The sequence below is a fragment of the Ruegeria sp. THAF57 genome, assembly GCF_903914075.1.
Lineage (GTDB): Bacteria > Pseudomonadota > Alphaproteobacteria > Rhodobacterales > Rhodobacteraceae > Ruegeria.
On the sequence record NZ_CAIWNQ010000001.1, the window covers coordinates 228,053 to 283,304 of the forward strand.

The following is a 55,252-nucleotide window of genomic DNA, read 5'->3' on the forward strand; positions in this document are numbered from 1 at the left end:
CTGCGCTTCGGCGGCGGTGAATACGATTTTTCCTGTGGCTGCGCCGGGGCTGGCTGCGATGCCAGTGGCCAGCACGTCCCGACGCGCTTCGGGATGAACCTGACGGTGCAACAGTTCGTTCAGAGAATGCGGATCAACCCGCATGACGGCCTCTTGCGGTGGGATGATACCATCCTCGGCAAGCCGCACGGCAATCCGCATAGAAGCCCTTGCGCTGCGCTGAACGCGAACGCCATCCAGAATATGAACGTGGCCGTTTTCAATGACGAACTCAACCTGCATCTCTTCGCGCAACTTGATGCGCATTAGGGCAGCGTGCGCTTTGAGTTCGGCAAACGCCTCGGGCGCGACATCTTCCAAAGACGTCCCGCGCGGGTCCTTTTCCAGATACAGCGCGGAAACGCCTTCGCCCAATGCATCGCGGCCCTGGCTCTGACTAAGGTACCGGCCAGTCAATTGCGGCATTCCGGTCGTGGGATCAACCAGTTGCAGCACACCCGATCCACACTCGCCCTGCCCGACACCGGGGATCATTTCCTGAATGACTAGCCCCAGCCCGGCATCCGCAGGGGCACCCTTGGCCTGCCGCAACAGGCGCGCGGACGTCCCGTCCCAAGCCCGCGCCATCGAGCGGAGAACGGCAACCAGTTGCTCTCCTCTATCCTGGGGAAAGGCTTCGTCCGTTTCATCTTCGTACGCGCGAAGCGATAGCTTCAGACCTTCGCGGCCGTCAGAGTCGATATCGTCAAATACGTCGGCATCCAAACGTGCGACATGGACGGCAAAGCTTTGAACAAAACGCAGGTAAAGCGCCGCCGCAGCTTCGACACCCATTGAATCGGACAGGTCCACATAGCGAGCGTCATTCATGCCGATATTCAGGATAGCGCCAGGCCCGCCCCAATCAGGGTCCTCAGAGCTTGGGCGGACACATAGCAACGCAGCCTGATCAAACTGTTCGAGAATTGCGTCAATGTCAGGAACCTGACCGCTTGCGATCTTTTGCACGGCATCAAAGGACAAAGCCACCGTGCGCGGCACAGGCAAGTCCAGACGAACAAGGCGTTGCAGACATTTCGCCCGGCCACCATGAGATGTGGTCGCAACGGGCGCTGTCGGAGTAATAAGCGTAGTATGCGGGTTATTCTGCACTGCGGCACCTTTTGGTTTCACCGCAGCATAAGCCCCTGCACCAGTGGCGCAAGGGCGATCTGGCTTAACCTTCGATCTTGCTGAGGTCAGCCACGCGCGCGCAAACCTGCCGGATCTGACTGAGCAGGTTCAGGCGGTTGCGGCGCAGGATATCGTTGTCGGTGTTAACCTGAACATCCTCGAAAAACGCATCCACAGGACCTCGCAGAGCGGCCATAGCGGTCATGGCGGTGGGGAAATCCTCGGCCTTTTGCGCGGCTTCAATCTGACCTTGCGCCGTATCCAAAGCAGCGAATAGCGCCTTTTCGCTGTCGGTCTCGGCGAATTTCACATCAGCGCCGTAGGAGTATTCGACGCCGTCCTTTTCCTCGGCCTGCGTCAGGATGTTGTTGGCGCGTTTGAACCCTTGCACAAGGTTCTCACCATCCTCGGTCGCGATCACCGCATTCAGCGCACGGGCGCGTTTGACCAACAGATTAAGGTCGTCGTTGCCGTCCATCGCGATACAGGCATCGATGATGTCGTGACGGATGCCTTCATCGCGCAGGAACACCTTGAGGCGGTCGTGGAAGAAAGACAGCAAATCTGCCGGGGCATTGGTGACGATCGCAGTCGCCGCTTCGACCTGATGGGCCAGCCCGTGAACCTCTTGCGCGGCGGCTTCGGCATCCTCGGCCTTGGCTTGTTTTGCCTTGGCCTCAAGCAGGGCGGCCTGCCACTCGGGCAATTTCAGCAAGGTCCGCAGCGCCGTTGCGAAGGTGTCGCTCAACGACAGGCGCAGATCGTTGGTCAGGATCAACCGGATCACCCCCAACGCCGCACGACGCAGGGCAAACGGGTCTTTTGATCCGGTGGGCTTTTCGTCGATCGCCCAGAACCCGGTCAGCGTATCCAGCTTGTCGGCTAGAGCGACCGCCACGGAAACCGGCGCGGTCGGCACATCATCGGACGGGCCAAGCGGAGAATAATGTTCCTGACTCGCCTGCCCCGCCTCTGCTGGCAGATCAGCGGCATCGGAATAGTAGCGGCCCATCAGGCCCTGCAATTCGGGGAATTCGAACACCATCTCGGATGACAGGTCGGCCTTGCACGCCTGTGCAGCCATCATCGCCAGCGCGGGCGTCGCGCCCGTAGTCACTGCCAACTCATGCGCCAGCGCGGCGATGCGCTGAACCCGTTCACCCTGCGAGCCCAACTGTGCATGGAACGTGACAGCATTCAGCTTTTCGACCCACGGTTCAAACCCGTCGGATTTGACGATGCGCAGGTCATTCTCCCAGAAGAATTTCGCGTCAGCCAAACGGGCCGACAGCACCTTTTGGTTCCCCGCCAGAATGGTCGCGCCGTTGTCGGCAGTTTCGCGGTTGGCTACGGTGATGAACTGTTCGATCCGGCCGGTCTTGGGGTTCATAACCGAAAAGAACTTCTGATGCTCTTTCATCGAGGTTTGCAGAACCTCGGGCGGCAGATCCAGAAATTCGTCGTCGATCTTGCCCATCAGCACCACGGGCCATTCGACCAGCCCCGAGACCTCGGCCAGCAGGCCCTTGTCCTCGACCACTTCCAGACCAGCGGCGAACGCCATGTTTTGCGCGTCGTTCCAGATATGCTCGGCCCGGTCCGCAGGGTTCAGGACGACGAACGCGCGTTTCAACTTGGCGGCATAGTCGTCAAACGACGAGACCGAGAAACGATCCGGCGCCATGAAACGATGACCGGCCGTTGTGTCACCGGATTTGATCCCCTCGACCTCAAGCGGAACAACCGTCGTGCCCGCTTCATCGCTCAGAATGCAAAGGATCGAGTGCAGTGGCCGCACCCAGCGCAATGGTCCACTGCCCCAGCGCATAGACTTGGGCCACGGGAAGTTGCGGATGGCGGCTTCAAGTACTTCGGCCACGATCTCGGCCGCAGGGCGGCCGGCTTTTTCGATGGTGGCGAAATAGACTGCGCCTTTGGGGGTTTCGCGTTCTTCCAACTGATCGCGCGCCAGACCTGAACCACGCAAAAAGCCCTCAATCGCCTTGTCCGGGGCACCCACTTTGGGACCCTTGCGGTCTTCACGAATTGTGGGGCTTTCCGCCAGCAAGCCTTCGATTGCCAGCGTCAAACGGCGCGGCGTGGTCAGGGCGGCGGCCCCGGCATAGGTCAAACCGGCATCGACCAGACCGTCGGTGATCCGCTTTTTCAGGTCCTCACCGGCGCGGGTCTGCATACGCGCGGGAATCTCTTCAGAGAACAGTTCGATCAGCAGGTCGGGCATTGTCAGTCCTTAGAAATTGACGATCGTCTGGATGACGATGGCATTGGCGATATCCACAAAGAAGGCGGATACAAGGGGCAGCACGATAAAGGCAATAGGCGATGGACCATATCTCTTGGTCACTGCGGTCATATTGGCAATAGCGGTAGGTGTCGCACCCAAGGCGAACCCTCCGAACCCGGCGGCCAGAACCGCGGCGCGGTAGTTGCTGCCCATCACCGGGAACAACACCCAGATTACGAACATCACCGCAAACAACGTCTGCGCGGCCATGATCACGACAATGGCCATTCCAAGTTCAGCGATAGTCCACAGTTGCAAGCTCATCAACGACATGGCCAAAAACGCGCCCAGCGAGAATTCCGAGATCAAAGCCAGTGATGGTGTCCGCGACACGGGGGGCGCGTTGGGGGCTAGGGCCGTGCGGATATTTGCGATGACGATCCCCATGATCAGGCAGGGCACGAACAGAGGCAGCCTCAGCCCCGTCGCCTCAATGACCCCATTCAGCATATATCCAAAGATGATCGCCAAATTCAGATACAGCAGAACGCGCATGATAGTCAGGTGGTCGATCTTAGTTTCGGCCTCGGTGGCATCATCAGGCAGGCCGACCGTATGCTCTTCGTTTGGGCGGTCAGGCGTCAGGTTCTTGCCTTCAACCAAAAAGCGGGCAATCGGTCCGCCAACCACCGCCGCCAGTACAAGACCCAGAGTCGCCACGGCGACCCCCAATTCGGTGGCGCCGCTTAGACCGGTGACCGCGCCGACCTCAGGCGCCCAGGCGATCGCAGTTCCATGACCACCGATCAGGGCAGCCGAACCGAACAGAACACCTGCCTGTGCCGGATAGCCGAACGCCACCGCGCCTGCCGCTCCAACCACATTCTGAGCGACAATCGTAACTAACGTCAAAATAAGAAGCAGAAACAGAGGCTTGCCGCCAGAAATCAAATCGGACAGCCGAGCGTTCAGCCCGATCCCTGCGAAGAACACGATCAACAGGAAATCGCGGGCAGACAGATCGAAACTCAGCTCAAGGCCGGTGACGAGGTACAAAAACAGCAGAGTGAACGAGGCAAGCAAACCGCCCGTGACCGGCTCGGGTATGTTGAACTGACGCAGCAACGCAACGCGCGCGTTGATCTCGGCCCCGATCAGGTAAACCGCGATGCCCAGCGTGGCGGTCAGGAAATTGGGAACGTGCAGCGCGGCGTCAGTCATGGGGCCCTCAACTCTCGGGTCGGGGTGGGCATTCCTCACCCACTACCGTTCCGTCATAGGCTTTTTCACCGCAATTATTCAGCGCATGCCAGACAAAACCTTTGCCGTCTTCTGTAATGGCAACAATGCGATCAACGCCGTAGTGGATGTTTTTGACCCCTACAAAAGCGCGGGCCTGCCCCGATTTCAAAGCATCTGCGATGGCTACCGCATCATAGCATTCGAACCAGCTTGGGGCCGTCAACGGCTCGGGGCTTTCGGCGGGCAAGAAGGCTGACAAAGTCGAAGCGTTCTTTTCTGTCTCAAAACAGGCCCGATATCGGATCGGAGAGCTGTCGGCGTCAATCGCCTGAAAAGCGGTGTGTTCAAGGGGAATGGACGTTTCACCATCTGCGGACAAAAGAACGACATCCTGATCCGAACCGGGTTCGACCGAATAATAGAACCCATAGACCTGTAAGTAGTACATGGCCGCACCAGCGATGCCAGCTGACACAAGCAACAAAATAGCAAGCAGTTTTCCGGTCATAGTTTCCACATCCCGATCACGCGGCCTCTTTCAAACTTGCCAAAAATGCGACAGGTTTCAATCCAGTACAGGTTGAGTTGAGGCACACGGAATGGACCCCACCCTTGCCGCCGGTTTTTTCGGCGCGTTGTTCGCAATCATGAACCCCATCACCAACCTGCCCGTCTTCCTGAGCGTGACAGATGGCCTGTCGCCCGTCGATCAAAGAAAGGTCGCGACCAAGACCGCACTTTATTGCCTGATACTGGGTGGAGCGTTTGCCGCTGTTGGCAACAAAACCCTTGGTCTTTTCGGCATCAGCGTGGACGACCTGCGTGTCGCGGGCGGGTTGGTTGTTCTCATGATTGGGCTGAACATGCTGAACGGGAACGAAAGCACCTCTCATCACGGGACGGAAGGGGAAAAACAATCCTACCCCAAGCCCGAAACCGTGGCTTTCTATCCGTTGGCCTTCCCCATTCTTGTTGGGCCCGGCACGATCACGACGCTGATCCTGTATGCGCACCACGTTTCCAAACCAGTTGACGCCATGATCTACTCGGGCGTTTTTCTGGCGGTGCTGTTCTTGCTGTTCATCACCTTCTGGAACGCGTCGGCATTGGCCAAGCGGCTGTCTGCAAACGCCCGCGTCATCATGAGCCGTTTCATGGGCATGATCCTGTCGGCCATCGCAATCGGGATGATTGCAGACGGCCTGAAGGTTCTGTTGCCCGGTTTGGCGTGATCGAGGCATCAGGCCTCGAACCCGGCGGCCTCAGTCATCACAAAGGCGTCGGCGCATTGCTTGGCCAGCGCCCGGACACGGCCGATATAGGCCTGGCGTTCCGTCACCGAGATCACCCCGCGCGCATCCAGCAGGTTGAAAATGTGGCTCGCCTTGATGCACTGGTCATAAGCCGGATGCGCCATCACAATCCGCTTGCCGGTTTTCGGGTCGTCATGTTCCTGCGCTAAAATGGTGGCGCATTCGGCCTCGGCCTCTTCGAAATGACGAAGCAAAACCTCGGTGTTGGCCACGTCAAAGTTCCAGCGGGCGTATTCCTCTTCGGTCTGCTTGAAGATATCACCGTATTTCAATGGGCTGGGGGATTGGGGATCGTTGAACGGCATGTCCATAACATGATCGATGCCCAGCACATACATGGCCAGACGCTCAAGGCCATAGGTCAACTCTCCTGAAACAGGCGCGCAGTCATGGCCGCCAACCTGCTGGAAATAGGTGAACTGGCTGACTTCCATACCGTCACACCAGACTTCCCAGCCCAGCCCCCACGCGCCAAGGGTGGGGCTTTCCCAGTCATCCTCGACAAAGCGGATGTCATGCAGATCCATGTCGATCCCAATCGCCGCAAGCGACCCCAGATACAGCTCTTGCAGATCGGGCGGGCTGGGTTTGATCAACACCTGATACTGATAATAGTGCTGAAGCCGGTTCGGGTTTTCACCGTATCGCCCGTCTGTGGGGCGACGAGAGGGTTGCACATAGGCGGCTGCCCAAGCCTTTGACCCCAATGCGCGCAACGTGGTCGCCGGGTGGAACGTACCTGCGCCAACCTCCATGTCATAGGGCTGTAGAATGGCACACCCTTTCGAGGCCCAATAGGTTTGTAGCCGCAGGATTATCTCCTGAAAAGAACGAGGTACGCTGGACTGTTCGGTCATGACTTTCCCTTTGGGCGGATTTGCGCCCGGTTCCGATGGGTTTTGCCCTTCCTATGCAAGGGGCCAATGGGCGTCAACGTCCCAGTGCACCTTGGCTGTCACTGGACCGCCACACTGGAAATTCCCCGTAATCGGGGCATAGCGTTCAATGGTGCAAATCGCTTAGTCTGACCCAAAGATAAAACACTGCGGACACGGGCAGACAATGACACGCATATTCACTGCAATTCTGTTTCTATTCTTCTTTGGCGTGCGCGCTGTATTTGCGCAGCAGGACGCTGGCGTCTGGGTTCAGGTCGAGGCACAGCCCTCACTTCGTGAGGCGCAGGAAAGAGCGCAGGCTTACGCCAACGTATTGCCAGACGTGAACGGATTTCGCCTCAACTCTGGCTGGTATGCCATTGTAATCGGACCGTATTTGCAAAACGACGCCGAGCAGGTCCTGAGGGTTTACCGCGCTGAAGGCCAAATCCCCGCTGACAGCTACATCGCGTTCTCGAACTCATTGGAGCAACAGTTTTGGCCCGTCGGAGTCAACATTCTGGATCGCGGGGTCGTCACGCCACCTGTCGAGCCTACGGCCGAGCAACCCGTAACCGGGCTGACACCGCAAGTTTCTGATGAGACCCGCGCGCAAGCCCTTCAGAGCGAGCGCCTGTTGACCGCACAGGAACGTAAAGACCTGCAGACGGCGCTTCAGGCCGCAGGGTTCTATAACTCGACAATCGACGGCGCGTTTGGTCCGGGCACACGCCGGTCGATGGGCGATTGGCAGAGATTCAACGGCTTTGAGGCCACAGGCGTTCTGACCTCCACCCAAAGGCAGGCACTTATGGATGACTATAATGCGCCCCTGATCAGTGTAGGCATGGCACGCAATTCCGACCCGCAGGCCGGGATAGATATGGACATGCCACTGGGCGTTCTTGCATTCGACCGGTACGAGGCACCGTTCGCTCATTTCAACGGCACCTCAAGTCTGGGCGCCAAAGCCCTGCTGATCAGTCAGAATGGCGGCAAGGACACGCTCCGCGCGCTCTACGAGGTTATGCAATCGCTTGAGATCATCCCCTTGGATGGCCCAAGACAGTTGCGTGCAGACAGCTTTATGATCGAAGGGCGCGGAAACGGCATCGTGTCCTACACACAAGCACAATTGAAAGACGGCGCAATCAAGGGCTTTACCCTTGTCTGGCCCGACGGGGACGAGGCGCGCCGCGCCCGCGTCCTGGCCGCGATGAAAGCCAGCTTCACGACAACTGATGCCGTTCTGGACGCCGGTGCAGGGGCGAACGCAGATCAGCGCGTCGACCTTGTATCTGGTTTGCAGGTGCGCAAACCGCGTCTTTCACGCTCGGGGTTCTTCGCGGATTCCAGCGGTACGGTTCTTACCGTTTCCGAGGCAGCCGACACTTGCGCACGCGTGACACTGGACGATGAGCAAGAGTTGCAGGTTGCCTGGACCGACGCGGATTTAGGTGTCACTGTCTTGCGGCCCAAAAACAATCTTGCGCCGATCAGCATTGCGGAATTCAACTCTGACACACCCAGAATTCAATCCGAAGTGGCGGTTTCGGGGTTCTCGTACGAGGGGGCATTGGGTGCTCCGACGCTGACATACGGCCAAGTGGCAGACATCCGCGGCCTGAACGGTGAAGAAGGTGTGAAACGCCTGGCATTGGCCGCCCTACCCGGCGACGCGGGCGGCCCGGTTTTTGACGATAGTGGCCAAGTGGTTGGCATGTTGCTGCCAACACCGTCAGACGGGCGCACCCTGCCCTCCTCGGTCAGTTTGGCAGCGTCAGCGGCACGTCTGAACGAAATTTTGGATAAGGCTGGCGTATCGGGGCAGTCCGGGCAGGCCACGGCACAGGTTACCCCGAATGAACTGAATCGCCGGGCCACGGGAATGACGGTATTGGTTCACTGTTGGGACTAACCAAGGGTCCAGTAAAACAAAGCGCCGCTCATTCGAGCGGCGTTTTTTTCAGACAATGTCCGGAGTGACCCGGATCAGCGTCGGGACCGGAGCGTCGAGTGCTGCCCGCACAGCCTTTTGCATTTCATCCAGACTGGATGGTTCTGCTGACAACGCACCAAATGCCTCGGCCAGTTTACAAAAGTCGGGATTGTGCGCAACAACCGCATTGGGCGCAATCTGACCACGGACCATGCTGTCCTCAATCTCTTTTAGCTTACCGTTATCCCACAGGATTATGGGCAGTGAGAGCCCCAATTCAACCGCAACGCCCAGCTCCATCATCGTGTAGTGAAAACCATAGTCGCCCGCGATGACGGCTGTCGGCTTTCCGCGGCGGGCCACGGCTCCGCCGATCCCCGCGGGCAGAGCATACCCAAGGGTGCCGAACCCCGTGGGGTGATGCCAGAGATAGGGATAGGCCATGTCCCAGACCTCTTTCGCAACATAGGCGAACTGGGTCATGTCTGAATAAATCATCGTATCAGCCGGCAACGCGTCGCGCAGCGCCTCCATCACGGGCACAACACCCGGACGCACGGCATCCACCTCTGCTTTCCAACGGGCCCGGGCCTCGGCAACCTCTTCCTTTGCCCAGCCAGTTGCAGGTTTCACGTGGTCAATCGAGGCCCACAAGGCATGTGCAAAACTCTCACCATCCATCTGAAGTTTGACCGCAGCGCGATGGTGATCCGATAAAACCTTGGGGTCCAGATCGACACGGACAAGGCTTGCCGTGTTACCCAATTCGTTGCGCCATAAGTCAACTTCGCCCAGCTCTGCCCCCACAGCGACGACCAGATCGGCCGACGCAATCACCTCGGCGCTGCCCGGTCGTGACAGGTGGGCCCCAAAATCCAACGCATAATTCAGACCGGCCATGCCCCGACCTGCAAAAGTCGTAAAACAAGCGGCCCCCAATTGCGTCAGTATCTGACGCCAAAGGTTCGACCGAGTGCCCCCACCCAAAATGAACAATGGCCGTCGCGCGATGTTGAGCATTGACAGAACCGGGGCAACATCCGGCGGTTTAACGCTGGTCCTGAGCCCGAACTGGTTTGGAAACGGCGCGGGGTCTGCCTCAGCCTCAAGCTGGGCAATCGGTACCTGAATATGTTTGGGCCGTGGACGAGCAAGTGCAAACTCCTCAAACGCGCGCTCCACCAAACCATAAGCGGCCTGCGCGGTGTTGGCCTGACACGACCAGTCAGCCACGGCCTCAGCCGCGGCGCGCTGATCTTTCATCTGGTGCAACTGACCGCTCGCAGCCTGCGTTTCATCCAGACAGGACGAGATGACCAGCATAGGGACTGAATCCGAATAGCCCTGCCCCATCGGAGTCATGATGTTGCACAGGCCCGGCCCGGTTATCACATAGGCCACGCCGGGTTTGCCTGTTGCGCGGGCGTAACCGTCCGCCATAAAGCCCGCACCCTGTTCGTGCCGCGCCAATACGTGCGTTATGCCCGCCTCTTCGATACCGCGGTACATCTCTTGGTTATGGACGCCCGGAATACCAAAGATCACGTCGACGCCGCGATCTTTCAGCATATGCGATATCTGCGCACCAAGCGGTCTTTTCATCAGTTTCTCCAGAATTGAACGGTGAACAGGGCATACACGGCCAACAATTCAAGACGCCCCACCAGCATACCGATCGAAAGCAGCCACTTAGCCGTATCGCTTAGCCCTGCGAAATTGCCAGCCGGACCGATCTGTTCCCCCAGCCCCGGCCCCACATTGGCCAACGCAGTCGCCGCCCCGGACACCGCCGTGATAAAATCCAGCCCGGTCAAGGCCAGCGCCCAGGCCAGAATGCCCATCGACAGGACGAAGAACATGAAAAAGCTCATGACAGAGGTCAGAACGTCCGTTCCAATGGGTCGCCCATCATAGAGCGGCATGAAAACCCCATGCGGCGATCGAATGCGCCTGATCTGGGTTTTGATCGAGGCGAACAACAACTGATAGCGGAAAACTTTGATGGAACATGCGGTTGATCCCGCGCACCCGCCGATCAAGCCGATCAGGAAGAAGACCATCACCGGAAAGCTTCCCCAGGTCATGTAGTTCACGCTGGCGTACCCGGTGCCCGAGATGATTGAGGTGATATTGAACAGGGATTGCCGAAACGCCTGCTCCCAGTGATGCGGGAAGACCCACAGCAAAAACACCGTCATCACAAGCACCAGCACAATGATCATGATCAGGAACGTCCGTATCTGGCTATCCTGCCAAAGGGACCGCGTATTACCATTTGCAAGCTGCACGTACCGCACAAAAGGAAGCGCGGCGAGGATCATGAAAATTGCCGCAGCATACTCGGTCGGCCCAGAAAACGCCGCGAATGAGTCGTCATAGTTCGAGAACCCGCCCGTTGCGATCGTTGTCATCGCATGCACCAAAGCGTCGAAAAAGCTCATGCCAAAGCCCGCGTAGACCAGAACGCAGACGAAGGTCAGAAACACGTAGATCAGAGAAATCTGCCCGGCGATCTCCTGCGCGCGCGGCAGGATTTTCCCCATAGTTTCAAACCCTTCAGAGCGGAAGATCTGCATTCCTCCGACACGAAGTTCGGGCAGGAACACCATCGCCACCACGATGATCCCGATACCCCCAAGCCACTGAAGTACACCACGCCACAACAGCAACCCCTGAGGAAGGCCATCCAACCCCGAAATAACGGTAGAACCGGTCGTTGTCAGACCTGACATCGCCTCAAAATAGGCATCAACGAAGCGCAGTTCAGTCTCGCCGAACAGAAACGGAATTGCCCCAAAGAAGGGCAGAGCCACCCACACTCCGGTGGTCAGCAAAAAGGTCTGTCGAATTGTCAGACCTTCCCCGACGCCGTTCGAACAGCTCATTGCCAGAACAACCCCGGTCAGGACAGTGATGACGCCGCTTTCAAGGAAAACGTGCCATTCGCCGCGCCCCTCGATCAGGTCCGCAATCAACGGCAAAATCATGGTCGCCCCAAGAATGGCGACCAAGAGGCCAATCACATATCCAACCGGGCGCATATCCGTCATGAGGCGCAGCGTTGGCGCGCCTGCACGACGGTGTCAAGCAATAGTCCGGTTTTACTTGGTCGTTTTGCCCGTCGGCACAGGCATTGCCGGAGGTTTGGACGGGGCACGTGTTCGCCGCACGGGGGCCGCGGGCTTTTCCGCCTCGACCTTCTGCGCGACAGTTTTTGCAGCCACTTTGCTTGGTGCTGCCGGCTTTGCAGCCGCACGTTTTGCGGGTGTCGGTTTCACGGTGGCTGTTTTGGCTGCCGCAGGTTTGCTGACCGCCGGCTTTGCCGCCACAGGCTTTGCAGTCGCGGGTTTTGCGGGTGCAGGTTTGCTGGCCTTAGGTTTCGGGGCAACCGGTGCAGCCGCCACCTTGGGCGCAGGCTGTGCAACAGCAGGTTTGGCCTGAACAGCCTTAGTGGCGGGTTTCCGCGCTGCAGGCGCTTTCGGTGCAGCAGGCTTTGCGACTGTTGTCCGACCAGCGCGCGCAGCAGGTTTGGCCGCAACACTTGCTGGTTTAGCTTTAGCCGCCGCTTTGGGTTGAGATGATTCGGCCTTGGATTTTGCAACTGTCTTCGCAGCCACAGCGGGCTTTTCTTTCACAGTCGGCGCGGCCTTGCGCGCCGTTCTCCGCACGGTTGGCTTTGCCTTTGGCTTGGCTTTTGGCTTGGGTGTAACCGGCTCAGGTGCAGACGAAGACGTGTGCAACGCATGCACCGAGACAAACGGCAACTCCAATGCCGATTGCGTCAAAATATGCATTATTTTCATTTGGTTACTAACCGCATAGCCCGCCATCTTGATGGCGGCAGCCTGAAATTCCAATGGCTGGATAATCGGGTTCATACGTAGTCTCTCCTCTGAAAACAACGCAGCCAGCCGAAGAGTAATAAGCCCTGCCCGCCGCGAAGTTTCGGGCGGAAAGCGATGTCGCGCAGTTTCAGGCGTCGCACGTCTCAGCTTCCTTCAGGAGTGGCCCGTACCGCCAAGAAACGGCCCTGCCACGGCTGCATTCCACATGAGCCTACTTCAAAGATTGTGCTGTTGCAGCATTTTTCGCTGCGATGCGGCAAAAACATGCCGTAAGGTCAATACTGAAACCTTAAAACCTCACCCGACGTGAAACAGAGTTGAAAACAGCTTTGGATCCAGGCTGGCTGACACAAATGTCGGCCCTTCCGTCAGGACAGACACTGCGTCATGGCTGTGCAGGCTTTCCTGATGGCTGGCGATAACGCGGAAATCACCCACGTGATGGTCCGCCAGCAACTCGGCGCAGAATAGCCGCGCGGCATCTTCGACAAAAATCGGGTTGGCCGCATTAAGCTCGGCAAAGGCCTGCTCGTCCTCACGCTTGACCATGACCTGCGTTTCGGTCGGGACAGCCCGGCGGCACAACGCAATCAGGTCTTCGAACCACAGGCAATCGGCGTCACAGTCCACCACAATGGAAATGCGCGCAACCGAGCGTTGCGAATGTGGTGTCGCCAATTGGCCGCGCGTGGATCGCGCGTGTTCGCTCAGTTCCAGCGAACAGGGACAGGTCGAGGAATATATATAGTCCAGATGCATGATCTTCTGGCGCAAGCCGTTCTGTTCGACGAGCTCCAGCGCGATATCGTAATACTGGTAGCCTTCAAGCCCCGAACGTAGGCTTTTCACTTTGTCGGGATAAGAAAACCGCATCTGTATGCGTGCGTCAAAGCTGTCCAGGTCAGTCATGTAATCGCTTAACGCAGCCTCCATGACTTCAAAACTAAAGGTCCGCTCGGCATGTCTGTAAAAGGACCGCATGATCCGGGACATGTTGATGCCCTTTTTCTCGGCATCCAGACTGACCGTGCCCGTGACCGAGGTCTCAAGCGTCAGGTCGTCGCCCTGTTTGCGGTGAAACCGGATCGGCAGGCGGAAGTTCGAGATACCAACGTGCTGAATTTGCTGCTTTGCCCCACGGATCAGGCTGGACGGTCCGTTTTGAAGATCGGGCAGCGTGGCGCGATAGGCCGCGTCAACCTCGAACCCTTCGGGATACTCGCGCGACAGAGAGGGATAGTTAACCGGCACCAGCCCCGGCACAAGACGCGCGATTGCGGGATCAAGCTGGCTAATCTCGGCCTCGGTCGCGGTCTGGGCCCATTTGCGCAGCGTCTTCAGCGCGGCTGCGGCCTCATCGTTGTTTGGGGCGTCGTCAATGTCACGGGGATGCACGTTCATCGATCGGGTTTCCTTGGGGTTGGTCGCCGGACTATATACAGCTTTGGCGTGTTTACCAATTACTCTCTATACGTCGGAAAACACAGTCCGGATCGAATTTGGGTGCGGGAAAAGCAATTTACCATCCCGCACACTAACCTTTGAAACGGCCCTATCAGGTCTGAAAGCACGCTTATCGCTGAGAAGCGTCCAATGCCTGCCTGATATCGGCAAGCAGGTCGCCTGCGTCTTCAAGCCCAACCGAAAAGCGGATCAGGCCCGGTGTGATCCCCAACTCATCCTTCTGCGCGTCACTCAGGCGCTGATGGGTCGTCGTCGCCGGATGGGTCGCGATCGACTTCGCATCTCCAAGATTGTTTGAGATCACCGGAATCGTCATCGCGTTGAGGAAGGCAAACGCTGCCTCTTTCCCGCCTTTGATGTCCAGCGACAGAACCGTGCCGCCTTTGCCGCCCAGTTGAGACTGAACCAAAGCGTTCTGCGCGTGTGTCTTCAGGCCGGGATACAATATGCGTTCCAGCGCAGCATCCCCCTCTAACGCCTCGGCAATGATCTGGGCAGACTCAGCCTGCGCGTTGACCCGCAAGGTCATCGTTTCCAGACCTTTCAACATCACCCACGCGTTGAACGGGCTAAGCGCACCCCCAGTGTGTTTGAGATACGGCTCAATGGTTCCGCGAATGAAATCCTTGGTGCTGATGATGACGCCGCCAAGCGCCCGCCCCTGCCCATCAATGTGCTTTGTTGCAGAATAAACCACCACATCTGCACCTTGCTGGATCGCACGCGAGAAGACCGGGGTCGAAAAAACATTATCGACAATCACGGTCGCGCCGACAGCATGAGCGAGTTTGGCAACAGCCGAAATGTCGATCACTTCGAGCGTCGGGTTCGACATGGACTCGAAAAACACGGCTTTAGTGTCCGGGCGGATCGCCGCTTGCCACGCGTCCAGATCGGTGCCGTCTACGAACGTCACCTCGACACCATAGCGGGTCAGGATGTTTTCAAGGATATACAGGCAAGAACCAAACAAAGCCTTGGCCGAAACCACATGGTCGCCCGCTTTCAGCATCGAGGTCAAAGCAGCATTCACCGCCGCCATGCCAGACGCGGTGGCAAAGGCGTCCTCGCCCCCTTCCAACGCGGCGATGCGCTGTTCAAACATTGACACTGTCGGGTTGCCGTAGCGGGCATAAATGAACTCATCCGGGCCGGCTTCGATGAACCGCGCCTCGGCCTGTTCAGCGTTTTCGTAAACGAAGCCCTGCGTAAGAAAAATCGCCTCGGACACTTCGTTATATTGGCTGCGACGAATGCCGCCATGGACGGCCTGTGTGCGTTTGTTCCAGCTCTCGCTCATCTCATTCCTCTCGACCCTTGTCTGGCAAGGGCATCAAAAAAACCCCAGACGCGGTCAAGCGAAAGGGGCCTTTCATCCTGACCTTTTAGCGGTGTTGTTTAGCGTGGCCCGCAATCCGGTAACAAATCGCCACGTATTACCCTGCGCTTACGCCTCACTTGCCAGCGCGTCAACCCTGACCAGTGCAACGTCATGGGTCCGCTTCGCCCCGCTCACCCAAGCGCCATAGCGCCAAAGCAAACCGACGCTACAACATCTTGTGCCGGGCATTCCGCCGCTGGTCACATCTTTTTGCCTTGCCCCAGTCACAACGGCTATTGCCCTTCAGTCAGAAAGCCCCATGATCCTCTCAACCTGAGGAGACATCATGATCGACTTGTATTTCTGGCCCACGCCAAATGGTTGGAAGGCCTCTATCGCGCTGGAAGAGATGGAGTTGCCCTACACAACTCATCTGATCAACATCGGTAAGGGCGACCAGTTCGACCCCGAGTTTCTGAAGATCGCTCCGAACAACCGGATGCCTGCGATTGTCGACCCGGACGGACCGGACGGTCAGCCGATCTCGGTTTTTGAAAGCGGTGCGATCCTGATGTATCTGGCCCGCAAGACCGGCCGGTTCTATGGCACGACGGAGAGAGATCGTGTGGCGGTTGAAGAATGGTTGATGTGGCAAATGGGCGGCGTCGGCCCGATGGCGGGTCAGGCGCATCACTTCCTTAAATACGCCCCCCAATTGCACCCACCGCAGGACCTGCCCTACGCGAAAGATCGGTATCGCGCTGAGGTTGGCCGCTTGTACGGTGTGCTCGATCGTCGACTGGCCGAGAATGAGTATGTTGCAGGTGACTTCTATTCCATCGCCGATATTTCAATCTGGGGATGGGCAAGCTTGTGGGAAGGACAACAGCAGGTACTGGACGATAAGCCCCATTTCACCCGCTGGCTCGAGACCGTCAGCGCCCGCCCCGGCGTTCAGGCCGGGCGGGCGTTACATGCCGAACTGCGCGGTGATCACCGGGACAAGCAATCGCAGGGGGTTTTGTTTAAGCGATAATCCACCTCGTACGAATGTCTTCTTTGAGTCCTAAGACGACACTGGGTTTACAGTTAATCGTTTGTTACCATTAGCTTGTATGAAACGAAGTTCCCATCCACAACCTACCGAGGAAACCGCCTGTTCATCTCGTTCATGGACATTCTGGCGGTTTTTTGCGTGGCACTACATCGAACGCGACTTTGGTCCCAAAATGCAAGATCGAACGCGACTTTGGTCCCAAAATGCAAGTTGGTAGACTATTCCCCACTACACACCTGAGGTTTGCGCAGCGACTAAAGCACTTGTTGCACTGCCAAGGGCAAATATGTTCTTCTGCCAAGGATCAACTTGGCCATGGCAAACGATACTCACCAATGAGCGCTACACTTTTTTCCACGGTAAGAGATGAAGCGCCGTTCCTTCTTGAGTGGTTGTCATACCATAAGGCAATTGGTTTCGACCGTTTCGTCATATTTTCTAACGATTGTAGTGATGGAACCGATTTGATGTTAGATGCACTTTCGAATGCTGGTGAAATCACTCACTTCCCGCATCAACCTCAACTAGATCGGCCTATAGCGGAGCAAGTTAGCGCTATCGCCATGGAACGTGAATTGTTGCGACCAGGCGATTGGGCGATCTGGCTCGACGCGGATGAATTCTTGAATATCCAAGTTGGATCGGGCCGCATAGTAGATCTCATTGACACTATAGGCGAGGCGAGAGGTATTTGCGTCTCGTGGCGAGTCTTCGGGGATGCAGGACAGAACGGAATACCGAGTGCTTTTCTTGCCGAGCCATTCGTGCGGTGCGCCATGGAAGGGGAGCGTTGGCAGAATGTGAAGACGTTCTTCCGGGTGGAGCAAGATGTTGTTGAGCTATTTCAGCACAAACCGATACTAGAACCGTCTTTTTGGAAAAACGGAGGCTACTTCCTTGCGTCTTCCGGATGCGTCATGAAAAACGACAACCAGTTTATGGCACTGTGGCAAGACGGCAAGAAACGCGGCAAGATTGCCGAGCACGAAGCAGGTTGGAATATCGCCCAGATAAATCATTACGCCGTACGCACTCCGAAACTTTTCAAGTTCAAGCAGGCAAGGGGGCGTATAGGGAAAGCAAACAATGCAAAAGTACAAAGATATAACGCAAGATATTACTCCGAGCTGAACCTGAACTCGACCGAGGATCGCTCAATTCTTCGCTGGTCTCATGCAACCAAGAAAGGAGCCGCTGTTTTGCAAGAAAAGATCCGACTTGATCTGGATGTGCCCGCTCTGCTCAAGAAGCAGTATCCCGATGATGTTTTGGGAACTGAGCCAAGCGACATTGACGACAAGAACTCGGAACAAGTAGCCGCCAACGCAGACGTCGATCGCTACAGAAAAATGCACGAAGCGCACCACGACGAAATCGACCAGCGCCGCTATTCCAATTCGCGTCTTGCGCAAGAGATTTTCGATGTGCTCAAGCCCAGATCTGCGGTTGATGTAGGTTGCGGAATTGGTCTTCTGATCAGCGATCTCCGAGAGCTAGGCGTCGAAGTTCAAGGGCTTGAGGGCACGTGGTTAGATGATGATGCGCCAGTTTTGCCCGCCGCATACTACACGCTGCTGGATCTAGAGAAACCGTTCACCCTGGAACGCCGTTACGATTTGTGTAGTTGCATAGAAGTGGCAGAGCATCTTGAGCCTGCACGCGCGGACAGTTTTGTGGCGGATCTCTGTGCTTTGTCGGACGTAATCGTTTTTTCGGCCGCGATTGGCGGGCAAGGCGGAAAAGGGCATAAGAACGAGCAATGGCAGGAATACTGGTGCCACAAGTTTGAGGCCCAGGGTTACGGAACTTACGACCCATTCCGAGATCGCTTAAGGCGAGATGAGAAAGTCCTTCCTTGGCTCCAACAAAACGTATTGATGTTTGTACGTAAAGGTCAGCCTTTGTCAGAGAAGTTGTCATCCTTCAGAATTAAACCCTCTCAGGCAAACATGATACTGCCAACCTATCATCACAAAATAATGAAACGTTCGCGTCGCCGGTTCAAACGCCGTTTGGCAGAAGCAAGAGCCGCGAATTGATCTCTTCTCAAACTAAAGTAAAGTTACGTCGACTTTGGCTGGAAAGTGTGCATTTCAAATCGCAATTTGTAAGTGACGGAGACCGCCGCTGTTCTGCATTAAGGTGAACGACAGTTTCGTCCGCTTAGCTGACTACCCCTCCCCCCGCACCAACACATCCAGCATTTCCGAGATATCTTCGATCTCTTCGGCGATCACATGGGTCACCGAATGCGCGCGCTGCATACGTCCCGTGACCCGTAATAACCGACCCGAGATCACGGCGCGGCGAAAGCGTTCGTAGATCGCACGCCAGACCACCACGTTCACGATACCGGTCTCATCCTCAAGCGTCAGAAAAATCACCCCCTTGGCCGTCCCCGGCCTCTGCCGCAGGATCACCAACCCGGCAACGGCCACCCGCGCGCCTTCGGGTGGGTCGTCCAGCCGCTTGGCTGGCAGACAGGCAGGTGGGCGCGGCCAGTCTCGGTTTGAAACCGTAGGGCGAACAGGGGCAACAAGCATGAGAACAAAAATAGAACATACAGCCAGAAAGTCCAGACATAGCGCGCCAAGTCGCAAATGAGGCTGGTCAGACCTAAATGCCTTCACTAAGGAATAATTCGACAATCGAAAAAGGAAGACGCACGCAATGGCAAAGATCACCTATGTCGAGCATGGCGGTACCGAGCATACTGTCGAGGTCGCCAACGGACTGACCGTCATGGAAGGGGCCCGCGACAACAACATCCCCGGCATCGAGGCGGATTGCGGCGGCGCCTGCGCCTGCTCGACCTGCCACGTCTACGTCCATCCCGACTGGGTCGAGAAAGTTCCCGCCAAGGATGACATGGAAGAGGACATGCTGGACTTTGCCTTTGAACCCGACCCTGCCCGCTCGCGCCTGACCTGCCAGATCAAGGTCACGGATGAGCTGGACGGTCTGGTCGTTCAGATGCCGGAAAAACAGATCTGATGCACTCCAAAGCGCCGCGCCTGCCTGCTCGCCTATGGCAACGCGGGACCCGCGGCGCGCTGCTGACCTTTGGGCTATGGTGTTCCGGAGTTGGCTTCGCCACCGCCGCCGACACCGTAACTGCCGCACGGTATACCGAACCCACCACACGCTATGCCCATGGCGTTTTGGGTGACGATATCGAATATGGTGCACTGGAAATCACCGTTGAAAGCACCGACCCCAAGGAACGGTCGAACGAACAGTCGGTACTAACGATCCGACTGCCGCAGGACCGGGTGTTCGAGGACCTGGCCCCCAGATTGTCAGACGTTGATCTTGATGGAACAAACGAGGTCATCGTCGTGGAATCGCAGGAAAACACCGGTGCACAACTCGCCATCTATAATGCACGCGGCGAAAAGATCGCTGCCACGCCTCATATTGGCACGCGCAACCGCTGGCTTGCCCCCGCAGGGATCTGGGATCTGGACAATGACGGCCAAATCGAAATCGCCTATGTAGATCGCCCACACTTGGCCAAAACCCTACGCATCTGGCGCTACTCGGACGGCAAACTTACTGAAATCGCAACTCTTCCCGGCCTGACCAATCACCGTATCGGAGATGCATTTATCGCTGGCGGTCTAGTCTATTGTGCGACAGGTCCCGCACTGATCCTGGCCAGCGCCGACTGGTCCCGCATCATCAGTGTCACCTTTAAAAACGGCTGGGTAAAAACCGATCTCGGTCCGCTCAAAGACCGCAAGACCATTACCCAAGCCCTGAGCTGCTGATCCGCCCTTCATCTGGCTATAAATATCCCGGGGAGGCGCCATTGGTGCGAGCGCCAATGGCGGTGGGGCAGCGCCCCTCGCCCCAAGAATTCAAGACGGGCGCAGCCCGGCAATTGGATTACAACGCGCGCCAGCCGATATCGCGGCGGAAAAATCCGCCGGGCCAGTCTATCCCGTTCACCATCGCATAGGCCCGGTCACGCGCGTCCTGCAAAGTCTCCCCCCGTGCCGTCACGTTCAACACACGACCGCCCACTGCCAGAATTTGACCATCCTCGGCTTTGGTTCCCGCATGGAAGACCATGTTCTTACTGTCTTCAGGAAGCGCGTCCAAACCGTTGATCACACTTCCCTTTTCATAAGACCCCGGATACCCGTTCGCCGCCATCACAACGGTGATCGCATGGTCATCCGCCCAATTCACGCGCGCCTCTGCCAAGCGTCCCTCGGCCGCGGCATGCATAAGATCCATCACCTGCGCGCCCAGACGCATCATCAGCACCTGGCACTCCGGGTCTCCAAAACGCACGTTGTATTCCACCAGCCTCGGCTGTCCATCCTTGATCATGAGACCCGCATAAAGCACGCCCTGAAAAGGCGCGCCGCGACGCTTCATCTCATCCATCGTCGGGCGCACGATCTCATCCATTGCGCGCGCCTCAACCTCGGCACTTAGAACGGGTGCCGGAGAATACGCCCCCATTCCGCCTGTATTCGGGCCGGTATCGCCTTCGCCGACGCGTTTGTGGTCCTGCGCTGTGCCGACTGAAAGGATGTTCTCGCCATCACAAAGCACAAACAGAGAGGCCTCCTCGCCCTCCATGAACTCTTCGATCACCACCTCGGCCCCAGCCCCGCCAAACGCGCCGCCGAACATATCGTCGATCGCCTCAAGCGCGGTTTCTTCGTCCATCGCGACGATCACACCCTTGCCTGCGGCCAGACCATCGGCCTTGACCACAATCGGCGCACCCTGCTCGCGGATATAGGCTTTGGCGGGGTCGGCTTCGGTAAACCGTGCATAAGCCGCAGTCGGAGCACCGGCGGCATCACAGATTTCCTTGGTAAAGCTTTTAGAGGCTTCCAACCGGGCTGCTTCTGCCGACGGACCAAAGACCAGAACGCCTGCCTCTCGCAACCGATCTGCAACTCCGGCTGCCAAAGGCGCCTCGGGGCCGACAATCACGAAATCAATCGCGTTTTCTTCGGCAAAGCTGACCACCGCGCCGCCATTCTCGATTTCAAGCGCCGCGCACTCGGCGATCTGCGCGATTCCGGCATTTCCCGGCGCGACGATCAGTCGATCACATTTTGGATTCTGCATCACTGCCCAAGCCAAACTGTGCTCCCGCCCACCACTGCCGAGAATGAGGATATTCATGACTGCTCTCCGATCTGCTTGGCCTTGCCTTCCGCGCGTTCTAAGCTGGGCAGGCATTTGACACAAGGCGCTGAAATGTCCGACCTGCTTGACGACCCCATTCCCGGCCAAAACACCCCCGAATACAGCGTTTCGGACATCTCAGGAGAGGTTAAGCGCACGCTTGAAGGCACGTTTGGGCGAATCCGTGTGCGTGGCGAGGTAGGACGCGTGTTCAAAGCGCGGTCCGGCCATCTGTATTACGACATCAAGGATGACCGAAACGTGCTGGCATGCACCACGTGGAAGGGCCAGATCTCGGGCCTGTCCGTGGTGCCGGAAGAAGGATTAGAGGTTGTTGTCACCGGTCGCCTCACAGCTTTCGGTGCACAATCCAAATACAACCTGAATGTCGATGAGGTCGCCGTTGCCGGACAAGGTGCCCTGATGGCGCTGCTGGAAAAACGCAAGAAACAGCTTGAGGCCGAAGGGCTATTCGCGCCAGAGCGCAAGAAGGTTCTGCCCTACCTGCCGCAGATCATCGGCGTTGTGACATCCCCGTCCGGCGCGGTGATCCGCGATATCCTGCACCGACTGCGCGACCGGTTTCCGCGCAAGGTGCTGATCTGGCCTGTGGCCGTACAGGGATCAAACTGCGCACCCGAAGTGGCGAACGCCATTCAAGGCTTCAACCAAATGACCCCCGGAGGCGCCCTGCCACGCCCCGACCTGATCATTGTCGCCCGTGGCGGCGGGTCAATCGAAGACCTGTGGGGCTTTAACGAAGAAATCGTTGCGCGCGCCGCCGCCGCCTCGGACATTCCGCTGATTTCAGCCGTGGGGCACGAAACCGATACAACACTGATCGACTTCGTTTCTGACCGACGCGCACCCACGCCGACCGCCGCCGCCGAACTCGCGGTTCCCGTTCGTATGGAACTGTTGGCATGGACCGGAGAGCAAGGCGCGCGTCTTTCCCGTTCAGCCACGGACGCGGTTCAACGCCGCGCGCAACGTCTGCGCGACCTGTCCCGCGCCTTGCCACGCCCGGATACCTTGCTGAACACTCCACGCCAACGCCTTGATCTTGTTGCAGATAGACTGGCACCCGCGCTTGACCGCAGTGTTCAGAACCGGCGTTTGCGTGTCGTTGAGATCTCTGCACATCTGCGCCCGGCCACGCTGCGCAATCTGGTGGCAACGCGGCAAGAGGCCGTTCGCAACCTGTCTTCCCGGCTGTCCCTGCGGCCAATCCAGCGCGAGATCGAAGCGCAGCGAAATAACGTAACCCGACTGGCGGAACGCCTGAGCAGCGCGCAAACCGCACGGCTCGACCGGATGCGCCAGAATCTTGAGGCGACAGACCGTCTGCGCGAAACACTCAGCTACAAAGCGACGTTAGAAAGAGGCTACGCAGTGGTGCGCGCAGAAGGCCAAGTCCTGACGACCAAAGAGCAGGCTGGAAAGCACGCGACCTTCGAGATCGAGTTCGCGGACGGTGTGCTAAGTACAGGTCAGTCGAACCCGTCACGTCCATCACAGAAGAAAACGCCATCCAAGGATACTCCGGACCAGGGATCGCTATTTTAAGGGGCGCGCTAAACGCCGACGTCAGGGCCGTGGCAGACCATTTCTTCGTCGATCTCATCGGCTTCATACAGCTCGGTTCTGTCCGGGTTTCCTTCAAACTGAGCGATCAAGCCACTCCCCGAATCTGTGAACAACCAGCATTGCGGGTCCAGACGGTCCTCGTACAGGAAACATATCTGGCCGCTTTGCTCGTACCAAACACCTTCCTTGCAGTCTCCATCCAAAAAAGACCATATAACTCTGCGGTTTGGCAGGTAACGTTCAACTCCGTAAACCTGCCCCTGAAACCCGTAGAACAGAGTTTTCCCACGGGTATATGCATCAAATTCCGATCCCGAAAGACCAGGCTCCGCGCCCACGGCCGGACCGAACATTACCATCAGAATCGCGATAGACCTCAGCATATGATCATCATCGCAGATGTGGTGCAGCAACGCCAACTCTGCGCGCAACGCACGACTTACCCCACGTAACCGGTTGAGGTATTGCCGAGTTCCCGGCGACGCTGTTGAAAAACACCATACTACGGGAGAGCCGCCAAATGACCGCCCTGTTTCTGATCGCCGCAGCCTGCGCGCTTGTGTATCTGCCGATGTCACCGAAACCCGCAAGTGGGCTGAGGTCAGTTCTAAAGACGCTGTCGGTTGCCATACTTGCGCTTATCGCAGCCCGACAGGGCGCGCCACTGTTGCTGACTACAGCTCTGGCTCTCTGCGCAGTCGGCGACGCATTACTGTCTCGGGACTCCGATTCCACATTCATGGCTGGCATCGGTGCTTTTGCTGCCGGACACTTGGCCTATATCGCTTTGTTTCTGTCCCATCCGTCCAGCGAAACTGCACTTATTCTCGACAGGCCCGGTTTCTTCTGGTCGCTGATCATATTGGGCATCATTGCCGCAACCTTGCTCGCGCCCCGCGCCGGAGAATTAAAGGTGCCCGTCCTTGGATATATCCCGATTATCCTCGGCATGGGTCTTACCGTTTTGGCAGTGCCCGACATCGGCCCTTTGCGTTGGGCGTTGCCCGCAGCGTTGGCCTTTATCGCGTCCGACCTGATCCTTGCGACGGAAAAGTTCCTACTACCCCCAAATCATCCAAGCCTCCGCTTCACGCCTTACATGGTGTGGATATTTTACTGGGGCGCTCAGGCCGGGTTGCTGATTGCCTTCCTGTGACCCTTTGCAACTGGTTCAAATCCGCATTAGGTGAGAGGAACATCTGCGGAGACCAAAAATGGCGTTTTTCTCAAAGCTCAAGGACAAGCTGTTCAAATCCTCGTCCCGCCTCGAACAGGGACTGGAAGCCATCGTCGAAGATGGCGGCGAAGAAACAACAGCCCCTGACCCTGTCATCCCCAAGCCAGAGCCGCAGCCAGAACCCGTACCCGAAGTTCCGCAGCCACAGCCGGAACCGCAGCCTGTTGAAACCCCTGAACCAGTTCCAGCAGACCCAATGCCAGCCCCCCCGCCACCAGAGGCTGCACCGTCCAAATTTGTTCTGGCGCGGATGTTCAGCCGGAACGAGGCAAAAACCGCTATTCGCCGCACGCTTGACGACGACATGCTGGAACAACTCGAAGAGTTGTTGATCGCCTCGGACATGGGCGTAGACACCGCCTTGCGCGTCACCTCCAACATGGCCGAAGGGCGTTTGGGCCGCAAACTTTCGACACAGGAAATCAAACAGCTACTGGCACAGGAAGTTTCCCGCGTGATGGAGCCTGTCGCCAAACCGCTGCCGATCTACCCCAAGCGCCCTCAGGTGGTGCTTGTAGTCGGCGTGAACGGGTCCGGAAAGACCACAACAATCGGCAAACTCGCAAGCCAGTTCAAAGCAGCAGGCAAAAAGGTCGTAATTGCCGCGGGCGACACATTCAGGGCTGCGGCGGTCGAACAGCTTCAAGTCTGGGGAGACCGCGCAGGCGTGCCCGTCCTTACAGCGCCCGAAGGATCCGACCCCGCCTCTCTCGCATTTGATGCCCTCACACGCGCGCAAGAGGACGGAGCAGACCTGCTGATGATCGACACCGCTGGCCGCCTGCAAAACCGCGCCGATTTGATGGAAGAGCTCGCCAAAATCGTCCGCGTCATCCGCAAGGTTGACGAAACCGCTCCGCATAACACCCTTTTGGTGCTGGACGCGACCACCGGGCAGAATGCGCTCAGTCAGGTCGAGACATTCCGCAAGCTGGCCGATGTCTCGGGCCTTGTGATGACCAAACTGGATGGCACGGCCAAGGGTGGCGTTCTGGTGGCGCTCGCGGACAAGTTTGGTCTGCCGATCCACGCGATCGGCGTCGGGGAACAGATCGACGACCTCGCCCCCTTTGACCCGGAAGAATTCGCCGCCGCCCTCACCGGCCTTGACCAAAGCTGATCCGCCGCTTCATCTGGCTAAAAATATCCTCGGGGGGTGTGGGGGGGCAGACAGCCCCCCACCCTCTCCTCCCAACGCAAAGATCTGACACTTGAGCGACTGGCTGATCTCACTCGAAGGCACCGAAGCAGGCCATCAGCTCGCGCTGGGATTGGCATTGATGGCGGCGTTCCTTCACGCGGCTTTCGGGGCATTGCAGAAGGGTCGTCACGATCCCTGGCTGTCCCGCGGAGCAATCGACGCTTGTTACTGCCTGATGGCCGCGCCCTTTGCCTTTTTCGTCGTGCCGTGGCCAGAGCCCTACATGTGGCCCATCTTCGCCGTCGTGTGGTTGATTCACATCGTCTACAAAACGCTACAGGCTATGGCCTATACCAAAGGCTCATACACTGTCGTTTACCCGGTCGTCCGTGGGACCGGGCCCCTGTTCACCGTTATCGGCGCCTACCTGCTGTTCGGGGAGACCTTTACCGGCACGCAATGGCTTGGGGTCGCCGTGTTGCTAGCCGGTATTTTTGGATTGGCGGCCTACAACTTCCGCTTTCTCGAAACCAACCGCGAAACGCTTGGGATAGCTCTGACGCTAGCGATCGCCACAGGATTATTCGTCGCGCTTTACACAACTTACGACGCTTACGGGATACGTGCGACTGCCGACCCTTTCACGTTTTTGGCCTGGTTCTTCATGATCGACGGCGCCACCATGCCAATTTACGCCTTCCTGAGGTGGCGTGCGATGATCAACCGGCCCGCGATCGGTCCCTTGATGCTGCGCGGTTTGGCTGGCGGCATCATTGCCCCGCTGTCCTTTGGCTCTATCATGCTGGCAACGCGATTGGATAAAGTTGGCGAGGCCGCCGTTCTGCGCGAAACCTCGACCGTCTTTGCTGCCCTGATCGGCTGGCTGATTCTGAAAGAAACCGTTGGGCCAAGGCGGATCGCTTTGATGGCATTGATTGCATTAGGCGCCGTAATCGTTGAAATGGGCGGGTAAACAGCAGGAAACTGACATGACAGGCAAGAAAGAAGTCAACCCATTTCTAAAGCAGGTGCTGGAACTCGGTCCTCCGCTGGCGTTTTTCTTCATCTACCTGCGCTTGCGGGATGACAGTTTCGAATTCGCTGGAACCGAATATTCCGGGTTCATTGTTGCGACCATCATCTTCGTGCCCCTGATGCTGTCTGCAATGGCCGTGCTATGGTACCTGACCGGGAAACTCAGCCGGATGCAGATATTCACCGCCTTCATGGTCATTTTCTTCGGTGGCCTGACAGCATGGTTTAATGACGAACGGTTCTTCAAGATGAAAACCACGCTGGTCTACGGATTCTTTTCAATCATCCTTGGAATTGGGCTGCTGCAGGGAAAATCCTATCTCGCCTATGTTCTCGATGAAATGCTTCCCATGCGCAACGAAGGTTGGATGATCCTCACACGTCGACTGTGCGGGTGCTTTGCAGTTCTGGCCGTTGCAAACGAACTGGTCTGGCGCACCATGTCCACCGACCTGTGGGTCAAAATCGAAACGTTCGGGTTTCCGATCGCGTTGATGGTCTTTCTCATGCTTCAGTTCAGCATGTTGCAAAGCTATATGGATGACCCCGACCATCAGTAAACCGGGTGGTCGAACCGGTCCTGTGGAGCGCCAACGCATAGCCAACTTTCGGAATTCGCATAAAATCCTTGGCTAAACGTCATAGCTGTGGAAAGTTGTGGGACCACTCACCATTGGCAGCCGGAGCACCACATCCACATGACGGCCATCCCAAACAGCGGCTTTTTGGCCGAGGCGTCTGACAGGCTCAGGGCCATGCTTTCTGCCCAGGCGACGGAAATTTCGCTTGAACAGGGTGAGACCCTGTTTGAACAAGGCGACGAAGGTGACTCCCTCTACGCCCTCAGCGAGGGCACACTGGAAGTGTCCTTTCTGGCGATGAGCGGTCGAAAACTATCATTGAGCCTGATGAAGCCAGGTGAAATCTTCGGTGAAATCGCCCTGTTCGACAACGGGCCGCGCACCGCTACGATTGCGGCGGCCGAACCGTCCCGCGTTCTACGCGTCCGGCGCAGCGACGTTATGAACCAAATCCGGCAGCATCCCGATCTTGCGGTCGATTTGATCCGACTGGCGGGTTTGCGCATGCGCTGGATGGGGTCGCAAATGAATGAGCAGGTCTTTCTGCCGATGCCCATCCGTTTGGCGCGTAAGCTGCTGCACCTGTCCGACCTTCAGGACGACCCTGCCAAACGGATCACCCTGTCGCAGAGCGAACTGGCCGAGTTCGTTGGCGCGACAAGGGAAGCGGTATCCAAAACAATCTCGACCTGGAAGCGCGATAACGTGGTCGAGGCATCACGCGGCGGCCTTATGATCCATGACTTCGAAGCCCTACGCGAATTGGCGGAATCCGATCTGATCTGATCCGTTGTGACCTGCTTCACATACGACCGGCTGCGTTAAGACTATCTTCGTAATTGTTACCGTAGGAGGTCAGAGAATCATCCCCGATATCTGTCCACTGACCTCTCCCTGTATCAGAGCCACGCGCCTTCCCCGGCGTGTGGCTCACTTCTTTGCGGAACAGAAAAAGGCCGGAGCAAACGCCCCGGCCCGTTCATTCAAGTAGACCCGAGTATCACTCTTCCAAGCTTAGGGCCACAAAGCGCGGGTCACCGCCACGGCGCACCAAAAGCAGCAGGGATTTACGCCCAGCCTCTCGCGCTTCGTCCATCCGCGCCTCAAGATCTTCGACCGAAGTGACCTTTTGCTGGCCTGCTTCGGTAATAAGATCACCCGAGCGTAACCCTTTGGCATAGGCTTCCGAGGCTTCGTCCACTTGGGTTACAACCAACCCTTCGGCGTTTTCATCCAAGCCCATGTCGGTACGCATCTCATCCGTCAAAGGCGAGATTGTCAGCCCCAGTATATCGGCGTCTTCGTCAACCGGTGCTTCTGACGTTTCTTCTTCGCCGTCTTCGGACCGCTCGGCGTCTTCGCGCCGCCCAAGGGTCACCAGAACCGTCTGCGTTCCGCCATCCCGGTGCACAACCACGCGAACCGACTTGCCCACAGTGGTTTCGCCAACCTGACGGACAAGGCCGCGCGTATCCTCGACCTCGACCCCGTCGAAGCTGAGGATCACGTCACCAGCCAGCAAACCGGCGTCTTTTGCCGGCCCGTCCGGCACATCGCTGATCAAAGCGCCACCCGGTTTGTCCAGCCCCATGGCTTCGGCCATATCCTCGGTCACGTCTTGAATGCGGACACCCAACCAGCCGCGGCGGGTCTCACCGAACTCACGCAGTTGGTCCACAACCTTGACGACAACATTCGATGCCATCGAAAATCCAATCCCGATCGAACCACCATTGGGCGACAGGATGGCCGTATTCACACCGATCACTTCGCCGTCCATGTTGAACAACGGCCCGCCCGAGTTCCCCCTGTTAATCGCTGCATCGGTCTGAATGTAGTCGTCATAAGATCCGCTCAGCGCACGGTTGCGGGCCGATACGATCCCGGCTGAAACCGAAAACCCCTGCCCCAACGGATTGCCCATCGCAATAACCCAATCGCCTACGCGAGCCACGTCGCTATCGCCAAATTTGACATATTGCAGCGGCCCCGTCGCCTCGACCTTGAGCAGCGCAATATCGGTTTTTTCGTCCGTGCCAATTACCTTGGCAGGCAATTCCTTCTTGGGCTGTCCGTCACCCGGAAAGAACTCGATCAAAATCTCATCCGCTTCGGTGATCACGTGGTTGTTGGTGACGATGTAACCATCCTCTGAAATCACGAACCCCGACCCAAGCGCATTACTGCGTCGCGGGGCGTTCTCTCCATTATTACCCCGGTCCTGAAACTCGCGGAAAAAATCTTCGAAGGGCGACCCTTCGGGAACGATGCCCTGCGGCCCGGTCTGATTTTCGATCAGGGTCGAGGTGGTGATGTTCACCACCGCCGGGCTGATCTTTTCGGCCAACGGCGCAAGGCTTTCCCCGCGCGCAAATGCTGCCGATGTCTGCGCCAGGATTATCAACATCCCCGCAAATGCAAGCCACATCAGCCGCAAAAAACCAACCCTGTCGTCCGCTCGGACGGAAATACTGCGCGCTTGTGCCTGCACTTGGGTACTCCTTGTCGTCAATTCTGCGGGATCGCGCATGAACGCCTCCCTCTTGGCAACCAATGTAGTCGGTTTAATCAGGCCCGCAACTGAGGATCGCGGGGAAATCACCTGCAATTGAAACCACGGCACTAAAACCCGACCTGATACGCGCCCCAAAGCAGGATAAAGCCGCTGACCACGCACAACAGCCCCGCCAACCGCCGTGCCTGTTCAGGCAGCGATCGCAATGCTTCCAGCATCCGTTCAATAAGCGAAGGGGCCAGCGCATAGGCCAGCCCCTCGACAATCAGTACCAGCCCGAGGGCCAGAAGGATCATACCCATTACTGGGATGCCTGCCCTGTTGGTGACTTCAGATAGTTAAAGAACTCTGAATCCGGGCTCAGAACCATCGAACTGTTGCTGCCGCCCAACGCGCGCTCATAAGCGGACAGAGACCGATAGAATTCAAAGAACTCTGGGTCCTTGCCAAACGCTTCGGCGAAGATCGCGTTACGTTCAGCGTCAGCTTCACCGCGGATGATCTCGGCCTCACGGTTGGCGTCTGAGACCAGCTCGACCACGGTACGATCCGCTTGCGCGCGCACACGCTGCGCCGCCTCGTTACCACGGGCGCGTTCGTCCGTCGCTTCACGCTCACGCTCGGCCTTCATCCGGTCGAATGTCGCCTCAAGGTTGGCTTGCGGTAGATCAGTCGCTTTCAGGCGCACGTCGATCACGTTGACGCCCAGCGCACGGGCTTCGGCAATTGCACTGTTGCGGATACGCAGCATCAGCGCCGCACGGTCCGAGCTCAGGATGTCGCGGGACGAGACCGAACCCAGAACCTCACGCGTTTCGGCGCGCAGGATACGGTCCAGACGATCTTCGGCGACCGGAATTCCGCCGACACCAACGGCTTGACGGAACTGCTCCAGATCGGAAATCCGGTAACGGGCAAAGGCATCGACCACCAGACGGCGATCATCCAGAGGCGTGACCTCAAGCGGCTGAACGTCAATCGAAAGGATGCGGTCGTCATAGCGAACAACGTCCTGAATCAACGGGATTTTGAACGCCAGCCCGGGCTCTTCTTTGACGGCGACCACGCGACCGAACTGAAGAACCAGCGCACGTTCACGTTCATCCACGATGAAAATCGAAGACAGGCCAACGACGCCAATGATCACCAAGGCAATGAGGATAAGGGGTGATTTACGCATCAGTTGCTCTCCTCAGCCTGATTGCGGCGCAACTCGTTGAGCGGCAGGTAAGGCACGACGCCCTGCCCCTGCCCGGTCGAGTTTTCGTCCAGAATGATCTTGTCCACGTCGCCAAGCACCTGTTCCATCCGTTCCAGATACAGACGCTTGCGCGTCACGTCCGGTGCTTTGGAATATTCCTCCAGAACCGCGCTAAAGCGGCTGGCTTCACCCTGCGCGCTGTTGATCTGTTGCGCGCGATAGGCTTCGGCCTCTTCCAGAACCTGCGCGGCTTCACCACGTGCTTCGGCCAACACGCGGTTGGCATAGGCGTCAGCAACGTTCTGTAGGCGGTCACGTTCCTGCGCAGCAGCCTGAACGTCGCGAAAAGCGGCAATCACGTCCTGCGGCGGGTCGGCCTTGTCAAAGTTGACGCGGATGATGTTCACACCCGAATCGTAGCTGTCCATCGTTGTCTGAATCAGTTCCTGCAGGCGTTCGGCAATGACACCACGGTCACGGTTCAGGATCGGCGCCAGCTCGCTTTGCGCAATAATCTCACGCATGGCTGATTCCGACACGGCGCGGATCGTCTGGCGTGGGTCACGCAGGTTAAACAGGAACCTGGCGGGGTCGCTGATGTTCCAGACAACCTGATAGTCGATGTCGACCACGTTTTCGTCGCCGGTCAGCATCAGGCCATCATCGCTTCCGCGCGTACCTCCCATATCTTCGGTTTGTTCGCGCGTTACCGGGATGACCTCAGCTGTAACAAAGGGCCAAGGCGCAAAGTTCAGGCCCGGATTACCGACAGCAGAAAACTCACCCAGAAACAGTTCAACCGACTGTTCTTCGGGTTTGACGGTATAAAAACTGGCCGCACCCCAAAGAACCGCCGCAACGACCACGCCGATCAAAACGGTTCCCTTGGTGAAAATGGGACCGCCCCCTCCAGAGCCCTGCCCGTTTCCGCCCCGGCCTGAACCACCGCGACCGCCCATAAGGACGCGCAGTTGCTCCTGACCTTTTTTCATCAACTCGTCGATCTCGGGGATCTGCGGGCCGTCGCCTTCGGGCGGGCGTTGCCCGTTCCCGTTGTTACCCCGATTTCCTCCGCCACCCGAAGAGCCTCCGCCCCCCCAGGGGCCGCCGCTGTTGCCCGCCATATGTATATATTCCCTTGTGTTGGACCGTGTGATCACGGGTTCCCTTGTAACTTGTGTGCCCGCAGTTGCAAATCAAGCAGTACGAACAGGTTGCCGCATTGTCACCAGTTCCTCGGCCATGACCGGATGAACGGCGACGGTGCGGTCGAAATCCTCTTTGGTTGCGCCCATTTTTACAGCGATACCTGCAAGCTGGATCATCTCGCCCGCGCCCGGTGCCACGATATGACAGCCCAGAACCTTACGGGTAGCCTGACTTACGATCAGCTTCATCAAAACCCGTTGTGTTCCGCCTGCAAAAGCTTTCTGCATCGGTTTGAACGACGTGGCATAAACTTCGATCGGTTCCTGGGCGGCGGCCTCTTCTTCGCTTAGGCCGACGGTGCCCATTTCGGGCTGTGTGAAGATCGCCGTTGGGATCAGTTCGTGATCTACTGGGGTCGGATTGCCCCGGAAGACCGTTTCAACAAACGCCATGCCTTCGCGAATCGCTACCGGCGTCAGGTTCACCCGGTCAGTCACATCCCCAATGGCATAGATCGAGGGCACAGCGGTCTGGCTGTATTCATCAACGACGATTTCACCCTTGCGTCCGCGCGTAACGCCCAGCGCCTCAAGGCCAAGGTCGTCGGCATTTGGGGCACGGCCTGTTGCGTACATGACCACGTCGAACCGGTCCTCGGTACCGTCAGTGGCTTTCACACGGATCTGCTCGCCCTCTTTGGTCATCTCAAGCACGTTGGTCCCCAAACGGACGTCGATGCCGTTCTGGCGCATTTCTTCACAGATCAGGCCACGGGCTTCTTCGTCAAAGCCCCGCAGGATTTGCGCGCCCCGATAGAACTGAGTGGTCTTCACGCCCAATCCATTCATGATCCCGGCGAATTCACTGGCGATATAGCCGCCGCCGACAATCAGGATGCTTTCGGGCAGCTTCTCCAGATGGAAAATCTCATTCGACGTGATCGCCAGATCCGACCCCGGAAACTCCGGCACAACCGGGCGACCACCAGTAGCAATCAGGATATGCTTGGCGGTCTTGCGCGTTCCGTCCGCCAACTCGACGGTATGCGGATCAACTACATGAGCGCGCTGGTCAAAGCTTTCGACGCCGTTGTTCTTCAGGATATTGCGATAAATACCTTCGAGCCGGTCAAGTTCGGCGACCAGCTTTCCGTGAAAGGTGTTCCAGTTGAATGCACCGGGCTGAATGTCCCAGCCATACGCCTGCGCGTCGTCGACCGTGCCCGAGAATTCGCTGGCAAACACCATCAGTTTCTTGGGCACGCATCCCCGGATGACACATGTACCGCCATAACGGTCTTCTTCTGCAAGTGCGACTTTTGCCCCGGTTTCCCCGGCTGCAACGCGCGCCGCGCGGACCCCGCCCGAGCCTCCGCCGATGACAAACAGATCATAGTCAAAGCTCATCCTGAGTTCCCTTGTTCTTTCAAGCCAAAATTCGTTGAGTATCTGGGGTCGATTACCAAACTGCCAACCCTTGATGTTTCAGAAAGTTCGCTGAGCTCTTCGCGATCGCGCAAAGTTCAGCTTCACCACCTTGTTAGTCCGCAAGATCCGCGAACAGGTTTTCACCGCCTTCAGTGGGCTGATCCATTTCGGTTGTCCCTTCGTTGATATCGCGCAGTTCGACACGGCCATCCCCATAACCGATCACGACCTGGTCACAGATATCCACGAACAATCCGTTCTCAACCACACCGGGGACCTGGTTCAAGACCAATGCCAACTGCCGCACATTTCCAATACGCTGAAGGTGCAGGTCCAGAATGTGGTTGCCTTCGTCAGTCACATACGGCGCCTGTCCGATCATGCGCAACGCGGTCGAGGTGCCCAACACATCCATTGTATCCAGCACTTCTTCGATCAAAGTGCGTGTTGTCTGCCAGCCGAACGGAATGACTTCGATCGGCAGGGGAAACGCACCCAGCGTTTCAACCTCTTTGCCGGCATCTGCGATCACGACCATCTGATCACTGGCTGTGGCGACGATCTTTTCCTGTAGCAGCGCACCGCCACCGCCTTTTATGAGGTTCAGCTCGCCGTCAAACTCATCCGCGCCATCAATGGTGATATCCAGCCATCCAGCCTGATCCAGTGAGACAACGTCAATCCCGACCTCACGGGCCAGTTGCGCCGTGCGGGTCGAAGTTGGCACACCCTTGATCTTCAGGCCCTCTCGCTGCGCCCGTTCCCCCAAACGACGCACCATCCAATCGGCAGTCGACCCGGTGCCAAGCCCGACGCGCATTCCGTCCTGCACCATGTCAGCCGCGCGGCGCGCGGCGACATATTTGGCTTTGTCGATGGGTGACAACTCTCCGATCATCGCCGTAGATCCTTATTTTGCTGCCGGACTTATACGGAATGCCTGCGGCAACTGCGAGAGCGAATAAAACATTTCGCAATACTTGCACGGCTGAAAACTACGCGTTTCCGATTGGAAACGTCGCAATCGAAGGTTTCGCCTTCTGCGCTGCGGTGTACACAGGCGTCATGAACGCGCTCTACTGTCTGCACTATGCCCCCGACAACGCCTCGCTGGTGATCCGGCTGGCGTTGGAAGAAATGGGGCTGTCTTACGAAACGGCTCTGGTTGATCGCCGCCAGAACGCACAGGACGGTGCGGCCTATCGCTCGCTGAATCCCAACGGTCTGATCCCGGTTCTGGAAACACCGCAGGGTCCGATTTTTGAAACAGCCGCGATTTTGCTGTGGTTGGCCGACACCCATAAGCAGCTTGCCCCGGGACCAGACAGCCCGGACCGGGCCGCGTTCTTGAAGTGGCTGTTCTTTGCATCGAACACTCTGCACGCTGACCTGCGCATCCTTTTTTATGCAGAAAAATACATTGAAGCAGCACAAACCGAGCCGTTACGCGAAGGAATGCGCCAGAGATTGCGCCAGCACCTTCAGGTTCTGGAAGCCACAGCAGAGCAAACCCCGAACTGGCTGCACCCCGAGAAACCCTCGGTTCTAACGTATTACCTTGCTTGCCAGATGCGTTGGATGGCCCTGTACCCGATGCAGTCCGACCGCAGTTGGTATCAGGTGCACGATACACCGCGCCTGCGGGACGTGCTTATGCATCTGGAAACCCGCCCCGCCACTCGTGCAGCCATCAAAGCCGAAGGGTTGGGGGTTACACCGTTTACTTCTCCGACTTATGCTAACCCTCCAGAAGGCTCTGCTACCTGATATGTTCCTGTCTGTCTTCGATATGTTCAAAGTGGGCATTGGCCCATCCTCGTCGCACACAATGGGTCCGATGGTGGCCGCGGCACGTTTTCTGGACCTTATGCGAGATTCCCCGTTCGAGTTTGCGGGCCTGCGCGGCTCGCTGCACGGTTCTCTTGCTTTTACCGGTGTCGGGCACGCCACGGACCGCGCGACGATACTGGGGCTGGCTGGATTTGTTCCGGATACTTACGACAATGAAAAAGCCGAAGCCGCGCTGCTGGCCATCAAAGAGAGCCACAGCGTAACCCCCGATGGTTTGCCGACGCTGCATTTCGACCCCAAGGCAGATTTGGTCTTTGATTACGATCACACCCTGCCCGGCCACGCCAACGGCATGATCCTTATGGCTACGGACGCACAAGGCGACGTAATCCTCCGGCAGGTCTACTATTCGATCGGGGGCGGATTTGTCCTGACGGAAGAAGAACTGGCCGCAGGCAAAGCCACTGACGAAGGCGCCCCCGTCCCCTTTCCGTTCAAATCGGCGGTCGAAATGCTGGACATGGCCAAGGCCAGCGGCAAAAGCATCGCCGAGATGAAGCGCGCCAACGAGATCGCGCGCGGGTGTGCCGACAGTTTTGCCAAAGGCTCGGCCCGACTGTGGCAAGTCATGAATGACTGTATCGAGAGGGGCTTGCACACGGATGGCATTCTGCCTGGTGGCCTGAGCGTGCGCCGACGCGCTAAGGGTATTCACGACGCGCTTCAGGCCGAACGCGGGATGAACCTGAATGCCCCGCACACAATCAACGATTGGATGAGCGTTTACGCCATGGCGGTAAACGAGGAAAACGCGGCCGGGGGGCAGGTCGTAACAGCGCCAACAAACGGCGCTGCCGGGGTTCTGCCTGCGGTCCTGCGCTATTACCTTGATCACGTGCCCGGTGCTTCGGAAACGCATATTGAGGATTTCTTGCTGACTGCGGCTGCCATTGGCGGGCTGGTCAAGTTCAACGCGTCGATCTCGGGTGCCGAAGCTGGGTGTCAGGCCGAGGTTGGCAGCGCCTCGGCAATGGCTGCCGCGGGGCTGTGCGCTGTGATGGGTGGCACGCCTGAGCAAGTGGAAAACGCGGCTGAAATCGCGTTGGAGCACCACTTGGGCATGACCTGCGACCCGGTCGCGGGGCTGGTTCAGGTTCCCTGCATCGAGCGCAACGGCCTGGGCGCAATCAAAGCAGTTTCAGCAGCGTCTTTGGCGTTGCGCGGTGATGGTCGTCACTTTGTCCCCTTGGACGCAGTCATCGAAACCATGCGCCAAACCGGGCATGACATGCACGAAAAGTACAAGGAAACGTCGTTGGGTGGTCTGGCCGTGAACGTGCCCAACTGTTGATCCCCGAGTCGGAGGAGCGTCATGCGCGGACATTGCCTATGTGGCTCGATAACCTTTGAGGTCGATCCCCCGGCCCTGTCCTGCGTGACCTGCCACTGCGACAGTTGCCGGCGGCAATGCGCCGCGCCTATGACAACATATTTCGGGGTGCGCGACGGCCAGTGGCGCTGGACGGGCAAGAAACCAAAGACCTTTAGGTCTTCGCCCGGCGTTGAACGCAGTTTCTGCCCGAAATGCGGCACGCCGATTTCGTTTCGGTCTCAGGCGATGTCCGGCATCCTGCATCTATACGTCGCGACGCTGGACAATCCCGACGCATTGCAGCCGACGCTACATGTAGCCCACGAAGAAAAGCTGGAATGGCTTAAGCTGAATGACACTCTGCCGATCTGCATTGGACCGGACTACACCCAAGTACAGCCCTTGCCCGAAGACCCCCATTCAACTTAGCGTCGCGGGCATGACACAAGATCGCCCCGTCTTCGGTATCGTCTTGATGCTTGGGTTTTGCGTGCTCGCCCCCTTGGGCGACGCAATGGCCAAGCTTTTGGGTGAGACAACGCCCGTTGCGATGCTGGTCTTTATCCGTTTCGCGGTGCAGGCGGTGGTTCTGATCCCGTTGGTTGCTTTGACGGGACGACATTGGCGGATGCGGGGGCGCGTACTACGCCTGACGGCCATTCGAACGATTTTGCACATTCTCGGTATCAGCGCGATGTTCACCGCCCTGCAATATCTGCCGTTGGCCGACGCGGTGGCCATCGCCTTTGTCATGCCCTTCATCATGCTGTTGCTGGGTCGTTACGTGCTGGGCGAAGAGGTCGGCCTGAGGCGCCTTGTGGCCTGCGCCGTAGGTTTCGCCGGGACGCTGATGGTTATCCAGCCAAGCTTCATTCAAGTCGGAGCGGCAGCCCTTCTGCCCCTTGTCGTCGCCGTCGTCTTTGCACTGTTCATGCTGGTCACGCGACAAATAGCGAAAGAGGCCGACCCGATTGCCCTTCAAGCTGTTTCGGGTGCGATGGCCACCATCATCATGTTGCCCGTCCTGATCGCTGGAACCGCGACGGAGGTCTGGCACCTTTCGCTGGTCGCCCCAACTGAAGGCACCCATTTCCTGTTCTTGGCGATAGGCCTGCTTGGGACAGTCGCGCATCTGTTTATGACGTGGTCACTGCGCTATGCGCCCTCGGCGACGCTGGCCCCGATGCAGTACCTTGAGATACCAGTCGCCACCCTGTTCGGCTGGCTGATCTTTTCGGACCTGCCCGACGGCATGGCCGCGATCGGTATTGCGGTCACCGTTCTGGCCGGCCTCTATGTCATTCTGCGCGAGCGGGCCAGCGCCCGGTCTGCCCCGACTGAAACGCCTGCATAACCGCATCCAAGGCCGTCCTCGGGACCATCATCAACAACCCCGGCGCGTCCATGGTTAGCGTAACCTCAGACACTGCCCGGTTCGATGTCCCGACCACTCCGTCAGGTTCCAGAACCAGCGTGTCGATCGGCCATTCCAATCCCTTACTCTGCCCCGTTACCCGCTGAAATGGAAACAATGAGACGACGTCACCCGGCGCAAGCGCAAGCCTGATGTTTAGCGGTGCGTGAAACACGACCTCATGCTCTCCCAACAGGACGCAGGGCCGATCCTGCCGCCTGACCAACCCGTTAAGCACAGCCAATTGGTGATCCAAACGCCCGCCAAGAAACCCGACGCCCAGGATCAGCGGCGCGTCTACGCTGCGCAATGCCTTGTCAAAATCCGTGCTGTCTTGTTCACGAATTGGAAACAGACGGTCGGATGGAATCTGCGCTTTGTGTGATGCCTCCAGCGAATCGAAATCTCCGATCACGGCCTCGGGGATATGGCCGGCCTCAAGCACTGGTATCGCTCCGCCATCGGCGGCCACGACCTTACCCGCGCGAATCAGCGCGGTTTCCAGATCGCGGGGCCCAATTTGCCCGCCTCCGACCAGCACAATTGGCTCGTCAGAGCGCACAATTGGCATATTTTTTCTAAGATTGATCATTTTTCCCGGTTTTGGACACATTCAGACCACAAAATGATAGGTTTATAAGCAAAGTTTCGAACCAATAGGGGTGCCCGGACCTGGGCAGGTTGGTTCAGGTAGTTTGTAAAGGACGTGCGTCTGATGGTACAGAATAACAAGGTTTTAACCGTTTCCTACGGAACCTTCTCATGCACTTTGGAAGGCTTTGACGATTCATTCGAAACGATGAAGGCCATTGCTGAGTACTTTCGCGACCTTGCTGCGGAAGACCGGTACTTTGGGTCAGAACCTCCCCAGCCCGACGCCGAGATGTTGGCCCGCATCGCGCAGCGCGACGCATCTACACGCGTGGAAGCCCGCCAGAACGAAAGCGGCCTGTTGCTGCGTGCAACCGAAGTTGCGGCAGCGCCTTCCGAACCTGCAACGCCAGTAGAACAAGCGCTGAGCGCGGCAGAGCCGGAACAAGCCCCCGCTGTTTTCTTTGATGACGCGGAAGAGGTTGAAAACGCCCCTGCCCCGGCGGCTGACAGCATCGCCGCCAAGCTACAGCGCATTCGTGCCGTCGTATCCCATACCGACGAGAATTCGGTCATTTACGCTGAGGACGAAGAAACGACACTGATGAGAGAGGCCGCTGGCCCTTCGGACGCCGTTGCAGCAGCCTTTGAAGCCGGTTCGCTGAGCGCGGAAGACCTGCAGGAAGACGTCTCGACAGAAGATGTTGCCCAAGCCGACGCAGCACCGTTCGAAGCAGAGAACACCGCACCGATTGCCGAAGACGACCATATGCCCACGGCCGAGGCGGCTCCTGAAGCCGTTGAACCGGTTGCTGAACTGGACGAGCCTGTCGAAGAATACGATCCGTCCATTGAGGCGGTGATTGAAGCCGTCGAAGATCTGGAAGAAACCCCGGTGTTGCCAACCGAGGACGTGATCGAGGAAGAGATTGCCGAGACTGAAATCCAGCTTTCGGATGACGAACAGGACAAAGACGAAGAGATCCTCAATATCCTCAGCGAGGATGCCTCGGACGACGGCGAACTCGAAGTTGAAGAGACCGCTGCCGAAGAAGGTGTTCTGAGCGCGCAGGACGAAGAAAACCTCCTTAGCGAAATCTCTGAGGTTGAGGCGTTCCTTGCCAATCGTGCGAACGAACCCGCAGCCGATTCCGCGGCATCGGATCAGGATTTGACGCGCCTGATGGACAAAGCCGGTGTTCAGATGGACGATCCGGCGAACACACAGCGCGAGACCTATTCTCACCTCCGTGCTGCGGTGGCCGCGACCGAAGCAGAGCGTAAGGACCAGCCCGAGGCAGACGATGAGGAAGAAGAATATCGCAACCTGACATCGTCCGTAGTCAGCCCTCGCCGCCCCGAGGTTCAGGTGACCAGCATGCGCCCGCAATCGGATACGCTGGCTCCGTTGAAGCTGGTGGCGGAGCAACGCATTGACAATCACGACGAAGATGCCAGCCCTGTTACGCCCCGCCGTGTAACGTCCGAGGGTGAAGATCAGGCGAGCGAGGAAGGTGGATTTGCATCCTTCGCGCAAGAGCAAGGCGCGCAGTCCCTGCCTGATCTGCTTGAGGCCGCAGCGGCCTACCTGTCGTTCATCGAAGGTCAGGAGCAATTCTCGCGTCCACAGTTGATGAACAAGATCCGCTCTCTCAAGCAAGATGAGTTCAACCGCGAAGAAAGCCTGCGGTCCTTCGGTCAGTTGCTGCGCGACGGCAAGATCGAGAAAGCAGGCGGCGGACGGTTTGCAGCGTCAAACCAGATTGGCTTTCGCCCGAATGACGAACGCGCCGCTGGCTGACCGTTTACAAGCTTGAAATCAAGGGGCCGGTGCAATGCGCCGGCCTTTTCTTTTGCCTTTTCAGACAGATGCCCTCGCGGCTGATTGTGACGAAACGTCATTTTTGCTGCACTGCAGAAAAATGGTAACCTATCCCCGTCTAATTTGATGTTCACAATTCGTTAAAACAGGAGTCGTGCCATGTATGAACTCCCAATACGGCGCCTTCGAATATACGACAAACCAAAAATAGTAAGCCATTATAGGAATTTAAACGAAGACACGCTGACCTCTCGGTTTGGCGTCCCGGTCAGACAGGAATTCGTGCAAAACTATCTGGACGGAATATTTGACAATGCCGCGCTTGTTTTCGGGGCCTTTCCAGATTCCTGTCTGCGAGGTGTTGGCGAGCTTCGGACTGTACCCGATAGCCAGAATTTCGTGGCAGAAGTTGCGATGACAGTCGAAGCATCCTGGCAAGACCGCGGTATCGGCGATGCCCTGCTCTCTCGGATCATTGCAGCCGCGCGAAACCGAGGCATTCGCGAGGTTCATATGCTGTGCCTGGCGACGAACCAGAAAATGCGCCGTCTGGCGGAAAAACACAAAGCTGAATTGAAGCTTGTCACCGGACAGGTCGAGGCCACACTGACCACACCATGGCCAAGCCCGTTCAGCCTCGCCGAAGAAATATCGGGCGAGTATCACGCCTTAGCGCGCGCAATCCTGACTTGGCCATTACCCGAGCACGGAAACAGGCAGTGAACACCTATTCCGATGGCTGATCCGGATCTTCTTTGCCGACGCCTTTAAACACGAACTTAAACGGCAAAGCCCACAAGACGCCAAGCACGACATAGACCAGCAGTTCCAACCAGATCGGCGGTCGGTCGAGCCAATTCACAATTGTCACCACCGCCACGATATAGGCCGGCAGACCAACCAGCAGCAACACCATCGACCAACGACGGCGTGCCTTATAGCTGAGGCCTGGTTTCTGATCGGTTCCCATCAATCTGCAAACGGGTCAGTCACCAGAATGGTGTCGTCCCGCTCCGGGCTTGTCGACAATAGGGCTACAGGGCATTCGATCAGTTCTTCGACTCGGCGCACGTATTTGATGGCGTTTGCAGGCAGGTCTGCCCAACTGCGGGCACCCTCGGTGGATTCGCTCCAACCCGGCATTTCTTCATAGATCGGTTTACAGCGGGCCTGCTGATCTGCGGCGGTCGGCAGGTAATCCAGTCGCTTGCCGTCCAGATCATACCCCACACAGATTTTCAGCGTCTCAAACCCGTCAAGCACATCCAGCTTTGTCAGCGAGATGCCGTTTACACCGCTGGTGGCACAGGTCTGCCGAACAAGGCAGGCATCGAACCACCCGCAGCGGCGTTTGCGTCCTGTCACAGTTCCAAATTCATGACCCCGAGTGCCCAGACGGTGGCCGTCCTCGTCATCCAGCTCGGTCGGGAAAGGTCCCTCACCGACGCGGGTGGTATAGGCTTTGACGATACCCAGAACAAAATCCACCGACCCCGGCCCAATGCCTACGCCCGTTGCGGCCTGCCCTGCGATCACGTTCGAAGACGTCACGAAAGGATAGGTGCCAAAATCAATATCCAGCAGTGCCCCCTGCGCCCCTTCAAACAGAATGCGTTTCCCCGCCTTGCGCTTTTCATTCAGCACTTTCCAGACCGGAGCCGCAAAAGGCAGGATTTCCGAGGCGATCTCTTTCAACTGAGCGATCAGCGCGTCACGATCCACTGCTTCGATCCCCAGACCTTTGCGCAACGGATCATGGTGTTGCAGCGCCCGGTCAACCCGTGCCTCAAGCGTCGCCTCATCAGCCAGATCAGCAACGCGCACCGAGCGGCGCCCCACCTTATCCTCATAAGCCGGGCCGATGCCGCGCCCTGTGGTTCCGATCTTGGTACCCTTGCTTGCCGCTTCTTCCCGCGCTCGGTCCAGCTCACCGTGAATGGGCAGGATCAAGGGCGTGTTTTCAGCAATCATCAACGTTTGAGGGGTGATCTCGACCCCCTGTTTACGGATCGAGGCAATTTCGTTCACCAAGTGCCAAGGATCCAGAACAACACCGTTGCCGATCACGCTCAGCTTTCCACCACGCACCACACCAGAAGGCAGCGCGTTCAGCTTGTAAACTTCACCATCGATCACCAGCGTGTGCCCGGCATTATGCCCACCTTGAAAACGCGCGATGACATCTGCCCGCTCACTGAGCCAGTCGACGATCTTGCCTTTTCCTTCGTCACCCCACTGGGCGCCGACAACAACCACATTGGCCATATCCGGTCCTTTTGCGCTGAGATATCAAACTCGGCTCATATAACGAGGAGAAAGCGGCAGGGAAACCGGTAATTCGCCGCAGATCAAAACCGCGCTCCGCGCGATGCCTCCGGCGGGGATATTTTGAGCCAGATGAAGAACGGATCCCCTGCTTCATCTGGCTATCAATATCCCGGGGGAGGCGCGCGGAACGCGCGGCGGGGGCAGAGCCCCCTAATCGGCACTCAATTCAACAGGGCTGCCATGGGGTGTGGTCAAATACGCTTTTTCCCAGGCCGCTGATACAGCGTCGATATCGCCAGCGTTGGTTTCACCGCCATCTACAAGAAGCGTTTCCAGTGTCTCAAGCCAAGCGCGAAAATAATCCTCGCCGCCATCGAGTTCCTTCTTCAACCCGTGACGCTTCAACGTAGCAGAAAATCTTGTCGCCCATTCCGGCCAATCGAATCGCCCCGCTTCGTTCAGCGCAACTGTCACGGCAAAGACCTGAGCGTGCCATGGTTCGGCAAACACCGGCTCGGGAGCTGTATGCGCGATGCAATCGGTCATGAAGGCTCCAGATAGCTTTGCCAGAGGTCTAGTACGACCTCGTCCTTGGGGTTTTCGGGCGCTGCCCAAAGTTCCGATGCGGCGAAAACCACTGCATAAAGCGGCTCGGGCGCTTCGCCAAGGCCATGCGCGTTTGAGTCCGGTAAGACATGGGTGCCGTGAACACGCAGAACCCGCCCCTCGGCTCCAGCGGCGTAGGCTGGCAATCGTGTGTGACCGCCATCCACCAACCGATTGGAAGCAGGGTGAACGGTCCGAACGCTCTGGCCGATTTCGTATCGCACTGGCACGTTGGACGGTCGATCCGCGGGACCACCTTTGGATAGCGCGGTACTAACGGCTTCGGCTTTGAGCGTCCTTGATGCCAGAGGATGCGGCCCCTCTTGTTCCGCCCCCTTCAAGTCGGCCAATGTCAGAACACCTTGCTCGACCAACAAGTCAGCCAAGGCAGATATCCACTTTTCGTAGTAGGAAAACCGCGTGTAGTCCTTTGGCGATAAACGCTCACGCGCATGGCGCGAAATGTCGATGTTCCACTGGCCTAGAAAGCCTGCTGCCAAAGTTACGGCCAATGCGCGACCATGCCACTCCTGGGGAAATACCGGCGCACCGTCGGCATCGGGGACTATTGGGCCATCGCCAAACCGCCCACCCATGTCGTGAACCCGTGTCATGAGGGCACCTTGGGCAAACCGGTTCCGATCATGCTGTCGCGTGTCACCAAGGCGGTCAGAGCGTCTTCGTCAAGCGATACGGTGCCTTTGGGCCGCATTGGAAGAACCAGATAGCGGATTTCGGCGGTCGAATCCCAAACCCGAACGGCAGTTTCGGATGGCAGTGCCACACCAAACTCGGCCAATACTTTGCGCGGCTCTCGAACGGCACGCGCGCGATATGCGTCGGACTTGTACCACCCCGGGGGGATACCAAGCAACGGCCACGGGTAACAACTGCACAAGGTGCAAACCACCATATTATGTTGGGCGGGCGTATTCTCGACCACGACAATGTGTTCGCCCTGCCGCCCATAAAATCCAAGATCAGCAACAACCGGGGTCGCATCCTCAAGCAAAGCGCGTTTGAATTCCGGGTCCGTCCACGCCTTTGCGACGACACGCGCACCGTTCTGAGGGCCTATCTTGTTTTGGTAGGTGTCGATGATCTCATCCAAAGCCGCCGGGTCAACCAGCCCCTTGCGAGTCAGAATCGTCTCGAGCGCCTTGACGCGCAAGGCAGGTTCGGGCGGCAAAAGAGCGTGCGGGTGGTCGTGATCATCATGAGGCATGGCCGCAGGTTGCGCCACGACCCGCCGATCTGTCCAGTCCCCTTGCCGTGATAAGACACATCATTGATCCTGATGGAAACTCGTGACTTGCCCCCGGAACCAAACTTGCATAAGTACCTCGCGATACACGCCACGCTGTACAGGACCACCATGGAAAACGTCGTTCTCATCATCCATCTTCTTCTGGCTCTGGGCCTGATCGCTGTCGTCCTAATGCAGCGGTCCGAAGGCGGTGGTCTTGGCATGGGTGGCGGCGGTGGCGGCGCCGTTAGCGGCCGCGCGGCTGCAACTGCGTTGGGCAAGGTCACGTGGATTCTGGCGGCGTGCTTTATCGTCACCTCGATCACGCTGACGATTCTGGCGGCTCAGAAATCCTCGGGCAGCTCGGTTATTGACCGGTTGGGCGTTCCTGCCCCGGCTGCGACTGAAGAAAGCGCACCGGCGGTTCCGTCGGCGGACGATCTTCTGCCTCCGGTACAGGGCGACAACGCGCCGCTTATCCCGCAGGCCGACTGATCCACAAAACCTAGAAACCTGACAGAGAACTGCAACAGCATCTTGCGGTTCTCTTGCGCTTTGGGCGCGAATCCTTTATGTATGGAGTCCCGTGATGCAACGGTTTTTCGGAACCGTCGGGCAGCTGATTTTGACGTCTCACGGGAGCTAGCCGAACAACATGGCGCGTTTTATTTTCATCACCGGTGGTGTGGTTTCGTCCTTGGGCAAAGGGCTGGCCTCGGCAGCTTTGGGTGCCTTGTTGCAGGCACGCGGATACTCGGTCCGGCTGCGCAAGCTGGACCCCTATCTGAACGTCGACCCTGGCACTATGTCGCCGTTTGAACATGGTGAAGTGTTCGTCACCGATGACGGGGCCGAAACCGATCTGGACCTTGGCCATTATGAGCGCTTCACAGGTGTCGCCGCGCGCAAGACCGACTCGGTCAGCTCGGGGCGGATCTATTCGAATGTGCTCGAGAAGGAGCGCCGTGGCGACTATCTGGGCAAAACCATTCAGGTGATCCCGCACGTCACCAACGAAATCAAGGATTTCATCGCCATTGGCGAGGATGAGGTTGATTTCATGCTGTGTGAGATCGGCGGCACCGTCGGCGATATCGAGGGCCTGCCCTTTTTCGAAGCCATCCGTCAGTTTAGCCAGGACAAGCCGCGCGGCCAGTGCCTGTTCATGCACCTGACGCTGCTGCCCTACATCAAGGCGTCGGGCGAGTTGAAAACCAAGCCAACCCAGCACTCTGTCAAAGAGCTGCGCTCCATCGGTCTGGCCCCTGACATTCTGGTTTGCCGGTCGGAAGGTCCGATCCCAAAGAAAGAACGCGAAAAGCTGGCCCTGTTCTGCAACGTGCGCCCTGACAGCGTGATCGCGGCGCAGGACCTTGGCACGATTTACGACGCGCCGCTGGCTTATCACAAGGAAGGTCTGGATCAGGCGGTTCTGGATGCGTTCCAGATCAGCCCTGCCCCGAAACCCGATCTGGCGAAATGGGAAGACGTCAGTGACCGAATCCACAATGCCGAAGGCGAGGTAAAGGTCGCCATCGTCGGTAAATACACCCAACTGGAAGACGCCTATAAGTCGATTGCCGAAGCGCTGACTCATGGTGGCATGGCCAACCGCGTCAAGGTCAAGGTCGAATGGGTCGACGCCGAGGTGTTCGATACAGAAGACGCCGCGCCCCATCTGGAAGGTTTCCACGCCATCCTTGTCCCCGGCGGCTTTGGCGAGCGTGGTACGGAAGGCAAAATCAAGGCCGCGCAATACGCTCGCGAGCACAAGGTTCCCTATCTGGGTATCTGTCTTGGCATGCAGATGGCTGTGATCGAAGCGGCCCGGAACGCGGCTGGCATCAAAGAGGCGGGTTCCGAAGAGTTCGACCACGAAGCCGGCAAAAAGCGTTTTGAACCCGTGGTTTATCACCTGAAGGAATGGGTTCAGGGCAACCACAAGGTTGAACGCAAAGTGGGCGACGACAAAGGCGGCACCATGCGTCTGGGCGCGTATGATGCGGTTCTGGCCGATGGCTCGAAAGTGGCCGAGGTTTACGGCGGCACCAATATCGAAGAGCGCCACCGCCACCGCTATGAGGTCGACATCAAGTACCGCGAGCAATTGGAAAAGGCCGGGCTCAAATTCTCGGGCATGTCCCCTGACGGACGTTTGCCGGAAATTGTCGAATGGTCAGACCATCCGTGGTTCATCGGTGTGCAGTATCACCCCGAACTGAAGTCAAAGCCGTTCGACCCGCATCCTTTGTTCCGCGAGTTCGTGCGTGCGGCCAAGGACACCTCTCGTCTGGTCTGACCTTCGTGGGATCACTGCCTTGTGACAGTCGGTGCGAAAAAATCTGTACGCATCGGCTGTTTGCGCCTTTAACTGTCGTGACAACAACGACAGGAGACCGGCCATGACAGATCAGATCACACGCGCAGAGACCTTTGCCGCCCTGCACAAGAAGGGCGACCCTGTAATTCTGTTCAATATCTGGGACGCTGGCAGCGCCGGAGCCGTGCGTGATGCCGGGGCCAAGGCGATTGCTACGGGCAGCGCCCCGGTCGCCATGGCGCAGGGGTTCGGGGATGGCGAGAACATTCCAATGGAGGCCGCGCTGGACAATGCCCGTCGTATTGTGGCGGCCGTCGATCTTCCTGTGACGCTGGATTTCGAAGGGGCTTACGCTTCGGACGTGCTTGGCGTCGCTGCAAATGTCGAACGTGCGTTGGAAACCGGGGTGATCGGCTTCAACTTCGAGGATCAGATCGTGGGCACAAAAGATTTGTATGACGTCGAGACTCAGGAAGCGCGGGTACGCGCAATGCGCGAAGGTTGTGATGCCGCCGGGATTCCCGCCTTTATCAACGCGCGCACGGATATTTTCCTCAAGGCCAAGCCCGATACACATAGCGATGACATGTTGGACGACGCAATCGCACGTGCCAAAGCCTATGCCGAGGCAGGTGCCAGCGGCTTTTTTGCGCCGGGGCTGAAGGATGAGGCACTTATCGCGCGGTTATGCGATTCGACCGAACTGCCTGTAAACATCATTGCCCTGCCCGGCACACCGGACACCGCAACATTGGCCTCTCTGGGCGTGGCGCGCATCAGCTATGGCCCCGTGCCCTACAAACAGATGTTGGGATGGCTGCAAGAACAGGCAGCAAACGCTCTGAACTAAACTTCAGGGCCTTATGGCCCGCTGAAACCCACACAGCGGAATTTTGACGATTCCAGTCCATGACATGTAGTCCGTGCTTGGCGGGCTACAAAATATGGAATATTCTAAAATTATGTTGAAAAAGCTCTTTCAGGCGTTTCGCCCACCACAGCATACGAATCTGCCCGACCCGGACGCTGAATTGGCGTTGGGTGCGTTGATGGTGCGCGTGGCGCAGGCGGATCGCGACTATAAGCTGGAAGAAATCAGCCTGATTGATCGGATACTTGCCCGTCTGTACCAGCACAACGCGATTGAGGCCGCCAAGGTCCGCGCCACTTGCGAAAAACTGCACGCGGCGGCCCCCGAGACAGACACGTTCGGCAAACTGATCCGCGAAACCACGGACCTGCACGAGAGACTGGCCGCCCTGGACGCCCTGTGGGAGGTCGTTCTGGCCGACGGCAATTCCGACGAAGGTGAGATGAAGATCGTCGAGGAAGCCCGTATCGCGATGGGCCTCAGCTTTAATGACAGCCAAGTTGCACGCGGCCGCGTGCAAAGGCGCTTGGAAGAAACCTAGTCGGCCTCTATATCTTTCGATATGTTCAGTGATTTCCTGTCCCGGCTTACTCAGCCTCAGCCCGACCCGCTTGCCGATGACGATGCGCGATTGGCGTTGACCGCCCTATTGGTCCGCATTGCACGGTCAGACAACGACTATGCCGACAGCGAGATGGCGCGGATCGACCGTGTTTCCGCCGAACGTTATGGCCTGTCCCCGTTTGAAGCCGCCGCCCTGCGCGCCCGCGCCGAAGATCTTGAGGCCGAAGCCCCGGACACCGTCCGCTTTACCCGCGCGATCAAGGAAGCCGTCCAATATGAAGATCGGCTTGCCGTGGTTCAGGCAATGTGGTCGGTTGCGCTGGCCGATGGGCACCGCACTGGAGAGGAAGATTCCGTTTTGCGGCTGGTGGTCAGCTTGTTGGGGGTCAGCGATGTCGACTCGGCCCTGGCGCGGCAAAAGGCAGCTAAGGCGTGATCGCTGCGTTGGGCATGTATGACATGCCCGCTGTTCGATCCGCGAATGATCGTTTCTGGCTTTTGATTCGTGAAAACCTTGGCTTCGGCCCCACCAGCCTGACACGGGACGAAGATGCATGGAACATCTGGCAGAGTCCCGACCTTCTGTTCGCCCAGACATGCGGGATGCCCTACCGCACCCGATTGCACGGCAAGGTGCAACTGGTTGGAACACCGGATTACGGGCTGCCGGGATGTCCGCCGGGGCATTATCGTTCGGTCTTTGTTGCCCGGCAGGATGACCCCCGTGGGTTGAAAGAGCTAGCAAGCGGGACATTTGCCTATAACGAGGCGCTTTCACAATCCGGCTGGGCTGCCCCTATGGTTCACCTTGCCAAAGACGCCCGGTTTCCATCTGAATTGCTTATGACTGGCGGTCACGCGTATTCAGCCCAAGCGGTTGCGGATGGTCGCGCCGAGTATGCCTGTCTGGATGCCGTCACTTGGGCACTGTTGAAGAAACACACCAACTTGGGGACAGCGTTACGCGCGGTCGAAGAAACATCCCCGACACCCGCCCTTCCCTTCATCACCGCCATCGGGCAAGACGCAGCCGCCATCGCGCGGGCAACTCAAAAGGCGATAACCGAACTGTCTGATCAGGACGCCAAGTTGCTGCTTCTGCGGAACCTTGTCGCCATCCCGGCGGATGACTATCTGGCTGTTCCCAATGCACCGCAAGCGGCTGCCGAGATGCTCAATCCCTGACCGATTTGGCCAGAACGTCTGGTCATTTTGACAGTTTCTGAGCGGTAACGCGTCATTTGCGCATTGCATTGCTCAAAAATTTAAGCCCTAGTACCGCACCAACACCAATAACACTCAGGGCTCCCGTGACAGATTCCACTCCGGTCATCGAGATCAAAAACCTACACAAGAGTTTCGGCAATCTAGAAGTGCTGAAAGGGGTGGATATTACGGCCAGACGCGGCGATGTGGTGTCTTTGATCGGGTCGTCCGGGTCAGGTAAATCCACGCTTCTACGCTGTTGCAACCTGCTGGAAGACAGTCAGCAGGGAGAAATTTTGTTCAAAGGCGAACCCGTCCGTTGGGCAGGCCAAGGTCAACACCGCCGCCCCGCCGACGCGAAACAGGTTCTGCGTATCCGCACCAACCTGTCGATGGTTTTTCAGCAATTCAACCTTTGGGCCCACATGACAATCCTGCAAAACGTCATGGAAGCCCCGGTCACCGTACTGGGCCGCGACAAGGCCGAGGTTGAGGACAGCGCGCGGAAATATCTGGAAAAAGTCGGTATCGGCGACAAGTGCGACGTATATCCGGCGCAACTGTCAGGTGGTCAGCAACAGCGTGCCGCAATTGCGCGCGGCTTGTGCATGGAACCCGAGGCACTGCTGTTTGACGAGCCGACCTCGGCGCTTGACCCCGAGTTAGAGCAGGAAGTCATCAAGGTTATCAAGGATCTGGCCGCTGAAGGCCGAACCATGATCATCGTGACCCATGACATGAAAATGGCGGCCGATATCTCAAGCCACGTGGTGTTTCTGCATCAAGGGCTGATCGAGGAAGAGGGCCTGCCGGAAGACATCTTCACCACCCCTGAATCCGCACGGCTTCAGGGCTTTCTATCCGCCACCAAGGCGGCATAAACTCAGGACAGAACTAAACTGGGGAGTTACCAATGAAAAACCTGATTCTGACCACAGCAGCGCTGGCGCTTGGCGCGGGCATGGCCATGGCGGACACGATCCGTCTGGGCACGGAAGGTGCTTATGCACCTTGGAACTTCGTCAATGACGCTGGCGAGATCGACGGCTTCGAGCGCGAGCTGGGCGACGAGCTGTGCAAGCGCGCCAGCCTGGATTGCGAATGGGTCAAGAACGACTGGGATTCGATCATCCCGAACCTGGTCTCGGGCAACTATGATGCCATCATCGCCGGCATGTCGATCACCGACGAGCGGGACGAGGTCATCGACTTCACCCAGAACTACACCCCGCCAGATCCGTCGGCTTATGTTGCCATGTCCGATGGCGTTGATCTGGAAGGCGGCGTAGTCGCGGCCCAAACAGGCACCATTCAGGCTGGCTACATTGCTGATTCCGGCGCAACTCTGGTGGAGTTTGCAAGCCCCGAAGAAACCATCGCGGCCGTCCGCAATGGCGAAGCTGATGCGGTTCTGGCTGACAAGTCCTTCTTGGTGCCCTTCACCGAAGACGGTTCGGGCATGATCTTTGTCGGTGACGAAGTCCCGCTGGGCGGTGGCGTCGGCATGGGCATCCGCGAGTCCGACGGCGAGCTGAAAGAGAAGTTCAACGCCGCCATCCAGTCCATGAAGGACGATGGCAGCCTGAACGAGCTGATCACCAAGTGGGAAGTGTCCTCGACCTTCTAAATTGCTAATTGCGGCGCGCCTGATAACCGGGCGCGCCGCATTCTGAGCCTTTGCCAGTCAAAGAGGCCCGCCATTTTCTCGTTCTGCACTGATCCCGAAACGCTCGGCACTGTCCGTTGGTTCTCTTGCTATTTGACCAACGGCGTTCATTGGCTGTTTTACCTGTCCTTCTTCAAGGTTCTGCTGCTGCTGGCCATTACCGCGCCCGTAGCCTTGGGATTCGGTTTTCTGGGGGCCATGGCTGCCCGGTCGCATATCCTGCCGCTGACGTGGTTGGGAAAAGGGTATATCGCCATCGTGCGTGGCGTGCCGGATATCGCGTTTTTCATGTTCTTCGTAATCGCGCTGGATCAGGCGTTTGAATGGACGCGGCACAAGATACTGTGCCCTGAATGGACGGACCCAATCCGGCAAGGCAATGATTTTATCGTCTGTCAGGCGGCGAAACTGCCGCTGGGCACAGCCCCCGAATGGGTGCACGAAACCTATGGCTTCTTTCTGGCCGTGATCACCTTTTCCATCGTGTTCGGGGCTTTCGCCGCCAACGTCCTGTTTGGCGGGATGCGCGCGGTGCCGCACGCGCAGCTGGAAACGGCGGCGGCTTATGGGATGACACATCGCCAGACCTTCTGGCGTATCCTTGTACCGCAGATGTGGGTCTATGCCCTGCCCGGCCTGTCGAACCTGTGGATGGTGCTGATCAAAGCTACGCCGTTGTTGTTCCTGCTGGGTATCGAAGACATCGTCTATTGGGCACGCGAGCTGGGCGCGTTCAAGAACCCGAAATTCACCCAATACCCGCATGGCGACTGGCGCATGTGGTATTTCCTGGCCCTGCTGGTGTTCTACCTGGGCATGACCCGAGTTTCTGAAATTGGTCTCGAACGGCTGATGCGCCGCCTGTCCCACGGTCAGGCCACATCAGGTGGAGAGCTGCTGCGCAAGGAGACCACCGCATGAGCTGTATCCAGACCATTCAGGACTATGGCCTGCGCTCGATCGGTATTGGCGAGCGGGCCATACCCAAGGCTGATTTCACCCTGTGCGAACAGTTCACCCTGATCGGTTCAGGCATGATCTGGAACATCTATTTCGGAATCATGGCGCTGGTCACGGGGTTCTTTCTGGCCACGGCACTGGCACTGGGCAAAGCGTCAACAAATGTATGGCTGCGTAAACCGTCAGAATGGTTCATCTTTCTGTTCCGGGGCTCGCCGCTGTTCATCCAGTTCTTCTTTGCCTATTTCTTCTTCTTGTCCCTCAAGCAGAGCTTTCCGCTGCTCGATGCGCTGACTTCGGCCTGGCTGGGCGCCCTAATCGTGCTGTTTTTCAACACGGCTGCCTATTCGGGCGAGATCTTTTACGGCGCGCTGCGTTCAATTCCCAAGGGCGATATCGAGGCTGCAGACGCCTATGGCATGACAGGTTGGTCCCGCTTCCGTCGCATCATCTGGCCCACGATGCTGCGGCTGGCGTGGCCTGCCTATACGAACGAAGCAATCTTTCTGTTCCACGCCACCACGCTGGTCTTCTTCTCAGCCTTTCCAGTCTGGCAGCAACGGGGCGACGCGCTGTATTACGCAGGCTATTTTGCGGACAAAACATTCAACCCCTTCATTCCCTACCCAATTCTGGCCTTCTACTTCATCTTGCTGACACTGGTGGTCATCTGGGCGTTCGGGCTGGTCAACAAGCGCCTGAACCGGCACCTGCCTGCCGCCAAGCGCAGCAAAATGAAGCTGAGGCTGAACCTGGCGCGCTGAATTTCGGCGCGCTACTTCATTTTCGATGCATGAATGAACGGCCTAGTCTGCCGTGTTACCAATCTCTGATCAGGGATAAGTGGTACCGCCTCCCTGGCTTGAACAGGGGACCTCTGGATCCACAATCCAGCGCTCTAACCAACTGAGCTAAGGCGGCACTCGTGAGGGGCGATTTACCGAACGCGCCCAGGGAATGCAAGAGGATTAAAGCCGAATTTTCCAGCTTTGTTCGACAAGATCGACACCGAAGGAATGGACCGGTTTGCTGTCTGTCAATTGCCAGCCCGTCGCCTTGTAAAGCGCGCAGGCGGCGCGGTGACTTTCGTGCGTCCACAACGACATCTGAGCGAACCCTACAGCGCGCGCGTGGTCCATACATGTATACAACAGGCGTTTGCCCAGCCCCATTTTCCGCGCCTCGGGCACAAGGAAGAACAGGCGCAGCTTCGCGGTGCTATCGTCCAATCTGACGCAGAAAATACTGCCTAAACGCTGACCTTCATGTTCGGCAATCCAGCCCCGCTCAAACTCGGGATCATGGGTTTCTACGAAATCCTCAAGAATCTGTTGAACCAACGGCGCGAAGGTATCGTCGAATCCTTCATCACGCTCGTAGAGGGTCCCGTGCTGTTCAACCAACCACGGCACGTCCGAAGCGCGAAAGGGTCTGATCATTGCATTGTTCATACTGCATCTGACCGCATCAGCGTCTTGATTCTCAAGCCTTTGCGCGATAGCACGAATGCTCATCCCCGGAGGCGCATATGGGCATCAACACCGAACGTGACATTCAAGCCAACTTGCAGATCGGCCCGACCGATCAGGGCATGGTGCGCCTGTTCATCGAAGCCGACGGCCTGGAAGTCCCGATGGACTTTGACCCCGAAGAAGCCGAAGAGATTGCGGATGAAATTCGAGCCGCTGCGCAAGCCGCACGCGCGGTAAAGGGCTGATCTTTCAAAGCCTTGGATCGCGAAGCGCGTGCAGTCTACGAGCCGCGTCCGTTGCAAATTTCTGTATCATTTTCTTGCGTCGCGCCGGGGCCAGCTTGTCTTCGGGCGCCATGCGCACAATCTCGGCATCATAGGCGTCAGCAATAATAAGGCCGGTTTCCTGAGGTAGTAGGTCTGTTGGAAAATCAGTATCCACGGCCCAGAAAAACCGATCACACCATTCAAGATAGCCCTGCCATTTGGAATCCGACTGATAGTCCGCGCGGCTGGACTTGCACTCAACCACCCAAAGCTCACCCTTGGGACCCAGCCCCATAACGTCAACGCGCAACCCGCGCGCGGGCACAAACTCTTCAACAGAGACAAATCCATGCGCGCTGAGATGGCGCGCGACACCGCGTGCCAGTTTCTGTCCGGGCTGCAAGTCCAATACCATCCGGGAAATGTGAACAATTAGCGAACAAAAATCAACCCGCCTCCCCTTGCTTATCCAGTCAGCAACACCTAGTTAGACCCGTGGCGGGTTCTGCCCTTCTTGTGATTGGTAGCATTCTGGTGGCCTTAAGCAATTCCGAGGGGGCTGGCTCTGTTCAGGTCCTGGCCTGATTACCTGGCGCCCACCTGTACATACAGGTCCTCGGGAATCACACCGCACGGTTGACTGGCGGTCCCGCCACATTTTTCCAAGCTTTGGTTATTTTCCCGCAGGGGCGTCCTGGTGAACGACAGCAGGCTCATAACTGTGCACAACCGGAGAACCGCGGCGCGGGCCACCGGGTTTTTCAGCCATGCTCATGATCTTGTAAGCGAATTGCACACCGGCAAAGACGATGCCGTTCATGAACCAGATCATCAACAGCGCAATCAGTCCTATATCCGACCCAGTGATGAGGCTTCGCAGATTGGCCACGTTAAACGCCAGCAAGACACCGACAAACACCGCCGAGATCACGAAGCCCCAGGCAACCTGAGTAATATAAAGACGGATCAGTTTGGGCATTGCGGGCCTCCTTGCGCTCTGGCGTTCAGCCTAGCGCATATGGGCCCTGCGTAAAGGCGTCAGAACGCCTCGGGCTGGGCTTCGCGCGCCATGTGGTCCAGAACCGCGTTGACGAATTTTGGCTCTTTCCCTTCTGGGAAAAACGCCCGTGCGACGTCGACGAATTCGGTGATGACAACTTTGGGCGGCGTGTCGCTTTGGGTCAACTCGGCCCCTGCGGCGCGGAAGGCGGCGCGCAGGGTCGGGTCGATGCGTGCGATAGGCCATTTGGCCACCAGCGCGCGGTCGGTCATCTGGTCGATGGGGGCCTGATAGTTCACGGCGTCTTCGACCA

Annotated in this window: 58 protein-coding genes, 1 tRNA gene and 1 riboswitch (2 of these 60 cut by a window edge); of the genes, 30 read left to right on the plus strand and 29 right to left on the minus strand. The window is 57.7% G+C overall.

Features of this window, described 5'->3' with window-relative positions; translation table 11 throughout:
* The 4 genes in view from RUESEDTHA_RS01070 to RUESEDTHA_RS01085 are tightly spaced (at most 43 nt apart) and all read right to left on the minus strand, a layout consistent with a single transcriptional unit that may run on beyond the window.
* Window positions 1-1,173, minus strand: the 5' end (the start) of a protein-coding gene (locus tag RUESEDTHA_RS01070) for a putative PEP-binding protein (protein WP_180883613.1). It extends 1,389 nt beyond the left edge of the window; 1,173 of the gene's 2,562 nt are visible here — the first part of the coding sequence; the start codon lies at window positions 1,171-1,173; the stop codon falls past the left edge of the window.
* 43 nt (window positions 1,174-1,216) lie between these two features.
* Window positions 1,217-3,415, minus strand: coding sequence for a glycine--tRNA ligase subunit beta (gene glyS / locus RUESEDTHA_RS01075; RefSeq protein ID WP_180883614.1), 2,199 nt, complete (start codon window positions 3,413-3,415; stop codon window positions 1,217-1,219).
* Window positions 3,416-3,424: 9 nt separating this feature from the next.
* Window positions 3,425-4,639, minus strand: coding sequence for a sodium/glutamate symporter (gene gltS / locus RUESEDTHA_RS01080; protein WP_180883615.1), 1,215 nt, complete (start codon window positions 4,637-4,639; stop codon window positions 3,425-3,427).
* A gap of 7 nt (window positions 4,640-4,646) precedes the next feature.
* Window positions 4,647-5,168 (minus strand): DUF6446 family protein, encoded by a 522-nt coding sequence (locus RUESEDTHA_RS01085; protein ID WP_180883616.1) that lies wholly within the window; start codon window positions 5,166-5,168, stop codon window positions 4,647-4,649.
* A gap of 91 nt (window positions 5,169-5,259) precedes the next feature.
* Between RUESEDTHA_RS01085 and RUESEDTHA_RS01090 the strand changes: the two genes are divergently transcribed.
* Complete coding sequence (locus RUESEDTHA_RS01090; protein WP_180883617.1) at window positions 5,260-5,892, plus strand: MarC family protein; 633 nt, start codon at window positions 5,260-5,262, stop codon at window positions 5,890-5,892.
* 8 nt (window positions 5,893-5,900) lie between these two features.
* On the opposite strand, the gene RUESEDTHA_RS01095 is transcribed toward RUESEDTHA_RS01090, so the two are convergent.
* Window positions 5,901-6,830 (minus strand): glycine--tRNA ligase subunit alpha, encoded by a 930-nt coding sequence (locus tag RUESEDTHA_RS01095; RefSeq protein ID WP_180883618.1) that lies wholly within the window; start codon window positions 6,828-6,830, stop codon window positions 5,901-5,903.
* 205 nt (window positions 6,831-7,035) lie between these two features.
* On the opposite strand from RUESEDTHA_RS01095, the gene RUESEDTHA_RS01100 reads away from it, so the two are divergent.
* Window positions 7,036-8,769, plus strand: coding sequence for a serine protease (locus tag RUESEDTHA_RS01100; RefSeq protein ID WP_180883619.1), 1,734 nt, complete (start codon window positions 7,036-7,038; stop codon window positions 8,767-8,769).
* Between the two features lie 48 nt (window positions 8,770-8,817).
* On the opposite strand, the gene RUESEDTHA_RS01105 is transcribed toward RUESEDTHA_RS01100, so the two are convergent.
* Window positions 8,818-10,392: a thiamine pyrophosphate-binding protein gene (locus RUESEDTHA_RS01105; protein WP_180883620.1), complete on the minus strand. Its 1,575-nt coding sequence runs from the start codon at window positions 10,390-10,392 to the stop codon at window positions 8,818-8,820.
* On the minus strand, window positions 10,392-11,840 hold the full coding sequence (locus RUESEDTHA_RS01110) for a TrkH family potassium uptake protein (protein WP_180883621.1): 1,449 nt from the start codon (window positions 11,838-11,840) through the stop codon (window positions 10,392-10,394). Before RUESEDTHA_RS01110 ends, RUESEDTHA_RS01105 begins: the two co-directional genes overlap by 1 nt.
* Between RUESEDTHA_RS01110 and RUESEDTHA_RS20975 the strand changes: the two genes are divergently transcribed.
* Window positions 11,839-12,231, plus strand: a complete 393-nt coding sequence (locus tag RUESEDTHA_RS20975) for a hypothetical protein (protein ID WP_180883622.1) — start codon at window positions 11,839-11,841, stop codon at window positions 12,229-12,231. The two genes, RUESEDTHA_RS01110 and RUESEDTHA_RS20975, sit on opposite strands and share 2 nt — an antisense overlap.
* A 701-nt stretch (window positions 12,232-12,932) precedes the next feature.
* Here RUESEDTHA_RS20975 and folE2 read toward each other — a convergent pair.
* Entirely contained in the window at window positions 12,933-14,036 is a 1,104-nt protein-coding gene (gene folE2, locus RUESEDTHA_RS01120) for a GTP cyclohydrolase FolE2 (RefSeq protein ID WP_180883623.1), read from the minus strand.
* 172 nt (window positions 14,037-14,208) lie between these two features.
* Window positions 14,209-15,399, minus strand: a complete 1,191-nt coding sequence (gene metZ, locus RUESEDTHA_RS01125; protein ID WP_180883624.1) for an O-succinylhomoserine sulfhydrylase — start codon at window positions 15,397-15,399, stop codon at window positions 14,209-14,211.
* Between the two features lie 65 nt (window positions 15,400-15,464).
* A riboswitch (SAM riboswitch) is annotated at window positions 15,465-15,542 on the minus strand.
* 224 nt (window positions 15,543-15,766) lie between these two features.
* Between metZ and RUESEDTHA_RS01130 the strand changes: the two genes are divergently transcribed.
* Window positions 15,767-16,456: a glutathione S-transferase N-terminal domain-containing protein gene (locus RUESEDTHA_RS01130; RefSeq protein ID WP_180883625.1), complete on the plus strand. Its 690-nt coding sequence runs from the start codon at window positions 15,767-15,769 to the stop codon at window positions 16,454-16,456.
* 356 nt (window positions 16,457-16,812) lie between these two features.
* The gene (locus RUESEDTHA_RS01135) at window positions 16,813-18,516 is read left to right on the plus strand and encodes a glycosyltransferase family 2 protein (protein ID WP_180883626.1); all 1,704 of its coding nucleotides are present in this window, start codon (window positions 16,813-16,815) and stop codon (window positions 18,514-18,516) included.
* A 132-nt stretch (window positions 18,517-18,648) separates the two neighbouring features.
* Here the strand turns inward: RUESEDTHA_RS01135 and RUESEDTHA_RS01140 are convergent, their stop codons facing one another.
* Entirely contained in the window at window positions 18,649-19,020 is a 372-nt protein-coding gene (locus RUESEDTHA_RS01140) for an OB-fold nucleic acid binding domain-containing protein (protein WP_180883627.1), read from the minus strand.
* A 127-nt stretch (window positions 19,021-19,147) separates the two neighbouring features.
* On the opposite strand from RUESEDTHA_RS01140, the gene RUESEDTHA_RS01145 reads away from it, so the two are divergent.
* Both RUESEDTHA_RS01145 and RUESEDTHA_RS01150 read left to right on the plus strand, forming a co-directional pair.
* Window positions 19,148-19,471: a 2Fe-2S iron-sulfur cluster-binding protein gene (locus tag RUESEDTHA_RS01145; RefSeq protein WP_171121070.1), complete on the plus strand. Its 324-nt coding sequence runs from the start codon at window positions 19,148-19,150 to the stop codon at window positions 19,469-19,471.
* On the plus strand, window positions 19,471-20,247 hold the full coding sequence (locus RUESEDTHA_RS01150; protein WP_255431575.1) for a VCBS repeat-containing protein: 777 nt from the start codon (window positions 19,471-19,473) through the stop codon (window positions 20,245-20,247). The genes RUESEDTHA_RS01145 and RUESEDTHA_RS01150 overlap by 1 nt, the downstream gene beginning before the upstream one ends.
* Window positions 20,248-20,365: 118 nt before the next feature.
* On the opposite strand, the gene purD is transcribed toward RUESEDTHA_RS01150, so the two are convergent.
* Window positions 20,366-21,628, minus strand: coding sequence for a phosphoribosylamine--glycine ligase (gene purD / locus RUESEDTHA_RS01155; RefSeq protein WP_180883628.1), 1,263 nt, complete (start codon window positions 21,626-21,628; stop codon window positions 20,366-20,368).
* A 75-nt stretch (window positions 21,629-21,703) separates the two neighbouring features.
* Here purD and xseA point away from each other — a divergent pair, with 75 nt between their 5' ends.
* Window positions 21,704-23,197, plus strand: coding sequence for an exodeoxyribonuclease VII large subunit (xseA, locus tag RUESEDTHA_RS01160; protein WP_180883629.1), 1,494 nt, complete (start codon window positions 21,704-21,706; stop codon window positions 23,195-23,197).
* A gap of 8 nt (window positions 23,198-23,205) precedes the next feature.
* Here xseA and RUESEDTHA_RS01165 read toward each other — a convergent pair whose 3' ends face one another.
* Window positions 23,206-23,601: a hypothetical protein gene (locus RUESEDTHA_RS01165; RefSeq protein ID WP_255431577.1), complete on the minus strand. Its 396-nt coding sequence runs from the start codon at window positions 23,599-23,601 to the stop codon at window positions 23,206-23,208.
* A gap of 137 nt (window positions 23,602-23,738) precedes the next feature.
* Here RUESEDTHA_RS01165 and RUESEDTHA_RS01170 point away from each other — a divergent pair, with 137 nt between their 5' ends.
* From RUESEDTHA_RS01170 to RUESEDTHA_RS01190, 5 genes are all read left to right on the plus strand, one after another.
* On the plus strand, window positions 23,739-24,374 hold the full coding sequence (locus tag RUESEDTHA_RS01170) for a lysoplasmalogenase (protein ID WP_180883631.1): 636 nt from the start codon (window positions 23,739-23,741) through the stop codon (window positions 24,372-24,374).
* A 58-nt stretch (window positions 24,375-24,432) separates the two neighbouring features.
* Window positions 24,433-25,575, plus strand: coding sequence for a signal recognition particle-docking protein FtsY (ftsY, locus tag RUESEDTHA_RS01175; protein ID WP_180883633.1), 1,143 nt, complete (start codon window positions 24,433-24,435; stop codon window positions 25,573-25,575).
* Between the two features lie 91 nt (window positions 25,576-25,666).
* On the plus strand, window positions 25,667-26,569 hold the full coding sequence (locus tag RUESEDTHA_RS01180) for an EamA family transporter (RefSeq protein ID WP_180883635.1): 903 nt from the start codon (window positions 25,667-25,669) through the stop codon (window positions 26,567-26,569).
* Between the two features lie 16 nt (window positions 26,570-26,585).
* The gene (locus RUESEDTHA_RS01185; RefSeq protein ID WP_180883637.1) at window positions 26,586-27,191 is read left to right on the plus strand and encodes an inner membrane-spanning protein YciB; all 606 of its coding nucleotides are present in this window, start codon (window positions 26,586-26,588) and stop codon (window positions 27,189-27,191) included.
* Window positions 27,192-27,329: 138 nt separating this feature from the next.
* The gene (locus tag RUESEDTHA_RS01190; protein ID WP_180883639.1) at window positions 27,330-27,998 is read left to right on the plus strand and encodes a Crp/Fnr family transcriptional regulator; all 669 of its coding nucleotides are present in this window, start codon (window positions 27,330-27,332) and stop codon (window positions 27,996-27,998) included.
* Window positions 27,999-28,212: 214 nt separating this feature from the next.
* On the opposite strand, the gene RUESEDTHA_RS01195 is transcribed toward RUESEDTHA_RS01190, so the two are convergent.
* From RUESEDTHA_RS01195 to rpiA, 6 genes are all read right to left on the minus strand, one after another.
* Entirely contained in the window at window positions 28,213-29,742 is a 1,530-nt protein-coding gene (locus RUESEDTHA_RS01195) for a Do family serine endopeptidase (RefSeq protein ID WP_180883641.1), read from the minus strand.
* Between the two features lie 92 nt (window positions 29,743-29,834).
* Entirely contained in the window at window positions 29,835-30,029 is a 195-nt protein-coding gene (locus RUESEDTHA_RS01200) for a DUF2065 domain-containing protein (RefSeq protein ID WP_170482677.1), read from the minus strand.
* Window positions 30,029-30,907, minus strand: a complete 879-nt coding sequence (hflC, locus tag RUESEDTHA_RS01205; RefSeq protein WP_170482680.1) for a protease modulator HflC — start codon at window positions 30,905-30,907, stop codon at window positions 30,029-30,031. The genes RUESEDTHA_RS01200 and hflC overlap by 1 nt, the downstream gene beginning before the upstream one ends.
* Window positions 30,907-32,052 carry an FtsH protease activity modulator HflK gene (hflK, locus tag RUESEDTHA_RS01210; protein WP_171122806.1) on the minus strand — a complete coding sequence of 382 codons (1,146 nt, stop codon included), beginning with the start codon at window positions 32,050-32,052 and terminating at the stop codon, window positions 30,907-30,909. Before hflK ends, hflC begins: the two co-directional genes overlap by 1 nt.
* A 72-nt stretch (window positions 32,053-32,124) precedes the next feature.
* Window positions 32,125-33,483: a glutathione-disulfide reductase gene (gene gor, locus RUESEDTHA_RS01215; RefSeq protein WP_180883643.1), complete on the minus strand. Its 1,359-nt coding sequence runs from the start codon at window positions 33,481-33,483 to the stop codon at window positions 32,125-32,127.
* A gap of 133 nt (window positions 33,484-33,616) precedes the next feature.
* Window positions 33,617-34,402 (minus strand): ribose-5-phosphate isomerase RpiA, encoded by a 786-nt coding sequence (rpiA, locus tag RUESEDTHA_RS01220; RefSeq protein ID WP_180883645.1) that lies wholly within the window; start codon window positions 34,400-34,402, stop codon window positions 33,617-33,619.
* Between the two features lie 167 nt (window positions 34,403-34,569).
* Here rpiA and RUESEDTHA_RS01225 point away from each other — a divergent pair, with 167 nt between their 5' ends.
* Genes RUESEDTHA_RS01225 through RUESEDTHA_RS01240 form a run of 4 tightly spaced genes read left to right on the plus strand, consistent with a single transcriptional unit; the run spans window position 34,570 to window position 38,021 of the window.
* On the plus strand, window positions 34,570-35,271 hold the full coding sequence (locus tag RUESEDTHA_RS01225; protein WP_180883647.1) for a glutathione S-transferase family protein: 702 nt from the start codon (window positions 34,570-34,572) through the stop codon (window positions 35,269-35,271).
* A gap of 1 nt (window position 35,272) precedes the next feature.
* A complete protein-coding gene (locus tag RUESEDTHA_RS01230) occupies window positions 35,273-36,646 on the plus strand; it encodes an L-serine ammonia-lyase (RefSeq protein WP_180883649.1) in 1,374 nt (457 codons plus the stop codon).
* Window positions 36,647-36,667: 21 nt separating this feature from the next.
* Complete coding sequence (locus RUESEDTHA_RS01235) at window positions 36,668-37,096, plus strand: GFA family protein (RefSeq protein ID WP_180883651.1); 429 nt, start codon at window positions 36,668-36,670, stop codon at window positions 37,094-37,096.
* Between the two features lie 10 nt (window positions 37,097-37,106).
* Complete coding sequence (locus RUESEDTHA_RS01240) at window positions 37,107-38,021, plus strand: DMT family transporter (protein WP_180883653.1); 915 nt, start codon at window positions 37,107-37,109, stop codon at window positions 38,019-38,021.
* On the opposite strand, the gene RUESEDTHA_RS01245 is transcribed toward RUESEDTHA_RS01240, so the two are convergent.
* Window positions 37,966-38,652: a thiamine diphosphokinase gene (locus RUESEDTHA_RS01245; protein ID WP_255431579.1), complete on the minus strand. Its 687-nt coding sequence runs from the start codon at window positions 38,650-38,652 to the stop codon at window positions 37,966-37,968. The genes RUESEDTHA_RS01240 and RUESEDTHA_RS01245 overlap by 56 nt on opposite strands.
* Window positions 38,653-38,796: 144 nt before the next feature.
* Here RUESEDTHA_RS01245 and RUESEDTHA_RS01250 point away from each other — a divergent pair, with 144 nt between their 5' ends.
* Together RUESEDTHA_RS01250 and RUESEDTHA_RS01255 are read left to right on the plus strand one after the other, a co-directional pair.
* Complete coding sequence (locus RUESEDTHA_RS01250; RefSeq protein ID WP_180883656.1) at window positions 38,797-40,473, plus strand: hypothetical protein; 1,677 nt, start codon at window positions 38,797-38,799, stop codon at window positions 40,471-40,473.
* A 180-nt stretch (window positions 40,474-40,653) separates the two neighbouring features.
* On the plus strand, window positions 40,654-41,217 hold the full coding sequence (locus RUESEDTHA_RS01255) for an N-acetyltransferase family protein (RefSeq protein WP_370456757.1): 564 nt from the start codon (window positions 40,654-40,656) through the stop codon (window positions 41,215-41,217).
* A 4-nt stretch (window positions 41,218-41,221) separates the two neighbouring features.
* On the opposite strand, the gene RUESEDTHA_RS01260 is transcribed toward RUESEDTHA_RS01255, so the two are convergent.
* From RUESEDTHA_RS01260 to nthA, 5 genes are all read right to left on the minus strand, one after another.
* Window positions 41,222-41,464: a DUF2842 domain-containing protein gene (locus tag RUESEDTHA_RS01260; protein ID WP_171121034.1), complete on the minus strand. Its 243-nt coding sequence runs from the start codon at window positions 41,462-41,464 to the stop codon at window positions 41,222-41,224.
* Window positions 41,464-42,759 (minus strand): adenylosuccinate synthase, encoded by a 1,296-nt coding sequence (locus RUESEDTHA_RS01265; protein WP_180883660.1) that lies wholly within the window; start codon window positions 42,757-42,759, stop codon window positions 41,464-41,466. Before RUESEDTHA_RS01265 ends, RUESEDTHA_RS01260 begins: the two co-directional genes overlap by 1 nt.
* A 213-nt stretch (window positions 42,760-42,972) precedes the next feature.
* Window positions 42,973-43,308, minus strand: a complete 336-nt coding sequence (locus tag RUESEDTHA_RS01270) for a nitrile hydratase accessory protein (protein WP_180883662.1) — start codon at window positions 43,306-43,308, stop codon at window positions 42,973-42,975.
* Window positions 43,305-43,982, minus strand: a complete 678-nt coding sequence (nthB, locus tag RUESEDTHA_RS01275) for a nitrile hydratase subunit beta (protein ID WP_180883664.1) — start codon at window positions 43,980-43,982, stop codon at window positions 43,305-43,307. The genes RUESEDTHA_RS01270 and nthB overlap by 4 nt, the downstream gene beginning before the upstream one ends.
* A complete protein-coding gene (gene nthA, locus RUESEDTHA_RS01280; protein ID WP_180884561.1) occupies window positions 43,979-44,593 on the minus strand; it encodes a nitrile hydratase subunit alpha in 615 nt (204 codons plus the stop codon). Before nthA ends, nthB begins: the two co-directional genes overlap by 4 nt.
* 150 nt (window positions 44,594-44,743) lie before the next feature.
* On the opposite strand from nthA, the gene secG reads away from it, so the two are divergent.
* The 10 genes from secG to RUESEDTHA_RS01330 all read left to right on the plus strand — a co-directional run bounded on the left by secG (window position 44,744) and on the right by RUESEDTHA_RS01330 (window position 52,965).
* Entirely contained in the window at window positions 44,744-45,109 is a 366-nt protein-coding gene (gene secG, locus RUESEDTHA_RS01285; RefSeq protein ID WP_171121693.1) for a preprotein translocase subunit SecG, read from the plus strand.
* 160 nt (window positions 45,110-45,269) lie between these two features.
* On the plus strand, window positions 45,270-46,913 hold the full coding sequence (locus RUESEDTHA_RS01290; RefSeq protein WP_180883666.1) for a CTP synthase: 1,644 nt from the start codon (window positions 45,270-45,272) through the stop codon (window positions 46,911-46,913).
* A gap of 103 nt (window positions 46,914-47,016) precedes the next feature.
* Window positions 47,017-47,784 carry an isocitrate lyase/phosphoenolpyruvate mutase family protein gene (locus RUESEDTHA_RS01295; protein WP_180883668.1) on the plus strand — a complete coding sequence of 256 codons (768 nt, stop codon included), beginning with the start codon at window positions 47,017-47,019 and terminating at the stop codon, window positions 47,782-47,784.
* A gap of 112 nt (window positions 47,785-47,896) precedes the next feature.
* The gene (locus RUESEDTHA_RS01300; protein ID WP_180884564.1) at window positions 47,897-48,346 is read left to right on the plus strand and encodes a TerB family tellurite resistance protein; all 450 of its coding nucleotides are present in this window, start codon (window positions 47,897-47,899) and stop codon (window positions 48,344-48,346) included.
* A 21-nt stretch (window positions 48,347-48,367) separates the two neighbouring features.
* Entirely contained in the window at window positions 48,368-48,805 is a 438-nt protein-coding gene (locus RUESEDTHA_RS01305; protein ID WP_180883670.1) for a TerB family tellurite resistance protein, read from the plus strand.
* Window positions 48,802-49,554 carry a phosphate/phosphite/phosphonate ABC transporter substrate-binding protein gene (locus RUESEDTHA_RS01310; RefSeq protein WP_180883672.1) on the plus strand — a complete coding sequence of 251 codons (753 nt, stop codon included), beginning with the start codon at window positions 48,802-48,804 and terminating at the stop codon, window positions 49,552-49,554. The genes RUESEDTHA_RS01305 and RUESEDTHA_RS01310 overlap by 4 nt, the downstream gene beginning before the upstream one ends.
* 125 nt (window positions 49,555-49,679) lie before the next feature.
* Entirely contained in the window at window positions 49,680-50,456 is a 777-nt protein-coding gene (locus RUESEDTHA_RS01315; protein WP_171122779.1) for an ABC transporter ATP-binding protein, read from the plus strand.
* Window positions 50,457-50,488: 32 nt separating this feature from the next.
* Window positions 50,489-51,202, plus strand: coding sequence for a transporter substrate-binding domain-containing protein (locus tag RUESEDTHA_RS01320; RefSeq protein WP_180883676.1), 714 nt, complete (start codon window positions 50,489-50,491; stop codon window positions 51,200-51,202).
* 72 nt (window positions 51,203-51,274) lie between these two features.
* Complete coding sequence (locus RUESEDTHA_RS01325; RefSeq protein ID WP_180884567.1) at window positions 51,275-52,162, plus strand: ABC transporter permease; 888 nt, start codon at window positions 51,275-51,277, stop codon at window positions 52,160-52,162.
* Complete coding sequence (locus RUESEDTHA_RS01330) at window positions 52,159-52,965, plus strand: ABC transporter permease (RefSeq protein WP_171122775.1); 807 nt, start codon at window positions 52,159-52,161, stop codon at window positions 52,963-52,965. Before RUESEDTHA_RS01325 ends, RUESEDTHA_RS01330 begins: the two co-directional genes overlap by 4 nt.
* 80 nt (window positions 52,966-53,045) lie before the next feature.
* Here the strand turns inward: RUESEDTHA_RS01330 and RUESEDTHA_RS01335 are convergent.
* Together RUESEDTHA_RS01335 and RUESEDTHA_RS01340 are read right to left on the minus strand one after the other, a co-directional pair.
* Window positions 53,046-53,122, minus strand: a tRNA-His gene (locus tag RUESEDTHA_RS01335).
* A gap of 47 nt (window positions 53,123-53,169) precedes the next feature.
* Window positions 53,170-53,640, minus strand: a complete 471-nt coding sequence (locus tag RUESEDTHA_RS01340) for a GNAT family N-acetyltransferase (RefSeq protein WP_370456758.1) — start codon at window positions 53,638-53,640, stop codon at window positions 53,170-53,172.
* Window positions 53,641-53,729: 89 nt separating this feature from the next.
* On the opposite strand from RUESEDTHA_RS01340, the gene RUESEDTHA_RS01345 reads away from it, so the two are divergent.
* Window positions 53,730-53,918 carry a DUF6324 family protein gene (locus tag RUESEDTHA_RS01345; RefSeq protein WP_171122772.1) on the plus strand — a complete coding sequence of 63 codons (189 nt, stop codon included), beginning with the start codon at window positions 53,730-53,732 and terminating at the stop codon, window positions 53,916-53,918.
* A 4-nt stretch (window positions 53,919-53,922) separates the two neighbouring features.
* Here RUESEDTHA_RS01345 and RUESEDTHA_RS01350 read toward each other — a convergent pair whose 3' ends face one another.
* From RUESEDTHA_RS01350 to nusB, 3 genes are all read right to left on the minus strand, one after another.
* Window positions 53,923-54,354: an MmcB family DNA repair protein gene (locus tag RUESEDTHA_RS01350; protein WP_180883689.1), complete on the minus strand. Its 432-nt coding sequence runs from the start codon at window positions 54,352-54,354 to the stop codon at window positions 53,923-53,925.
* A 258-nt stretch (window positions 54,355-54,612) separates the two neighbouring features.
* Complete coding sequence (locus RUESEDTHA_RS01355; RefSeq protein ID WP_180883692.1) at window positions 54,613-54,918, minus strand: hypothetical protein; 306 nt, start codon at window positions 54,916-54,918, stop codon at window positions 54,613-54,615.
* A gap of 59 nt (window positions 54,919-54,977) precedes the next feature.
* A protein-coding gene (nusB, locus tag RUESEDTHA_RS01360; protein ID WP_180883694.1) for a transcription antitermination factor NusB crosses the window boundary here: on the minus strand, window positions 54,978-55,252 show its 3' portion. The gene runs 208 nt beyond the window's last position; the window shows 275 of its 483 coding nt (coding positions 209-483); its start codon lies off the right edge, out of view; it ends in the stop codon at window positions 54,978-54,980.

Bases quoted from the DNA above. Each gene is read 5' to 3' on its own strand.
- RUESEDTHA_RS01090 (WP_180883617.1), top strand. From the start codon at position 5,260: ATGGACCCCACCCTTGCCGCCGGTTTTTTCGGCGCGTTGTTCGCAATC.
- metZ (WP_180883624.1), bottom strand. From the start codon at position 15,399: ATGAGCGAGAGCTGGAACAAACGCACACAGGCCGTCCATGGCGGCATT.
- RUESEDTHA_RS01330 (WP_171122775.1), top strand. From the start codon at position 52,159: ATGAGCTGTATCCAGACCATTCAGGACTATGGCCTGCGCTCGATCGGT.
- ftsY (WP_180883633.1), top strand. From the start codon at position 24,433: ATGGCGTTTTTCTCAAAGCTCAAGGACAAGCTGTTCAAATCCTCGTCC.
- RUESEDTHA_RS01200 (WP_170482677.1), bottom strand. From the start codon at position 30,029: ATGGGTATGATCCTTCTGGCCCTCGGGCTGGTACTGATTGTCGAGGGG.
- RUESEDTHA_RS01235 (WP_180883651.1), top strand. From the start codon at position 36,668: ATGCGCGGACATTGCCTATGTGGCTCGATAACCTTTGAGGTCGATCCC.
- RUESEDTHA_RS01255 (WP_370456757.1), top strand. From the start codon at position 40,654: ATGTATGAACTCCCAATACGGCGCCTTCGAATATACGACAAACCAAAA.
- nthA (WP_180884561.1), bottom strand. From the start codon at position 44,593: ATGCCTCATGATGATCACGACCACCCGCACGCTCTTTTGCCGCCCGAA.
- RUESEDTHA_RS01295 (WP_180883668.1), top strand. From the start codon at position 47,017: ATGACAGATCAGATCACACGCGCAGAGACCTTTGCCGCCCTGCACAAG.
- RUESEDTHA_RS01100 (WP_180883619.1), top strand. From the start codon at position 7,036: ATGACACGCATATTCACTGCAATTCTGTTTCTATTCTTCTTTGGCGTG.
- RUESEDTHA_RS01170 (WP_180883631.1), top strand. From the start codon at position 23,739: ATGACCGCCCTGTTTCTGATCGCCGCAGCCTGCGCGCTTGTGTATCTG.
- RUESEDTHA_RS01140 (WP_180883627.1), bottom strand. From the start codon at position 19,020: ATGCTTGTTGCCCCTGTTCGCCCTACGGTTTCAAACCGAGACTGGCCG.
- RUESEDTHA_RS01265 (WP_180883660.1), bottom strand. From the start codon at position 42,759: ATGGCCAATGTGGTTGTTGTCGGCGCCCAGTGGGGTGACGAAGGAAAA.
- RUESEDTHA_RS01355 (WP_180883692.1), bottom strand. From the start codon at position 54,918: ATGCCCAAACTGATCCGTCTTTATATTACTCAGGTTGCCTGGGGCTTC.
- RUESEDTHA_RS01350 (WP_180883689.1), bottom strand. From the start codon at position 54,354: ATGGTATTGGACTTGCAGCCCGGACAGAAACTGGCACGCGGTGTCGCG.
- RUESEDTHA_RS01290 (WP_180883666.1), top strand. From the start codon at position 45,270: ATGGCGCGTTTTATTTTCATCACCGGTGGTGTGGTTTCGTCCTTGGGC.
- RUESEDTHA_RS01185 (WP_180883637.1), top strand. From the start codon at position 26,586: ATGACAGGCAAGAAAGAAGTCAACCCATTTCTAAAGCAGGTGCTGGAA.
- RUESEDTHA_RS01165 (WP_255431577.1), bottom strand. From the start codon at position 23,601: ATGCTGAGGTCTATCGCGATTCTGATGGTAATGTTCGGTCCGGCCGTG.
- RUESEDTHA_RS01245 (WP_255431579.1), bottom strand. From the start codon at position 38,652: ATGCCAATTGTGCGCTCTGACGAGCCAATTGTGCTGGTCGGAGGCGGG.
- RUESEDTHA_RS01145 (WP_171121070.1), top strand. From the start codon at position 19,148: ATGGCAAAGATCACCTATGTCGAGCATGGCGGTACCGAGCATACTGTC.
- RUESEDTHA_RS01260 (WP_171121034.1), bottom strand. From the start codon at position 41,464: ATGGGAACCGATCAGAAACCAGGCCTCAGCTATAAGGCACGCCGTCGT.
- RUESEDTHA_RS01250 (WP_180883656.1), top strand. From the start codon at position 38,797: ATGGTACAGAATAACAAGGTTTTAACCGTTTCCTACGGAACCTTCTCA.
- gor (WP_180883643.1), bottom strand. From the start codon at position 33,483: ATGAGCTTTGACTATGATCTGTTTGTCATCGGCGGAGGCTCGGGCGGG.
- RUESEDTHA_RS01240 (WP_180883653.1), top strand. From the start codon at position 37,107: ATGACACAAGATCGCCCCGTCTTCGGTATCGTCTTGATGCTTGGGTTT.
- RUESEDTHA_RS01150 (WP_255431575.1), top strand. From the start codon at position 19,471: ATGCACTCCAAAGCGCCGCGCCTGCCTGCTCGCCTATGGCAACGCGGG.
- RUESEDTHA_RS01130 (WP_180883625.1), top strand. From the start codon at position 15,767: ATGATCGACTTGTATTTCTGGCCCACGCCAAATGGTTGGAAGGCCTCT.
- RUESEDTHA_RS01300 (WP_180884564.1), top strand. From the start codon at position 47,897: ATGTTGAAAAAGCTCTTTCAGGCGTTTCGCCCACCACAGCATACGAAT.
- RUESEDTHA_RS01270 (WP_180883662.1), bottom strand. From the start codon at position 43,308: ATGACCGATTGCATCGCGCATACAGCTCCCGAGCCGGTGTTTGCCGAA.
- RUESEDTHA_RS01110 (WP_180883621.1), bottom strand. From the start codon at position 11,840: ATGACGGATATGCGCCCGGTTGGATATGTGATTGGCCTCTTGGTCGCC.
- secG (WP_171121693.1), top strand. From the start codon at position 44,744: ATGGAAAACGTCGTTCTCATCATCCATCTTCTTCTGGCTCTGGGCCTG.
- RUESEDTHA_RS01320 (WP_180883676.1), top strand. From the start codon at position 50,489: ATGAAAAACCTGATTCTGACCACAGCAGCGCTGGCGCTTGGCGCGGGC.
- hflK (WP_171122806.1), bottom strand. From the start codon at position 32,052: ATGGCGGGCAACAGCGGCGGCCCCTGGGGGGGCGGAGGCTCTTCGGGT.
- RUESEDTHA_RS01225 (WP_180883647.1), top strand. From the start codon at position 34,570: ATGAACGCGCTCTACTGTCTGCACTATGCCCCCGACAACGCCTCGCTG.
- RUESEDTHA_RS01095 (WP_180883618.1), bottom strand. From the start codon at position 6,830: ATGACCGAACAGTCCAGCGTACCTCGTTCTTTTCAGGAGATAATCCTG.
- glyS (WP_180883614.1), bottom strand. From the start codon at position 3,415: ATGCCCGACCTGCTGATCGAACTGTTCTCTGAAGAGATTCCCGCGCGT.
- RUESEDTHA_RS01135 (WP_180883626.1), top strand. From the start codon at position 16,813: ATGAGCGCTACACTTTTTTCCACGGTAAGAGATGAAGCGCCGTTCCTT.
- RUESEDTHA_RS01230 (WP_180883649.1), top strand. From the start codon at position 35,273: ATGTTCCTGTCTGTCTTCGATATGTTCAAAGTGGGCATTGGCCCATCC.
- nthB (WP_180883664.1), bottom strand. From the start codon at position 43,982: ATGACACGGGTTCACGACATGGGTGGGCGGTTTGGCGATGGCCCAATA.
- RUESEDTHA_RS01345 (WP_171122772.1), top strand. From the start codon at position 53,730: ATGGGCATCAACACCGAACGTGACATTCAAGCCAACTTGCAGATCGGC.
- RUESEDTHA_RS01085 (WP_180883616.1), bottom strand. From the start codon at position 5,168: ATGACCGGAAAACTGCTTGCTATTTTGTTGCTTGTGTCAGCTGGCATC.
- RUESEDTHA_RS01340 (WP_370456758.1), bottom strand. From the start codon at position 53,640: ATGATCAGACCCTTTCGCGCTTCGGACGTGCCGTGGTTGGTTGAACAG.
- rpiA (WP_180883645.1), bottom strand. From the start codon at position 34,402: ATGATCGGAGAGTTGTCACCCATCGACAAAGCCAAATATGTCGCCGCG.
- purD (WP_180883628.1), bottom strand. From the start codon at position 21,628: ATGAATATCCTCATTCTCGGCAGTGGTGGGCGGGAGCACAGTTTGGCT.
- RUESEDTHA_RS01305 (WP_180883670.1), top strand. From the start codon at position 48,368: ATGTTCAGTGATTTCCTGTCCCGGCTTACTCAGCCTCAGCCCGACCCG.
- hflC (WP_170482680.1), bottom strand. From the start codon at position 30,907: ATGCGTAAATCACCCCTTATCCTCATTGCCTTGGTGATCATTGGCGTC.
- RUESEDTHA_RS20975 (WP_180883622.1), top strand. From the start codon at position 11,839: ATGAGGCGCAGCGTTGGCGCGCCTGCACGACGGTGTCAAGCAATAGTC.
- xseA (WP_180883629.1), top strand. From the start codon at position 21,704: ATGTCCGACCTGCTTGACGACCCCATTCCCGGCCAAAACACCCCCGAA.
- RUESEDTHA_RS01195 (WP_180883641.1), bottom strand. From the start codon at position 29,742: ATGCGCGATCCCGCAGAATTGACGACAAGGAGTACCCAAGTGCAGGCA.
- RUESEDTHA_RS01190 (WP_180883639.1), top strand. From the start codon at position 27,330: ATGACGGCCATCCCAAACAGCGGCTTTTTGGCCGAGGCGTCTGACAGG.
- gltS (WP_180883615.1), bottom strand. From the start codon at position 4,639: ATGACTGACGCCGCGCTGCACGTTCCCAATTTCCTGACCGCCACGCTG.
- RUESEDTHA_RS01105 (WP_180883620.1), bottom strand. From the start codon at position 10,392: ATGAAAAGACCGCTTGGTGCGCAGATATCGCATATGCTGAAAGATCGC.
- folE2 (WP_180883623.1), bottom strand. From the start codon at position 14,036: ATGAACGTGCATCCCCGTGACATTGACGACGCCCCAAACAACGATGAG.